The sequence below is a fragment of the Pseudomonas sp. TWI628 genome (assembly GCF_039673865.1).
Lineage (GTDB): Bacteria > Pseudomonadota > Gammaproteobacteria > Pseudomonadales > Pseudomonadaceae > Aquipseudomonas.
The window spans coordinates 115,183-159,101 of the sequence record NZ_JBDJMM010000014.1; the positions used below are offsets into that span (position 1 = coordinate 115,183).

45 protein-coding genes (1 of these 45 running past the window's edge) are annotated in these 43,919 nt (G+C 63.1%); 23 read left to right on the forward strand and 22 right to left on the reverse strand.

What is annotated here, in order from left to right; translation table 11 throughout:
- The 5 genes from ABE528_RS12990 to tldD all read left to right on the forward strand — a co-directional run.
- On the forward strand, nt 1–205 hold the 3' end of the coding sequence (locus tag ABE528_RS12990; protein WP_346653186.1) for a Maf family protein. 407 nt of this gene lie to the left of the window's left edge; only the last 205 of its 612 coding nucleotides appear in the window; its start codon lies off the left edge, out of view; it ends in the stop codon at nt 203–205.
- A gap of 54 nt (nt 206–259) precedes the next feature.
- Complete coding sequence (rng, locus tag ABE528_RS12995; protein WP_346653187.1) at nt 260–1,717, forward strand: ribonuclease G; 1,458 nt, start codon at nt 260–262, stop codon at nt 1,715–1,717.
- An 82-nt stretch (nt 1,718–1,799) separates the two neighbouring features.
- Nucleotides 1,800–5,615: a YhdP family protein gene (locus ABE528_RS13000; protein WP_346653188.1), complete on the forward strand. Its 3,816-nt coding sequence runs from the start codon at nt 1,800–1,802 to the stop codon at nt 5,613–5,615.
- A gap of 14 nt (nt 5,616–5,629) precedes the next feature.
- Nucleotides 5,630–6,481, forward strand: coding sequence for a carbon-nitrogen hydrolase family protein (locus ABE528_RS13005; protein WP_346653189.1), 852 nt, complete (start codon nt 5,630–5,632; stop codon nt 6,479–6,481).
- A 2-nt stretch (nt 6,482–6,483) separates the two neighbouring features.
- Entirely contained in the window at nt 6,484–7,923 is a 1,440-nt protein-coding gene (gene tldD / locus ABE528_RS13010; protein ID WP_152956736.1) for a metalloprotease TldD, read from the forward strand.
- A 41-nt stretch (nt 7,924–7,964) separates the two neighbouring features.
- On the opposite strand, the gene yjgA is transcribed toward tldD, so the two are convergent.
- A complete protein-coding gene (gene yjgA, locus ABE528_RS13015) occupies nt 7,965–8,486 on the reverse strand; it encodes a ribosome biogenesis factor YjgA (protein WP_060511316.1) in 522 nt (173 codons plus the stop codon).
- 108 nt (nt 8,487–8,594) lie between these two features.
- Between yjgA and pmbA the strand changes: the two genes are divergently transcribed.
- Nucleotides 8,595–9,941, forward strand: coding sequence for a metalloprotease PmbA (gene pmbA, locus ABE528_RS13020; RefSeq protein ID WP_152956737.1), 1,347 nt, complete (start codon nt 8,595–8,597; stop codon nt 9,939–9,941).
- A gap of 162 nt (nt 9,942–10,103) precedes the next feature.
- Here pmbA and ABE528_RS13025 read toward each other — a convergent pair whose 3' ends face one another.
- From ABE528_RS13025 to ABE528_RS13070, 10 genes are all read right to left on the reverse strand, one after another.
- Nucleotides 10,104–10,376 (reverse strand): HPr family phosphocarrier protein, encoded by a 273-nt coding sequence (locus ABE528_RS13025; protein ID WP_152956738.1) that lies wholly within the window; start codon nt 10,374–10,376, stop codon nt 10,104–10,106.
- Between the two features lie 20 nt (nt 10,377–10,396).
- Nucleotides 10,397–11,251 carry an RNase adapter RapZ gene (gene rapZ / locus ABE528_RS13030; RefSeq protein WP_346653190.1) on the reverse strand — a complete coding sequence of 285 codons (855 nt, stop codon included), beginning with the start codon at nt 11,249–11,251 and terminating at the stop codon, nt 10,397–10,399.
- 2 nt (nt 11,252–11,253) lie between these two features.
- Nucleotides 11,254–11,718: a PTS IIA-like nitrogen regulatory protein PtsN gene (ptsN, locus tag ABE528_RS13035; RefSeq protein WP_152956740.1), complete on the reverse strand. Its 465-nt coding sequence runs from the start codon at nt 11,716–11,718 to the stop codon at nt 11,254–11,256.
- Nucleotides 11,719–11,730: 12 nt separating this feature from the next.
- On the reverse strand, nt 11,731–12,039 hold the full coding sequence (gene raiA, locus ABE528_RS13040) for a ribosome-associated translation inhibitor RaiA (RefSeq protein WP_003255135.1): 309 nt from the start codon (nt 12,037–12,039) through the stop codon (nt 11,731–11,733).
- 78 nt (nt 12,040–12,117) lie between these two features.
- Nucleotides 12,118–13,611, reverse strand: a complete 1,494-nt coding sequence (locus tag ABE528_RS13045; protein ID WP_152956741.1) for an RNA polymerase factor sigma-54 — start codon at nt 13,609–13,611, stop codon at nt 12,118–12,120.
- A 176-nt stretch (nt 13,612–13,787) separates the two neighbouring features.
- The gene (lptB, locus tag ABE528_RS13050) at nt 13,788–14,513 is read right to left on the reverse strand and encodes an LPS export ABC transporter ATP-binding protein (RefSeq protein WP_060511298.1); all 726 of its coding nucleotides are present in this window, start codon (nt 14,511–14,513) and stop codon (nt 13,788–13,790) included.
- Entirely contained in the window at nt 14,514–15,038 is a 525-nt protein-coding gene (lptA, locus tag ABE528_RS13055) for a lipopolysaccharide transport periplasmic protein LptA (protein ID WP_152956742.1), read from the reverse strand.
- Complete coding sequence (gene lptC, locus ABE528_RS13060) at nt 15,025–15,597, reverse strand: LPS export ABC transporter periplasmic protein LptC (RefSeq protein ID WP_152956743.1); 573 nt, start codon at nt 15,595–15,597, stop codon at nt 15,025–15,027. The genes lptA and lptC overlap by 14 nt, the downstream gene beginning before the upstream one ends.
- Nucleotides 15,598–15,605: 8 nt before the next feature.
- Nucleotides 15,606–16,130, reverse strand: a complete 525-nt coding sequence (locus tag ABE528_RS13065; RefSeq protein ID WP_152956744.1) for an HAD family hydrolase — start codon at nt 16,128–16,130, stop codon at nt 15,606–15,608.
- Nucleotides 16,131–16,144: 14 nt separating this feature from the next.
- A complete protein-coding gene (locus tag ABE528_RS13070) occupies nt 16,145–17,119 on the reverse strand; it encodes a KpsF/GutQ family sugar-phosphate isomerase (RefSeq protein WP_152956745.1) in 975 nt (324 codons plus the stop codon).
- 247 nt (nt 17,120–17,366) lie between these two features.
- Here ABE528_RS13070 and ABE528_RS13075 point away from each other — a divergent pair, with 247 nt between their 5' ends.
- The 10 genes from ABE528_RS13075 (at nt 17,367) to hisC (ending at nt 25,294) form a co-directional block, all read left to right on the forward strand.
- Nucleotides 17,367–18,176 carry an ATP-binding cassette domain-containing protein gene (locus ABE528_RS13075; protein ID WP_043213285.1) on the forward strand — a complete coding sequence of 270 codons (810 nt, stop codon included), beginning with the start codon at nt 17,367–17,369 and terminating at the stop codon, nt 18,174–18,176.
- Nucleotides 18,176–18,973, forward strand: coding sequence for a lipid asymmetry maintenance ABC transporter permease subunit MlaE (mlaE, locus tag ABE528_RS13080; RefSeq protein ID WP_152956746.1), 798 nt, complete (start codon nt 18,176–18,178; stop codon nt 18,971–18,973). The genes ABE528_RS13075 and mlaE overlap by 1 nt, the downstream gene beginning before the upstream one ends.
- Nucleotides 18,973–19,458: an outer membrane lipid asymmetry maintenance protein MlaD gene (gene mlaD / locus ABE528_RS13085; RefSeq protein ID WP_152956747.1), complete on the forward strand. Its 486-nt coding sequence runs from the start codon at nt 18,973–18,975 to the stop codon at nt 19,456–19,458. The genes mlaE and mlaD overlap by 1 nt, the downstream gene beginning before the upstream one ends.
- A 9-nt stretch (nt 19,459–19,467) precedes the next feature.
- A complete protein-coding gene (locus tag ABE528_RS13090; protein ID WP_152956748.1) occupies nt 19,468–20,115 on the forward strand; it encodes an ABC transporter substrate-binding protein in 648 nt (215 codons plus the stop codon).
- Complete coding sequence (locus ABE528_RS13095; RefSeq protein ID WP_152956749.1) at nt 20,112–20,414, forward strand: STAS domain-containing protein; 303 nt, start codon at nt 20,112–20,114, stop codon at nt 20,412–20,414. Before ABE528_RS13090 ends, ABE528_RS13095 begins: the two co-directional genes overlap by 4 nt.
- 118 nt (nt 20,415–20,532) lie before the next feature.
- Nucleotides 20,533–20,772, forward strand: a complete 240-nt coding sequence (locus ABE528_RS13100; RefSeq protein ID WP_003255121.1) for a BolA family protein — start codon at nt 20,533–20,535, stop codon at nt 20,770–20,772.
- Nucleotides 20,773–20,795: 23 nt separating this feature from the next.
- Nucleotides 20,796–22,061 carry a UDP-N-acetylglucosamine 1-carboxyvinyltransferase gene (gene murA / locus ABE528_RS13105; RefSeq protein WP_054885959.1) on the forward strand — a complete coding sequence of 422 codons (1,266 nt, stop codon included), beginning with the start codon at nt 20,796–20,798 and terminating at the stop codon, nt 22,059–22,061.
- A gap of 93 nt (nt 22,062–22,154) precedes the next feature.
- Nucleotides 22,155–22,790: an ATP phosphoribosyltransferase gene (gene hisG / locus ABE528_RS13110; RefSeq protein WP_103445556.1), complete on the forward strand. Its 636-nt coding sequence runs from the start codon at nt 22,155–22,157 to the stop codon at nt 22,788–22,790.
- A 126-nt stretch (nt 22,791–22,916) separates the two neighbouring features.
- Nucleotides 22,917–24,242, forward strand: coding sequence for a histidinol dehydrogenase (hisD, locus tag ABE528_RS13115; RefSeq protein WP_152956750.1), 1,326 nt, complete (start codon nt 22,917–22,919; stop codon nt 24,240–24,242).
- 2 nt (nt 24,243–24,244) lie between these two features.
- Entirely contained in the window at nt 24,245–25,294 is a 1,050-nt protein-coding gene (hisC, locus tag ABE528_RS13120) for a histidinol-phosphate transaminase (protein WP_152956751.1), read from the forward strand.
- Nucleotides 25,295–25,349: 55 nt separating this feature from the next.
- Here hisC and ABE528_RS13125 read toward each other — a convergent pair whose 3' ends face one another.
- Complete coding sequence (locus tag ABE528_RS13125) at nt 25,350–26,540, reverse strand: alkaline phosphatase family protein (RefSeq protein ID WP_346653201.1); 1,191 nt, start codon at nt 26,538–26,540, stop codon at nt 25,350–25,352.
- Between the two features lie 156 nt (nt 26,541–26,696).
- Here ABE528_RS13125 and ABE528_RS13130 point away from each other — a divergent pair, with 156 nt between their 5' ends.
- From ABE528_RS13130 to ABE528_RS13145, 4 genes are all read left to right on the forward strand, one after another.
- The gene (locus tag ABE528_RS13130) at nt 26,697–27,347 is read left to right on the forward strand and encodes a FadR/GntR family transcriptional regulator (protein WP_346653191.1); all 651 of its coding nucleotides are present in this window, start codon (nt 26,697–26,699) and stop codon (nt 27,345–27,347) included.
- Nucleotides 27,348–27,360: 13 nt separating this feature from the next.
- Nucleotides 27,361–28,641, forward strand: a complete 1,281-nt coding sequence (locus tag ABE528_RS13135) for a CynX/NimT family MFS transporter (RefSeq protein ID WP_346653192.1) — start codon at nt 27,361–27,363, stop codon at nt 28,639–28,641.
- Between the two features lie 77 nt (nt 28,642–28,718).
- On the forward strand, nt 28,719–29,189 hold the full coding sequence (locus ABE528_RS13140) for a nuclear transport factor 2 family protein (RefSeq protein WP_152956754.1): 471 nt from the start codon (nt 28,719–28,721) through the stop codon (nt 29,187–29,189).
- 18 nt (nt 29,190–29,207) lie between these two features.
- Nucleotides 29,208–29,501 carry a GIY-YIG nuclease family protein gene (locus ABE528_RS13145; RefSeq protein WP_152956755.1) on the forward strand — a complete coding sequence of 98 codons (294 nt, stop codon included), beginning with the start codon at nt 29,208–29,210 and terminating at the stop codon, nt 29,499–29,501.
- On the opposite strand, the gene yejK is transcribed toward ABE528_RS13145, so the two are convergent.
- Complete coding sequence (gene yejK, locus ABE528_RS13150) at nt 29,502–30,509, reverse strand: nucleoid-associated protein YejK (RefSeq protein WP_152956756.1); 1,008 nt, start codon at nt 30,507–30,509, stop codon at nt 29,502–29,504.
- Between the two features lie 393 nt (nt 30,510–30,902).
- Here yejK and ABE528_RS13155 point away from each other — a divergent pair, with 393 nt between their 5' ends.
- Complete coding sequence (locus ABE528_RS13155; protein ID WP_027920195.1) at nt 30,903–31,184, forward strand: HU family DNA-binding protein; 282 nt, start codon at nt 30,903–30,905, stop codon at nt 31,182–31,184.
- A 51-nt stretch (nt 31,185–31,235) separates the two neighbouring features.
- Here the strand turns inward: ABE528_RS13155 and rlmF are convergent, their stop codons facing one another.
- The 5 genes from rlmF to ABE528_RS13180 form a co-directional block, all read right to left on the reverse strand.
- Nucleotides 31,236–32,186, reverse strand: a complete 951-nt coding sequence (gene rlmF, locus ABE528_RS13160) for a 23S rRNA (adenine(1618)-N(6))-methyltransferase RlmF (RefSeq protein WP_346653193.1) — start codon at nt 32,184–32,186, stop codon at nt 31,236–31,238.
- Between the two features lie 103 nt (nt 32,187–32,289).
- Nucleotides 32,290–35,136: a valine--tRNA ligase gene (locus ABE528_RS13165; RefSeq protein ID WP_346653194.1), complete on the reverse strand. Its 2,847-nt coding sequence runs from the start codon at nt 35,134–35,136 to the stop codon at nt 32,290–32,292.
- Nucleotides 35,137–35,282: 146 nt separating this feature from the next.
- Nucleotides 35,283–35,654: a DNA polymerase III subunit chi gene (locus ABE528_RS13170; protein WP_152956759.1), complete on the reverse strand. Its 372-nt coding sequence runs from the start codon at nt 35,652–35,654 to the stop codon at nt 35,283–35,285.
- A 5-nt stretch (nt 35,655–35,659) separates the two neighbouring features.
- A complete protein-coding gene (locus tag ABE528_RS13175) occupies nt 35,660–36,088 on the reverse strand; it encodes a DNA polymerase III subunit chi (protein WP_152956760.1) in 429 nt (142 codons plus the stop codon).
- A gap of 50 nt (nt 36,089–36,138) precedes the next feature.
- Nucleotides 36,139–37,632: a leucyl aminopeptidase gene (locus ABE528_RS13180; RefSeq protein ID WP_152956761.1), complete on the reverse strand. Its 1,494-nt coding sequence runs from the start codon at nt 37,630–37,632 to the stop codon at nt 36,139–36,141.
- Nucleotides 37,633–37,921: 289 nt separating this feature from the next.
- Between ABE528_RS13180 and lptF the strand changes: the two genes are divergently transcribed.
- On the forward strand, nt 37,922–39,037 hold the full coding sequence (gene lptF, locus ABE528_RS13185) for an LPS export ABC transporter permease LptF (protein ID WP_152956762.1): 1,116 nt from the start codon (nt 37,922–37,924) through the stop codon (nt 39,035–39,037).
- Nucleotides 39,030–40,091 carry an LPS export ABC transporter permease LptG gene (lptG, locus tag ABE528_RS13190; protein WP_346653195.1) on the forward strand — a complete coding sequence of 354 codons (1,062 nt, stop codon included), beginning with the start codon at nt 39,030–39,032 and terminating at the stop codon, nt 40,089–40,091. The genes lptF and lptG overlap by 8 nt, the downstream gene beginning before the upstream one ends.
- A gap of 48 nt (nt 40,092–40,139) precedes the next feature.
- Here lptG and ABE528_RS13195 read toward each other — a convergent pair whose 3' ends face one another.
- From ABE528_RS13195 to ABE528_RS13210, 4 genes are all read right to left on the reverse strand, one after another.
- Nucleotides 40,140–40,628 carry an RDD family protein gene (locus ABE528_RS13195; protein WP_346653196.1) on the reverse strand — a complete coding sequence of 163 codons (489 nt, stop codon included), beginning with the start codon at nt 40,626–40,628 and terminating at the stop codon, nt 40,140–40,142.
- 91 nt (nt 40,629–40,719) lie between these two features.
- Nucleotides 40,720–40,929 carry a cold-shock protein gene (locus tag ABE528_RS13200; RefSeq protein WP_016392187.1) on the reverse strand — a complete coding sequence of 70 codons (210 nt, stop codon included), beginning with the start codon at nt 40,927–40,929 and terminating at the stop codon, nt 40,720–40,722.
- A gap of 357 nt (nt 40,930–41,286) precedes the next feature.
- Complete coding sequence (gene gcvT / locus ABE528_RS13205) at nt 41,287–42,408, reverse strand: glycine cleavage system aminomethyltransferase GcvT (RefSeq protein ID WP_346653197.1); 1,122 nt, start codon at nt 42,406–42,408, stop codon at nt 41,287–41,289.
- A gap of 27 nt (nt 42,409–42,435) precedes the next feature.
- Complete coding sequence (locus ABE528_RS13210) at nt 42,436–43,812, reverse strand: L-serine ammonia-lyase (RefSeq protein WP_346653198.1); 1,377 nt, start codon at nt 43,810–43,812, stop codon at nt 42,436–42,438.
- Nucleotides 43,813–43,919 lie beyond the last annotated feature (107 nt).

Consider the following 43,919-nt stretch of genomic DNA (forward strand, 5'->3'; position numbering starts at 1 on the left):
CTACTGGGCCAGTGGCGAACCTGCGGACAAGGCCGGGGGCTACGCCATCCAGGGCCTGGGCGCGGTGTTCGTCATCGGGCTCGAAGGCAGTTACTCGGCGGTGGTTGGTTTGCCCTTGAGCGAAACGGCCGACATGCTCGCCCGATTCGGTATCGCCTGCTGGCAGGTACCGGCGCTTTTGCCAGAGGTAACAATCCAGCGGTAGCCAGCCCAGCACGCGCGATCCATCATTACCGAAGACCTTTGACGAGAGCCTGCCATGAGTGAAGAGATCCTGATCAACATCACCCCGATGGAATCACGCGTGGCGGTGGTCGAAAACGGGGTGCTGCAGGAAGTGCATGTCGAGCGCACCCAGCGCCGCGGCATCGTCGGCAATATCTACAAGGGCAAGGTGGTGCGGGTGCTGCCGGGCATGCAGGCGGCGTTCGTCGACATTGGCCTGGAGCGCGCGGCGTTCATCCATGCGTCGGAAATATCCCAGCGCGAAGGCTCGGCGGTGGAGAACATCACCGCCCTGGTGCACGAGGGCCAGGCCCTGGTGGTGCAGGTGACCAAGGATCCGATCGGCACCAAGGGCGCACGCCTGACCACGCAGCTGTCGATCCCCTCGCGTTACCTGGTGTACATGCCACGCAGCAGCCATGTCGGCATTTCCCTGAAGATCGAAGACGAAGCCGAACGCGAACGCCTCAAGCAGGTGGTCAGCGACTGCATGGACAGCGAGAACATCAAGGACGCCGGTGGCTTCATCCTGCGCACCGCCGCCGAAGGTGCGCGGGCCGAGGAGATTCTGCAGGACATCCGCTACCTGCGCCGCCTGTGGGAACAGATCGGTAGCCAGATCCAGACCTGCGGCGCACCCACGGTCATTTACGAAGACCTCGGCCTGGCCCTGCGCACGCTGCGTGACCTGGTCAACCCGAAGATCGAGAAGATCCGCATCGACTCGCGGGAAACCTTCCAGAAAACCACGCAGTTCGTCGCCGAGCTGATGCCGGAAATCGCCGATCGCCTGGAGCATTACCCGGGCGAGCGACCGATCTTCGACCTGTATGGGGTCGAGGACGAAATCCAGCGTGCCCTGGAGCGCAAGGTGCCACTCAAGTCTGGTGGCTACCTGGTGGTCGACCCGGCTGAGGCGATGACCACCATCGACGTCAACACCGGTGCGTTCGTCGGCCATCGCAACCTCGAAGAAACCATCTTCAAGACCAACCTCGAGGCCGCCACGGCCATCGCCCGGCAACTGCGCCTGCGCAACATCGGCGGGATCATCATCATCGACTTCATCGACATGGAAGACGAAGAGCACCAGCGCCAGGTGCTGCGCACCCTGGAAAAGCAGCTGGAACGCGATCACGCCAAGACCAACATCATCGGCATCACCGAGCTGGGCCTGGTGCAGATGACCCGCAAGCGTACCCGCGAGAGCCTCGAACAGGTCCTTTGCGAGCCGTGCACCGCCTGCCAGGGGCGCGGCAAGCTGAAAACCCCTGAGACCATCTGTTACGAGATCTTCCGCGAAATCCTCCGCGAAGCCCGTGCCTACCAGGCTGAAGGTTATCGCGTGCTGGCCAACCAGAAAGTGGTCGATCGCCTGCTGGACGAGGAGTCCGGCAACGTTGCGGAACTGGAGACCTTCATTGGCCGAACCATTCGCTTCCAGGTCGAGTCGATGTATTCGCAGGAACAATATGATGTGGTGCTGCTCTGAGGCTTTCTGATACCCGCCCCGGATGGCAGCGGCTGGCAAAATCGACACGTCGGGCCATCATGGATAAACGACCTGGAGGGCCATGGCCATGGGACGTCTGAACCGCGTTCTTGTCGCCTTGACCCGTTGGGGGTTGGGCATTTGTGCCCTGCTCGCGGTGCTGGTGGCGTTGTATGTCAGCCTCGGCCGCGAACTGGTGCCGCTGGTGGCCGAATACCGTGCCGACGTCGAAAGCAAGGCCGAACAGGCGCTGGGCCTGCCCGTGCATGTGGGCGCTCTGGAAGGGCGCTGGAGTGGCCTGGCGCCGATATTGCGCGTGCGTGACCTGCAACTGGGCGAGGGCACATCGGCCCTGCGCCTGGATGAGGTCAAGGTGGTACCCGACCTGTGGGCCAGCCTGACCTCCCGTGAAGTGCGCCTGGCGCGCATCGAACTCGGCGGCCTGCAACTGATTCTGCGCGAAGATGAGCAGGGTGGCTGGGCCCTCGAAGGGGTACCGAAAAAGGACGACGCACCGCTGGACCCTGCCGAGCTGTTGCAGCGTTTGCGCCAGTTGGGCCGCATCGATGTGTTCGACAGCCAGGTTACCCTGCAGCCCTGGCAGCGTGACCCGCTGACCCTCACCTATGTCAGCGTCGGCCTGCAGGCCGGCGCATCACGCCAGGCCCTCGACCTGCGTGCGACCTTGCCCGACGGCCAGCCGCTGGCGGTCAACCTGCGCAGCCGGGCGGATGCCAAGGCCTGGCGCGATGGCGAGGTCGAGGCCTACCTGAGCTTGCCGCAAAGCGACTGGGCGCGCTGGTTGCCGCCGGGTTTGCTGGGCCAGTGGCGGGCTGAAGCGCTGAAGGCCGGTGGCGAGTTCTGGGTCGACTGGAGCAAGGGCCAGTTGCAGCAGGCGGTAGTCCGCCTCAACGCCCCGCAACTGCGCGGTGCCTACGCCGAGCGCAAGGCCGTGGCCCTGGACAATCTTGCCTTGGCCGCCTGGTTCCAGCGCCGTGATCAGGGTTTCGCTGTGGTGGTGGATTCACTCGCGGCAAGCATCGGCAAGACACGCTGGGAATCGCACCTGCAAGTGAACCAGCGCCTGGGCGATGACCCGGCGGACGAAACCTGGCAAGTGCAGGCCGACCGCCTTGACCTGACCCCGTTGACCCCCTTGATCAATGCCCTGGCCCCCTTGCCGGACAAGCTCATGAGCGTGGTCGATGCGCTGAAGGTCACCGGGGCCCTGCGCAACGTTCGTCTGGAAGCACGGCCAAAAGCCGAGGGGGACCAGCGCCTGCAGTTCGCCGCCAACCTGGAGAGGGTCGGTTTCGATGCCTATCACGGCGCACCGGCGGCCGGTAATGTCAGCGGCAGCATCAGCGGCGACCTCGGGCACGGTGAGCTGCGCCTGGATACCGACGCATTCATGCTGCATCTGTACCCGATCTTCGCCAAACCCTGGCAATACCAGAAGGCCAATGCGCGCCTGACCTGGGCGCTCGACAAGCACGGTTTCACCCTCATCGCACCTTACCTCAAGGTGCTGGGCGAGGAAGGCAAGATTGCCGGCGACTTCCTGATTCGCCTGCTGTTCGATGAAGGTTCCGAAAGCTACATGGACCTGCGCGTCGGCCTGACTGAAGGCGATGGCCGCTATACCGCCAAGTACCTGCCCGAAGTGCTGAGCCCGGCGCTCGACGAATGGCTGCGCAGCGCCATCGTCAAAGGCAACGTCGACCAGGGCTACTTCCAGTACCAGGGTTCGTTGAACCACGGCGCCGCGCCTGAGGCTCGCAGCATCAGCCTGTTCTTCAAGGTCCACGATGCCGCGTTGGACTTCCAGCCAGGCTGGCCGCAGGTGCAGGAGGTGGATGGCGATGTGCTGATCGAAGACAGCGGTGTGCGCATCAAGGCCAGCAAGGGCCTGCTGCTCGACACTAAAGTCAGCGATGTCAGCGTGAATATTCCCCATGTCGACAGCGGCCAGCACAGCCACCTTTACCTAGACGGCAATTTCGACGGCAGCCTTGGCGATGGCTTGAAGATTCTCAAGGAAGCACCGATCGGTACTGGCGAGATCTTCGCCGGCTGGGAAGGCGAGGGCCCGCTCAAGGGCAAGCTCAAGCTCGATGTGCCCCTGGCCCACGGTGAGCGGCCAAAAGTGCTGGTGGACTTCGCCACGGCCGATGCGCGCCTCAAGGTGGCCCCGCCCAGCCTGGACCTGACACGCCTGAAGGGCGACTTCAACTTTGACTTCGACAAGGGCCTGAGCGGCAAGAACATCAGCTTGCAGGTGTTTGGCAAGCCGGTCACCGCGCAGATCAGTGCCCAGGGCCAGCCCGGGCAGATGCAGACGCGCATCAATGCCAGCGGCCAGGCCTCGCTGAAATCCCTGACCGACTGGCTGCAGTTCAAACAGACCTTGCCCGCCACCGGCGATCTGCCTTACCAGTTGCAGATCAATCTGGGCAGCCGCGACAACAGCTTGAATGTCAGTTCTTCGCTCAAGGGGCTGACCATCGATCTGCCGGTCCCCTTCGGCAAGGCGGCGGCAGATACGCGTGACAGCCGTTTCAGCATGAACCTGCAAGGGCCTGAGCGGCGGTTCGATGCGGCTTACGCCGACCTGGCCCGTTTCGCCTACGCCGCACCGGCCGACAAGCTGGGCCAGGGCCGCGGTGAACTGCTGCTCGGCGCCGGGCAGGCGCAGCTGCCAGCGGCGCAGGGGCTGCGGGTGAAGGGGCGGCTGGAAAGCCTGGACCTGGCGCCTTGGCAGGAGCAGGCCGCACGCTTTGCCGGTGACGACCCTGGTGGCAATGCCCGGCAGAACCTGCAGAGTGTCGACCTGAGCATCGGCCAGCTGAAGGCTTTCGGCATGAGCCTGAACCAGGCCGTGGTGCGCCTGACCCGGGGTGGCCCAGCGTGGGATCTGCGTCTGGACAGCAAGGAAGTCATCGGTAACGCACGCGTGCCCGATGCCAAGGCTGCGCCGATGGTCGTACGCCTGCAGACCCTGCGCCTGCCGCCTGCCGACCCGGCTGAAGCGCAGTCGGAGGAGGGCCCGGACCCGCTGGCTTCGTTCGACCCGCGCAAGGTGCCGGCCCTGGACCTGAGTATCGACAAGCTTTATCGCGGCGATGACCTGTTCGGCAATGCCGCGCTGAAGCTGCGCCCGACTGCACGGGGGGTGACAGCGCAGGACATCGACCTCGATTTCAAAGGCCTGCATGTCGATGGCAGTGGCGGTTGGGAAGGCCAAACGGGGGCTACCAGCAGCTGGTACAAAGGCCGGCTTGATGGCAAGAACCTCGCCGATGTGCTCAAGGCCTGGGGTTTCGCCCCGACCGTGACCAGCCGCGATTTCCGCCTGGATGTCGATGGCCGTTGGCCCGGTTCGCCGGCCTGGGTCGGCCTCAAGCGCTTCTCGGGCAGCATGGATGCCGCCTTGCGCAGCGGTCAGTTCGTCGAAGTGGAAGGTGGCGCCCAGGCCCTGCGGGTATTCGGCCTGCTCAACTTCAACTCGATTGGCCGGCGCCTGCGCCTGGACTTCTCCGACCTGTTCGACAAGGGCCTGGCCTACGACCGGGTCAAGGGCCTGCTGGTGGCCAGCAGCGGTGTCTACGTGACCCGCGAGCCGATTACCGTGACCGGGCCGTCGAGCAACTTCGAACTCGATGGCACCCTCGACCTGGTACGTGATCGGGTCGATGCCAACCTGCAGGTGACCCTGCCGGTGACCAACAACCTGCCGCTGGCCGCGCTGATCGTCGGTGCGCCTGCGGTCGGGGGGGCGCTGTTCCTGGTCGATCGATTGATCGGCGACCGGGTGTCGCGTTTTGCCAGCGTGCACTATCGCGTCGAAGGGCCGGTGAAAGAGCCTAAAATCACCTTTGTGAAACCGTTCGACAAATAACTTCGGGAGTGCCCATGAAGGCAGCGGTCATCCAGATGGTCAGCCAGGACGATGTGCTGGCCAACCTGCAGCGTGCGGGCACCCTGCTCGAACAGGCGGCCTTGGGCGGTGCACGGCTGGCCGTGCTGCCGGAAAACTTCGCGGCAATGGGCCGCAAGGATGCCGCCGCCATCGGCCGCGCCGAAGCCATGGGCGAAGGCCCGATCCTGCCATGGTTGAAACGTACCGCGCGCGACCTCAGATTATGGATTGTTGCCGGTACCTTGCCGCTGCCACCGCAAGGCCAGCCTGAAGCCAAGGCCCATGCCTGTTCGCTGCTGATCGACGAACACGGCGAAGTGGTGGCGCGCTACGACAAGCTGCACCTGTTCGACGTGGATGTGGCCGACAACCGTGGCCGCTACCGCGAGTCCGATGACTATGCCCATGGTGCCCAGGTGGTAGTGGCTGATACGCCGGTAGGGCGCTTGGGCCTGAGCGTGTGTTACGACCTGCGCTTCCCCGAGCTGTACAGCGCCTTGCGCGGCGCAGGCGCGGAACTGATTACGGCACCCGCCGCCTTTACTGCGGTCACAGGCGCTGCACATTGGGAAGTGCTGATCCGTGCCCGGGCCATCGAGACCCAGTGCTACGTGCTGGCGGCGGCCCAGGGCGGTAGCCATCCAGGCCCGCGGGAAACCCACGGGCATGCGGCGATCGTCGACCCTTGGGGGCGGATCGTCGCAGAACAGGCGCAAGGCGAAGCGGTTTTGCTCGCCGAGCGCGACATTGATGAACAGGCGTCCATCCGGGCGCGCATGCCGGTCACCACGCACCGGCGCTTTTTCTCGCAGGACGCCTTGCGGCCTGCGCACACCTCGGAGTGACTATGAGCCAGATGTTATCCACCGTCAGCGAGCAGCTCCTGGCCCCGGGCGGACTCACCCTCGACAGCCTGCAGAGCGTGCTGGGCGAACTGGCCGGCCCCGGCATCGACGCCGCGGACCTGTATTTCCAGGGCCAGATCTCGGAAACCTGGGCGCTGGAGGACGGCATCGTCAAAGAGGGCAGCTTCAACCTTGACCAGGGTGTGGGCGTGCGTGCCCAGTCCGGTGAGAAGACGGGCTTTGCCTACAGCAATGCAATCAACCTTGAGGCGCTGACCTCGGCCGCCCGTGCTGCCCGCTCGATTTCCCGCGCTGGCCAGAACGGCACGGTGCAGGCGTTCCGCAGCCAGGACGTGACGGCGCTGTATGCGCCGGAGAACCCGCTGGACGTGCTCAGCCGTGCCGAAAAGGTCGAGCTGCTCAAGCGCGTCGATGCCGCCACCCGTGCCCTCGATCCGCGTATCCAGCAAGTCAGCGTGAGCATGGCCGGGGTCTGGGAACGCATCCTGATTGCCGCCGCCGACGGCAGCCTGGCCGCCGATGTGCGGCCGCTGGTACGTTTCAACGTCAGCGTCATCGTCGAGCAGAATGGCCGCCGCGAGCGCGGCGGGCAGGGCGGTGGCGGGCGTACCGACTACCGCTTCTTCACGCAAGAGCGCGTCATGGGCTATGCCCGCGAAGCGCTGCGCCAGGCGCTGGTGAACCTTGAGGCTATCCCGGCCCCGGCCGGCACGTTGCCGGTGGTGCTGGGGTCTGGCTGGTCGGGTGTGCTACTGCACGAAGCGGTCGGTCATGGCCTGGAAGGCGACTTCAACCGCAAGGGCAGTTCGGCCTTCAGCGGGCGGATCGGCGAGAAGGTCGCTTCGCAGTTGTGCACCATTGTCGACGACGGCACCCTCCAAGGTCGCCGCGGCTCGTTGAGCGTCGATGACGAAGGCACGCCGACCGAATGCACCACGCTGATCGAGAACGGCATCCTCAAGGGCTACATGCAGGACAAGCTCAATGCACGGCTGATGGGCGCGGCGCTTACCGGCAACGGTCGCCGCGAATCATATGCGCACCTGCCGATGCCGCGCATGACCAACACCTACATGCTGGCCGGCGAAAGCGACCCGCAAGAAATCATTGCCTCGGTGAAGAAGGGCATCTACTGCGCCAACCTCGGCGGTGGCCAGGTCGACATCACCAGTGGCAAGTTCGTGTTCTCGACCAGCGAAGCCTACCTGATCGAAGACGGCAAGATCACCGCTCCGGTGAAGGGTGCGACCCTGATCGGCAACGGGCCGGAGGCCATGAGCCGAGTGTCGATGGTCGGTAATGACCTGGCGCTGGACAGTGGTGTGGGAACGTGCGGCAAGGATGGTCAATCGGTGCCGGTAGGCGTCGGGCAGCCGACCTTGAAGCTGGATGCGATTACCGTGGGCGGTACTGGCGCTTGATGGATGTCCGGGGGCTGCAAGGCAGCCCCAGGCGGCGGGAATCAGCGCAGGCCGCGCTGCATCTCGTCGAGATCGCGGATGTACTTGAACACCTTGCGCGCAGCGGCAGGCGGTTTGTTCCGCGCCTTTTCGTGCTGGGCATGACGGATCAGCGAGCGCATCTGCTGGCGATCGGTTTCGGGGAATTCCTGAACAAAACGCTCAAGGTCTTCGTCATTGCCATCGATCAACCGGTCGCGCCAGCGTTCCAGGCCATGGAAACGCTCGTTGTACTGGCGGCTGGAGGTGTCGATTTGATCGAGCACGGCGTGGATGGCGTCCAGGTCCTGGTCGCGCATCAACTTGCCGACGAACGACATGTGGCGTTTGCGCGCGCCATGGGCGGTGTGCTTGCAGGCTTCGGCCAGGGCTTTGCGCAGCTCGTCGGTGAGCGGCAGGCGCGCCAGGGTATCGGCCTTGACCGTGGTCAGGCGCTCGCCGAGTTCGACCAGTGCATGCAGTTCGCGCTTGATCTGGGTTTTGCTTTTTTCGCCGTCGAAGGCGTCGTCGTATGAATCAACCATGGTGGCAGTCCGCTAGAAATCGCCGCCATGATAACCAGTCGGGGGCCGCTTGTCCGGTCCGGTCGTAGAATGACCCTCGCCGAACGCAGAATTTGAGTGGAGAAAACCATGAGTGCAGTCCAGAGCGTAGGCCCAAAGGACCTGCCAGCGTTGCAGGAGCAGGTCGAAGCGATCATTGCAGAAGCACGCAAGCAAGGCGCCAGTGCCTGCGAAGTGGCGGTATCGCTGGAGCAGGGCCTGTCCACCACGGTGCGCCAGCGCGAGGTCGAGACGGTCGAATTCAACCGCGACCAGGGCTTTGGCATCACCCTCTATGTCGGCCAGCGCAAGGGTTCGGCCAGCACCTCGGCCAGTGGCCCGGATGCCATCCGTGAAACCGTCGCCGCTGCTTTGGCGATTGCCAAACATACCTCCGAGGACGAGTGTTCGGGCCTGGCGGATGCCGCGCTGATGGCCCGCGAGATCCCCGACCTCGACCTTTATCATGACTGGGACATCGAGCCGGAGAAGGCCATCGAGATGGCGCTGACTTGCGAGGCGGCGGCATTTGACGCCGACAAGCGCATCCTCAATGCTGATGGCACCACCCTGAACACTCACCAGGGTTGCCGCGTGTACGGCAACAGCCACGGCTTCATCGGTGGCTACGCCTCGACCCGGCACAGCCTGAGCTGCGTGATGATCGCCGAAGGCGAAGGCCAGATGCAGCGTGACTACTGGTATGACGTGAACCGCCAGGGCAACCTGCTGGCCGACCCGCGCAGCATCGGCGTGCGCGCCGCCCAGCGCGCTGCCAGCCGCCTGGGTGCGCGGCCAGTACCGACCTGCGAAGTGCCCGTGCTGTTCTCCGCCGAGCTGGCCGGTGGCCTGTTCGGCAGTTTCCTGTCGGCCATCTCGGGGGGCAACCTGTACCGCAAATCATCGTTCCTCGACGGCGCCATCGGTCAGCGCCTGTTCCCGTCCTGGCTGACCCTCGACGAGCGCCCGCACATTCCGCGCGCGCTGGGCAGCGCTGCATTCGACGGTGACGGCCTGGCGACCTACGCGAAACCGTTCGTCGACAAAGGCGAGCTGGTGTCGTACCTGCTGGGTACCTACTCCGGGCGCAAACTGGGCTTGCCAAGCACTGCCAACGCCGGCGGCGTGCATAACCTGTATGTCACCCATGGCGTGGAAGACCAGGCGGCGCTGATCCGTCGCATGGGCCGTGGCTTGCTGGTAACCGAGCTGATGGGCCATGGTCTGAACATGGTGACCGGCGATTATTCGCGTGGCGCGGCGGGCTTCTGGGTCGAGAACGGCGAGATTCAGCATGCCGTGCAGGAAGTGACCATTGCCGGCAATATGAAAGACATGTTCCAGCAGATTGTCGCGATTGGCAGTGATCTTGAGACCCGTAGCAATATTCACACAGGGTCGGTGCTGATCGAGCGAATGACGGTCGCTGGCAGCTGATACCCGCCAGAATCCCCGTGACATTGAAACCCGGCCATCGCGCCGGGTTTTTCTTTGATCACCAGGGTTTTGATTCGTTTGAATGCTTCCATGGCCTAGGTATAAAGGCAGCCGCACAGGAATGCACCCTGACAATTGGCAGGGGATATTGCAGAAAGGGGCTTACTCGCCTTCGTCGAAGAAGTTGTTGATCAATGCCACCAGTGCTTCCAGGGCCTCGCCGTCCTGCTCGCCCTCGGTCATCAGGTGCACCTGAGTGCCTTTGCCTGCGGCCAGCATCATCACCGCCATGATGCTCTTGCCGTCCACCAGCTTGTCGGGCGCGCGGCCGACGCGGACCTGGCAGGGGTATTTACCGGCCACGCCGACGAACTTGGCTGCCGCCCGGGCATGCAGGCCCAGCTTGTTGATGATGGTGATTTCGCGGGCGGGCATCGTGCGGTGGATCCTGTGGGCTAGAGGTCGCGGTGGCGGACCTGGACGTTTTTCAGGGATTGCTGCAACAGCTGGCCGAGGCGCTCGGTGATGTAGACCGAGCGGTGGTGGCCTCCGGTGCAGCCAATGGCGATGGTGACATAGGCGCGGTTGCTGGCGGCAAAGCGTGGTAGCCATTTGAGCAGGTAGCTGGAAATGTCGTTGAACATTTCTTCGACGTCCGGCTGTGCGGCCAGGTAGTCTCTGACTGGCTGCTCCAGGCCGGAATGATCGCGCAGCTCCGGTTTCCAGTATGGGTTAGGCAGGCAGCGTACGTCGAACACCAGGTCGGCATCGACCGGCATCCCGCGCTTGAAGCCGAACGACTCGACCAGGAATGCGGTGCCAGGCTCGGGCTGGTTGAGCAGGCGCAGCTTGATCGAATCGCGCAATTGGTAGAGGTTGAGGCTGGTGGTGTCGATCTTCAGGTCGGCAAGGTCGGCAATCGGCCCCAGCAGTTCGCTTTCAACGCGGATCGCTTCGGCCAGCGAGCGGTCGGCGTTGGTCAATGGGTGGCGACGGCGGGTTTCCGAGAAGCGCTTGAGCAGCGTGTCTTCGTCTGCGTCAAGAAACAGCACGTCACACTGGATGTGGCGCCCACGGGCCTCCGCCAGCAGTTCGGGGAAGCGCGACAGGTGGCTGGGCAGGTTGCGCGCATCGATCGAAACCGCCACTTTGGGTTGCAGCAGTTCGGTATTGATCAACGCATTTTCCGCCAGCTGCGGCAGCAGCCCGGCGGGCAGGTTGTCGATGCAGTAGAAACCGTTGTCTTCCAGGACATCGAGGGCGGTGCTCTTGCCGGAGCCGGACCGGCCGCTGACGATGATCAGGCGCATGTTCAGTGCTCGTTCTGTGCGTCCAGGACAACCTGGTACAGGGCCTCGCTGCTACCGGCGGCACGCAGCCGATCGCGGACCTCCTTGCGATCGAGCATGCTGGCGATCTGGCGCAGCAATTCAAGATGGGCATCGGTGGCCGCCTCTGGCACCAGCAGGACGAACAGCAGATCCACCGGTGCGCCATCGATGGCGTCGTAGTCGATCGGCGCATCCAGGTGCAGCAGGGCGCTGACTGGGGACGAGCAGCCTTCAAGTCGGCAATGGGGAATGGCAATGCCATTGCCAAAGCCGGTCGAGCCCAGTTTTTCGCGAGCGATGAGCTTTTCGAAGACGTCTTGCATCTCCAGCCCGTTTACTTGCTCGGCAATCAGGTTGGCGACCTTTTCCAGGGCGCGCTTCTTGCTGCCGCCCGGCACGTTCACCAGGGAACGGCCGGGGGTCAGGATGGTTTCGAGTCGGATCATGGATAAGAGGGATCAGCGGGCGGCTGCACCTTGCAGCAGGCTTTGCTGTTTTTCCTTGTGTTTTTTCAGTTGGCGGTCGAGCTTGTCGGCCAAGGCGTCGATCGCTGCATACATGTCTTCGTGTTCGGCGTTGGCAACCACTTCACCGCCGGGAATCTGCAGGGTCGCCTCGACCTTCTGCTGCAGCTTCTCGACTTTCATGATGACCTGCACGTTGGTGATCTTGTCGAAGTGACTTTCCACGCGAGCGAGCTTTTCAAGCACATAATCGCGCAGTGGCTGGGTGACTTCTACATGCTGTCCACTGATATTGACTTGCATACAGCTTCTCCTTTGTTGCCCGTGCATAAAGAGGCAGGTATTGCACCTGCCCCACAAACGCTGTGGCACATCCAGGGGCTACATCAGTCGCTTGCGCTCGCTCGACGGTGCGATGCCGAGGGACTCGCGGTACTTGGCGACGGTGCGACGGGCTACCTGGATGCCTTGTGCCTCCAGTAAACCAGCGATCTTGCTGTCACTCAATGGCTTTTTCTGATTTTCCGCCGCAACCAGTTTCTTGATGATCGCGCGGATTGCCGTAGACGAGCATTCTCCGCCTTCGGCGGTGCTGACGTGGCTGGAGAAAAAGTATTTCAGTTCGTAGATGCCACGCGGGGTGTGCATGTATTTCTGCGTGGTTACCCGCGAAATGGTCGACTCATGCATGCCCACCGCTTCGGCGATGTCATGCAGGACCAGCGGCTTCATCGCTTCATCGCCGTGGTCGAGGAAGCCGCGCTGGTGTTCGACGATTTGCGTGGCGACCTTCATCAGCGTTTCGTTGCGGCTTTGCAGGCTCTTGATGAACCAGCGCGCCTCTTGCAACTGGTTGCGCATGAAGGTGTTGTCGGCGCTGGTATCGGCGCGGCGGACGAAGCCGGCGTACTGCGGGTTGACCCGCAGGCGCGGGATCGCTTCCTGGTTCAGCTCGACCAGCCAGCGGTCGCTGTCCTTGCGCACGATCACGTCAGGCACCACGTATTCCGGTTCGCTCGACTCGATCTGCGAACCGGGCCGCGGGTTGAGGCTCTGCACCAGTTCGATCACCTGGCGCAGTTCGTCTTCCTTGAGCTTCATGCGGCGCATCAGCTGGCTGTAATCGCGGCTGCCGAGCAGGTCGATGAAGTCGGTGACCAGGCGCTGGGCCTCGCTCATCCAGGGCGTGCTGGCGGGCAGCTGGCGCAATTGCAGCAGCAGGCACTCGCCGAGGGTGCGTGCGCCGACGCCGGCCGGTTCGAACTGCTGGATGCGGTGCAGCACCGCCTCGACCTCGTCGAGCTCGATGTCCAGCTCCGGGTCGAAGCCTGCGCAGATTTCTTCGAGGGTATCTTCCAGGTAGCCCTGGCCGTTGATGCTGTCGATCAGGGTGACGGCGATCAGGCGGTCGGTGTCGGACATCGGTGCCAGGTTCAGCTGCCACAGCAGGTGGCTCTGCAGGCTTTCGCCAGCCGATGTGCGGGTGGTGAAGTCCCACTCGTCGTCATCGTTGCTCGGCAGGCTGCTGGCGCTAGTCTGGTAGATGTCTTCCCAGGCGGTGTCGACCGGAAGCTCGTTGGGGATTCGCTCGTTCCACTCACCGTCTTCCAGGGTTTCGGCACTGGAGGTGCTTTCCTGGAAGCTGTTGTCCTGGGCTTCGGCGGCCGGCTTGTTCTCGGCGTTGTCCGCCATCGGGTCGCTGTTGTCGAAGTCGTCGCCGTCTTCCTGACGTTCGAGCATCGGATTGGACTCCAGCGCTTCCTGGATTTCCTGCTGGAGGTCCAGGGTGGAGAGCTGAAGTAGGCGGATGGCCTGTTGCAACTGCGGGGTCATCGTCAGTTGCTGGCCCATTTTTAGGACGAGCGATGGTTTCATGGCTGGGGCTTAATACCTTGTTCGCCGGCGCGCATGCGCCATCCACTACACGAGGGCGCCAAAGCGCCAAATTCAAGCAAGTTTTATGCCTCAAATTGTAGCGTTTGCCTAGAGCGCTGTAACAACTTAAGCCCCTACAGGGCATTAATGCCAGTGCTCCAGGCAGGACCTGAGGGTCAGAGTCGGAACTCGTGGCCCAGGTAGACTTCCTTGACCAGGTCGTTGGCCAGGATGGTCTCGGCGTCCCCTTCGGCGATCAGTCGACCGTCGTTGACGATGTAGGCGGTCTCGCAGATATCCAGGGTTTCACGGACGTTGTGGTCGGTGATCAGTACACCGATACCCTTGGCCTTGAGGTGATGGATGATCTGCTTGATGTCGCCCACGGAAATCGGGTCGACACCGGCAAAAGGTTCGTCCAGCAGGATGAACTTCGGTGCGGTAGCCAGGGCGCGGGCAATTTCGACACGGCGGCGTTCACCACCGGAGAGGCTCATGCCGAGGTTGTCGCGGATGTGGCTGATGTGGAACTCCTGCAGCAGGCTTTCCAGCTCTTTGCGCCGGCCTTCGCGGTCGATGTCCTTGCGGGTCTCGAGAATGGCCATGATGTTGTCGGCCACCGACAGCTTGCGGAAGATCGAAGCTTCCTGCGGCAGGTAGCCGATGCCGGCGCGGGCGCGGCCATGCATGGGCTGGTGACTGACATCGAGGTTGTCGATCAGTACGCGCCCCTGGTCGGCCTGGACCAGCCCCACGATCATGTAGAAGCAGGTGGTCTTGCCGGCGCCGTTGGGGCCGAGCAGGCCGACGATCTGCCCGCTGTCGATCGACAGGCTGACATCACGCACGACTTGCCGCCCCTTGTAGCTCTTGGCCAGGTGCTGGGCTTTGAGGGTTGCCATTTACTCGGCCTTCTTCTTCGGCTGGATCACCATGTCGATGCGCTGACGTGGTTGAGTCACGTTGCCACCACGACCGGCGGTCGCAACCTGGGTCTTGGTGTTGTAGATGATCTTCTCGCCTTCGGTGGTGTTGCCTTCGTTCTCGACCTTGGCGCGGTCGGTGAGGATCACCGTATCTTTCTGCGCCTGGTACTGGATGGTCACCGCCCAGCCTTTCATCTTCTCTGGCTTGGCCGCGCTCTGCTGCTGCTCGAAGTAGGCCAGGTTGCCCACCGAGGTCACCACGTCGATGTCGCCATTGGCGGCACGGGTCATGGTCACGGTGTTGCCTTTGATCATCATCGAGCCCTGGGTGATGATCACATCGCCGGTATAGGTGGCCACGCCTTGCTTGTCGTCCAGGTGCGCGTTGTCGGCCTGGATGCGGATAGGCTGGTCACGGTCGGTCGGCAGGGCGAAGGCGCTCGCGCTTCCCAGTGCTGCGCTCAGGCTGAGCAAAAGGGGGAGGGTTTTAACGAGCCTCATACTGTCCTCTTACGTTAGAGAGCAAGTCCATCTTGCCTTCTTTCAAATACGCTTTCATTCCTTTGCCCGTAGTTGTGCCACCGGCGCCGTCGATTCTAACGGCTTGCTCGGTCTGCGCATATTGCTTCTGCGGGAATACGGTCATGCGGGAGCTGGTAACCACGAGTTCACGCTGTTTTTCGTCGATGCGTTGCACGCGGACATTCTCGATCAGCTCGACCTCGGTGCCATCCGGGTTGACCTCGGCACGTGCACTCTGCACGTGCCAAGGGTACTCGGTGCCCCGGTACATGTGCAGGTCGGGTGTGGTCAGCAGGGTGACTTCGCTGGCCCTGAGGTGCTCGACCTTGTCGGCGGTCATCTCGTATTGCAGCTTGCCGTCGGGCATGAACTGCACGCTGTGCGCGTTGATCGCGTAGTAATCGATGGCACTTTCGTCAACCTGGGCCACTGGCTTTTCGAGGAAGCTCTCGGGGCTGACATTCCAGTAGCCGATTGCCGCCAGCAGGGCGGTAATCACCGCGAGCAGCGCAATATTGCGGGCTTTCTTGCTGAACATGGGCAGCCTTAAAGGTAGTTGGCGTTGGCAGCGTCCAGGGTGCCCTGGGCCTGCATGATCAGTTCGCAGAACTCGCGTGCAGCACCTTCGCCGCCGCGTGCCTGGGTTACGCCGTGGGCGTGCTGGCGAACGAACGGCGCGGCGTTGGCCACGGCCATGCCCAGGCCTACCCGGCGGATCACCGGCAGGTCGGGCAGGTCGTCGCCCAGATAGGCGACCTGTTCATAGCTTAGGCCCAGTTCGGCGAGCAGGCCGTCGAGCACGACCAATTTGTCTTCGCGGCCCTGGTAAAGGTGAGGGATGCCGAGGTTCTTCGCCCGGCGCTCCACCACTGGGGTCTTGCGTCCGCTGATGATCGCCGTGGTTACGCCTGCGGCCATGAGCATCTTGATGCCCTGGCCATCAAGGGTGTTGAAGGTCTTGAATTCGCTGCCATCTTCGAGGAAGTACAGGCGGCCATCGGTCAGCACGCCGTCAACGTCGAAAACGGCGAGCTTGATCGCCTTGCCGCGTTGCATGAGATCTTGGGTCATCGGTTCGTTCTCCTTTACATCACGCCGGCGCGCAGCAGGTCGTGCATGTTCAGGGCGCCGGTCGGGCGGTCGTCCTTGTCCACGACCACCAGGGCGCTGATCTTGTGGTCTTCCATGATCTTCAGGGCCTCGGCGGCAAGCATCTCGGCGCGAGCCGTCTTGCCATGTACGGTCATCACCTGATCGATCAGTGTGGAGTGCACGTCGATGTTACGGTCCAGGCTGCGGCGCAGGTCGCCGTCGGTGAAGATCCCGGCCAGCTTGCCATCGCTGCCCACGATCACGGTCATGCCCAAACCTTTGCGGGACATTTCAAGGAGCGCGTCCTTGAGCAGTGTGCCGAGCTGTACCTGGGGCAATTCGTCACCGGCGTGCATGACATGCTCGACCTTGAGCAGCAGGCGGCGGCCCAGGGCACCGCCAGGGTGCGAGAAGGCGAAGTCCTCGGCAGTGAAGCCACGGGCTTCGAGCAGGGCAATGGCCAGCGCGTCGCCCAGCACCAGTGCCGCAGTGGTGGAGGAGGTCGGGGCCAGGTTCAGCGGGCAGGCTTCCTGGGTGACGCTGGCGTCGAGATTGACTTCGGCGGCCTGGGCCAGGGGCGAGTCCGGGTTGCCGGTCAGGCTGATCATCTGGATCCCCAGGCGCTTGATCAGCGGCAGCAGGGTAACGATCTCGGCGGTGCTGCCGGAATTGGACAGGGCCAGGATGACATCGTCGCGGGTGATCATGCCCATGTCGCCATGGCTGGCTTCGGCTGGATGCACGAAGAACGCTGGCGTGCCGGTGCTGGCCAGGGTGGCGGCAATCTTGTTGCCGATATGCCCCGATTTGCCCATGCCGACCACCACGACCCGGCCCTTGCTCGCCAGGATCAGCTCGCAAGCCTTGACGAAATTGGCGTCGATGCGGGCCACCAGGCCTTCAACGGCCTCGAGTTCCAGGCGCAGGGTGCGCTGGGCGGAGTGGATCAGCTCGCTGGATTGGCTCATGTCGAAAAGCAATGCCTGATTAAAAGGCGGCGATTATAGCCGCAATACAAGAAAGCCTCATCCTTTCGATTGCCCTCTTGAAAGACATCAATGCCTGTCATTGGCCTGAACGACCTGTTCCATGCCCTTGGGGGCGTGAGGTCAGCAGTGCTATAGTTCGCCGCTATTCGGCCTGCCAAGGGCGCGTGTGCCTTCACGATGAGGGCCAGCGTCCATTAGTGCGAGGCTGCATTAGCAAGGAGTCTAGATGAGTGTGGATAGCGCCTACGCGGTCGAGTTGAAGGGAGTCACCTTCAAGCGCGGTTCGCGCAGCATTTTCAGCAATGTCGACATCCGTATCCCACGTGGCAAGGTCACCGGGATCATGGGACCGTCGGGTTGCGGCAAGACCACGCTGCTGCGCCTGATGGGCGCGCAGCTTCGGCCGTCGAGCGGTGAAGTGTGGGTGGCCGGGCAGAACCTGCCGAGCCTCTCGCGCAGCGACCTGTTCGACGCACGCAAGCAGATGGGCGTACTGTTCCAGAGCGGTGCGCTGTTCACCGATCTCGATGTGTTCGAGAACGTCGCTTTTCCGTTGCGCGTGCATACCCAGCTTTCGGACGAAATGATCCGTGACATCGTGTTGATGAAACTGCAGGCTGTCGGCCTGCGCGGTGCCATCGACCTGATGCCGGACGAGCTGTCCGGCGGCATGAAGCGCCGGGTGGCGCTGGCCCGGGCGATTGCCCTGGACCCGCAGATCCTGATGTACGACGAACCGTTCGTCGGCCAGGACCCGATTGCCATGGGTGTGCTCGTGCGCTTGATCCGTCTGCTCAACGATGCGCTGGGCATCACCAGCATCGTGGTTTCCCACGACCTCGCCGAAACCGCGAGTATCGCCGATTACATCTATGTGGTTGGTGATGGCCAGGTGCTGGGCCAGGGTACCCCCGACGAGCTGATGGGCTCGGACAATCCGCGCATCCGCCAGTTCATGAAAGGCGACCCGGACGGCCCGGTGCCATTCCACTTTCCCGCGCCTGATTACCGCGCCGATCTGCTGGGGGCGCGGTGATGCGCAGAAAATCCTTACTCGAACGTATCCGCCTGCTCGGGCGCTCGGCGATCGACGTGCTGGCCGTGCTCGGGCGCTCGTGCCTGTTCCTGTTCCATGCGCTGGTCGGCCGTGGCGGCATCGGCGGCGGTTTCCAGTTGCTGACCAAGCAGCTGTACTCGGTGGGTGTGCTGTCGCTGGCGATCATTGTCGTTTCCGGCGTGTTCATCGGCATGGTGCTTGCCCTGCAGGGCTACAGCATCCTGACCAAGTACGGTTCCGAGCAGGCGGTCGGGCAAATGGTCGCCCTGACCCTGCTGCGTGAGCTCGGCCCGGTGGTCACCGCGCTGCTGTTCGCCGGCCGCGCCGGTTCTGCGCTGACCGCCGAAATCGGCAACATGAAGTCCACCGAGCAGCTGTCGAGCCTGGAAATGATCGGCGTCGACCCGCTCAAGTACATTGTCGCGCCACGCTTGTGGGCCGGTTTCATCTCGCTGCCGCTGCTGGCGCTGATCTTCAGCGTGGTCGGCATCTGGGGCGGTTCGTGGGTCGCAGTCGACTGGCTGGGCGTTTACGAAGGCTCGTTCTGGGGCAACATGCAGAACAGCGTTTCCTTTACTGACGACGTGCTCAACGGGCTGATCAAGAGCCTGGTGTTTGCCTTCGTCACGACCTGGATTGCCGTATTCCAGGGCTACGACTGCGAACCCACCTCAGAGGGGATCAGCCGTGCCACCACCAAGACCGTGGTCTATGCCTCGTTGGCAGTGCTGGGTCTGGACTTTATTTTGACCGCCTTGATGTTTGGAGATTTCTGATGCAAAACCGCACCCTGGAAATCGGTGTCGGCCTGTTCCTCCTGGCCGGGATCCTGGCACTGCTGCTGCTGGCCCTGCGTGTCAGCGGGCTGTCGGCCAGCCCGAGCAGCGATACCTATAAAGTTTATGCGTACTTCGACAATATCGCCGGTTTGACGGTCAGAGCTAAAGTGACTATGGCCGGTGTAACGATCGGCAAGGTCTCCGCCATCGATCTGGACCGTGATTCCTACACCGGTCGGGTGACGCTGCAACTGGACAAGTCGGTCAACAACCTGCCGACCGACTCCACTGCTTCGATCCTGACCGCCGGCTTGCTTGGCGAGAAGTACATCGGTATCAGCGTGGGCGGTGAAGAAGACGTGCTCAAGGATGGCTCGACCATCCATGACACGCAGTCGGCGCTGGTGCTGGAAGATCTGATTGGCAAGTTCCTGCTCAACTCCGTTGGCAAGGAACCAAAAGAAGCGCAACCGGCTAATTAAGGAGTTTCCATGATTTCGATCCTGCGACGTGGCTTGCTGGTGCTGCTGGCGGCCTTCCCCCTGATGGCCCTTGCCGCGCAGTCGCCGCACGAGGTGGTTCAAAGCACCACTACCGAGCTGCTCAGCGACCTGAAGGCCAACAAGGAGCAGTACAAGGCCAACCCCAACGCCTTCTACGATGCGCTCAACCGCATCCTCGGCCCGGTGGTCGACGCTGACGGCATCTCGAAAAGCGTCATGACCGTCAAGTACTCGCGCAAGGCCACCCCTGCGCAGATGCAACGCTTCCAGGACAACTTCAAGCGCAGCCTGTTCCAGTTCTATGGCAATGCGCTGCTGGAGTACAACAACCAGGGCATCACCGTCGATCCGGCCAAGGCCGATGACGGCAAGCGCGCCAGCGTCGGCATGAAGGTCACCGGCAACAACGGTGCCGTGTACCCGGTGCAGTACACCCTGGAAAACCTCGGTGGCGAGTGGAAGGTGCGTAACGTCATCGTCAACGGCATCAACGTTGGCAAGCTGTTCCGCGACCAGTTCGCCGATGCCATGCAGCGCAATGGCAACGACCTGGACAAGACCATCGACGGCTGGGCCGGCGAAGTGGCCAAGGCCAAGGAAGCTGCCGACAACTCGCCAGAGAAGACCGTCAAATGAGTGAGGCCGCTGTGACCATGGCCGAGCCGGGCCTGTTGTGCCTGGCCGGCGAACTGGATTACCGCAGCGGGCCGGCCCTGCGCAAGCAGGGCAAGGCACTGATCGGCGCCTGCCGTGAATCGCGTCTGGTGCTGGACTGCTCGGCTGTAGCGCGTTCCACCAGTGTTGGTCTGTCGCTGCTGCTGGCGTTCATCCGTGACGCCCAGGCCGCCGGCAAGGCCGTCGAGGTACGCGGCATGCCTGACGACATGCGGGAAATCGCCGGGGTCTATGACCTCGATGAGGTGCTGGCAAGCTGATGGCTTGGCAGTGATGAGAGGCCCCTCGGTCGCGCGCCCTTTCGTTGGGCTTCGCAGGCGAGGGGCTTTTTTGTATGATGGCCGACCCGTGCGCATCGGGCGCCGATTGAGGTTGAGCATGCAGGCCGTAGAAGTTAAGAGCTTCCTTGAAGAGAAATTGCCGGGATCCCGGGTCGAAGTTGAAGGCGAAGGCTGCAACTTCCAGTTGAACGTGATCAGCGACGAGTTGGCTGGCCTGAGCCCGGTCAAACGTCAGCAGGCGATCTATGCTCACCTGAATCCGTGGATCGCCAATGGCAGCATCCATGCGGTAACCATGAAATTTTTCAGCAGCGCAGCCTGGGCTGAGCGCACCTGAGCCAACTTGGCGGCGAGACACCAATGGACAAACTGATTATTACTGGCGGCGCTCGTCTTGATGGCGAGATCCGTATTTCCGGCGCGAAGAACGCGGCCCTGCCGATCCTGGCGGCGACCCTGCTGGCCGATGGCCCGGTCACCGTGGGCAACCTGCCGCACCTGCACGACATCACCACCATGATCGAGCTGTTCGGGCGCATGGGCATCGAGCCTGTGATCGACGAAAAGCTGGCGGTGGAAATCGACCCGCGCACCATCAAGACCCTGGTAGCCCCTTACGAGCTGGTCAAGACCATGCGCGCCTCGATCCTGGTGCTCGGCCCCATGGTCGCGCGCTTCGGTGAAGCCGAAGTGGCACTGCCAGGTGGCTGCGCCATCGGTTCGCGCCCGGTCGACCTGCACATCCGTGGCCTTGAGGCCATGGGGGCGAAGATCGAAGTCGAAGGCGGCTACATCAAGGCCAAGGCGCCTGAAGGCGGCCTGCGCGGCGCGCACTTCTTCTTCGACACCGTCAGCGTGACCGGTACCGAGAACATCATGATGGCCGCTGCCCTGGCCAAAGGCCGCAGCGTGCTGCAGAACGCCGCGCGCGAGCCTGAAGTGGTCGACCTGGCCAACTTCATCAACGCCATGGGCGGCAAGGTCCAGGGCGCTGGTACCGACACCATCACCATCGATGGTGTCGAGCGCCTGGCTTCGGCCCACTACCGTGTCATGCCTGACCGTATCGAGACGGGCACCTACCTGGTCGCCGCTGCCGTGACCGGCGGTCGCGTCAAGGTCAAGGACACTGACCCGACCATCCTCGAAGCCGTGCTGGAGAAGCTCAAGGAAGCGGGCGCCGACCTGACCACCGGTGAAGACTGGATCGAGCTGGACATGCACGGCAAGCGGCCAAAAGCCGTCAACCTGCGCACTGCCCCGTACCCGGCGTTCCCGACCGACATGCAGGCGCAGTTCATCTCGCTGAACGCCATCGCCGAAGGCACTGGCGCGGTCATCGAGACGATCTTCGAAAACCGCTTCATGCACGTGTACGAAATGCACCGCATGGGCGCGCAGATCCAGGTTGAAGGCAATACCGCGATCGTCACCGGCGTGCCGGCACTCAAGGGTGCTCCGGTGATGGCCACCGACCTGCGTGCATCTGCCAGCCTGGTGTTGTCGGCGCTGGTCGCCGAAGGCGATACCCTGATCGACCGCATCTACCACATCGACCGTGGTTACGAGTGCATCGAAGAAAAACTGCAGATGCTCGGCGCGAAAATCCGCCGCGTACCGGGCTAGTTGCCCGCTGGCACACGGACGTGCCATTCGAATTGAATGCGGTCGGGCTGTAGCAGCCCGGCCGGCAGTAGCCGCTTAAGGACCGACGTTCCAATGTTGACCATCGCGCTTTCCAAAGGCCGTATTCTCGACGATACCCTGCCGTTGCTGGCCGAGGCCGGTATCGTGCCGACCGAGAATCCGGACAAGAGCCGCAAGCTGATCATCCCCACCACGCAGGACGACGTGCGCCTGCTGATCGTGCGTGCCACCGACGTGCCGACCTATGTCGAGCATGGTGCCGCCGACCTTGGTGTGGCTGGCAAGGACGTGCTGATGGAGTACGGCGGCCAGGGCCTGTACGAGCCACTGGACCTGCAGATTGCCAAGTGCAAGCTGATGACCGCCGGCGTGGTCGGCGCACCCGAGCCCAAGGGCCGCCTGCGCGTCGCCACCAAGTTCGTCAACGTGGCCAAGCGTTACTACGCCGAACAAGGCCGCCAGGTCGACATCATCAAGCTGTACGGCTCGATGGAGCTGGCGCCGCTGATCAACCTCGCCGACAAGATCATCGACGTGGTCGACACCGGCAACACCCTGCGCGCCAATGGCCTGGAGCCCCAGGACCTGATTGCCACGATCAGCTCGCGCCTGGTCGTCAACAAAGCCTCCATGAAGATGCAGCATGCCCGCATCCAGAGCCTGATCGACACGCTGCGCAAAGCGGTCGAATCGCGACACCGCGGCTGACATCTGCGCGCGGCCTTTGCTGTCGCGCCCGTCTATCCGCGTCATAGCCATTTTTCTCGGGTGCCCGCGCGGATGGACTGGTAGCCTAGGGCGCCTGAGCATTCGCTAATAATCGAGGCCCTCGCCATGACCGTGTCCACTGCAATTGCCCGTCTCAACGCTGCTGATCCGGATTTCGCCCGACATCTGGATCATCTGCTGAGCTGGGAAAGTGTGTCCGATGACGCGGTCAACCAGCGCGTGCTCGACATCATCAAGGCCGTGCGCGAGCGCGGTGACGCCGCGCTGGTGGAATTCACCCAGCGCTTCGACGGTGTTGACGCCAAAAGCATCGATGAGCTGATCCTCGGCCGCGAGCGCCTGGAGCTGGCCCTGACCCGCATCACCGACGCCCAGCGTGAAGCCCTGGAGAAAGCCGCCAACCGCGTGCGCCTGTACCACGAGCGGCAGAAGCAGGACTCCTGGCAGTACACCGAAGCCGACGGCACCGTGCTCGGCCAGAAGGTCACCCCGCTGGACCGTGCCGGCCTGTACGTGCCGGGCGGCAAGGCGTCGTACCCGTCGTCGGTGCTGATGAATGCGATTCCGGCCAAGGTCGCCGGCGTCACCGAAGTGGTGATGGTGGTACCGACCCCGCGTGGCGAAGTCAACGAGCTGGTGCTGGCCGCGGCCTGCATCGCCGGTGTCGACCGGGTGTTCACCGTCGGTGGCGCCCAGGCCGTTGCCGCCCTGGCCTATGGCACTGAAAGCGTGCCGCAGGTAGACAAGATCGTTGGCCCGGGCAACATCTATGTGGCTACCGCCAAGCGCCACGTGTTCGGCCAGGTCGGTATCGACATGATCGCCGGCCCGTCGGAAATCCTCGTGGTGTGCGACGGCCAGACCGACCCGGACTGGATCGCCATGGATCTGTTCTCCCAGGCCGAGCACGACGAAGATGCCCAGGCCATCCTGGTCAGCCCGGATGCTGCGTTCCTCGACCGCGTCGCCGCCAGCATCGACAAGCTGCTGCCGACCATGGAGCGTGCCGAAATCATCGAGAAGTCGATCAACGGCCGTGGTGCGCTGATCCAGGTGCGCGACATGCAGCAGGCCATTGAAGTCGCCAACCGCATCGCCCCCGAGCACCTGGAACTGTCGGTCGCCGACCCGCAGGCCTGGCTGCCGCAGATCCGCCACGCTGGCGCGATCTTCATGGGCCGCCACACCAGCGAAGCACTGGGCGATTACTGCGCCGGCCCCAACCACGTGCTGCCGACTTCCGGCACCGCGCGCTTCTCGTCGCCGCTGGGGGTGTACGACTTCCAGAAGCGCTCGTCGATCATCTTCTGCTCCGAACAGGGCGCATCCGAGCTTGGTCACACCGCTTCGGTCCTGGCCCGTGGCGAATCGCTGACGGCCCACGCCCGCAGTGCTGAATACCGTATCCTGACCCAAGACAAGGGGAACTGAGCATGAGTCGATTCTGGAGCCCCTTCGTCAAGGCGCTGGTGCCTTACGTGCCGGGCGAGCAGCCAAAGCTGGCCCGCCTGGTCAAACTGAACACCAACGAGAACCCTTATGGCCCGTCGCCCAAGGCGCTGGAAGCCATGCGCGGCGAACTGAACGACAACCTGCGCCTGTATCCGGACCCGAACAGTGACCGGCTCAAGCAGGCAGTGGCCGAGTATTACGGCGTCACCACGGCCCAGGTATTTGTCGGCAACGGTTCGGACGAGGTGCTGGCGCACATCTTCCACGGCCTGTTCCAGCACGATCGCGGGCCGCTGCTGTTCCCGGATGTCAGCTACAGCTTCTATCCGGTCTACTGCGGCCTGTACGGTATACCGTTCGAGCAGGTGGCGCTGGATGAGCAGTTCCAGATCCGCATCGCCGACTACGCCAAGCCCAACGCCGGCATCATCTTCCCTAACCCCAACGCGCCAACCGGCTGCCTGCTGCCGCTGCAAGCAATCGAGCAGCTGCTGCAAGCCAACCGCGACTCGGTGGTGGTGGTGGATGAAGCCTACATCGACTTTGGCGGCGAAACCGCCATCAGCCTGGTGGAGCGCTACGACAACCTGCTGGTGACCCAGACCCTGTCCAAGTCGCGTTCGCTGGCCGGGCTGCGAGTCGGGCTGGCCGTCGGCCATCCGGACCTGATCGAGGCCCTGGAACGGATCAAGAACAGCTTCAACTCCTATCCGCTCGACCGCATGGCCATCGTCGGTGCAGCGGCGGCGTTCGAAGACCAGGCCTACTTCGAGGAAACCTGTCGCAAGGTGATCGACAGCCGTGAAACGCTGGTCGAGCAGTTGGTGGCAAAGGGCTTCGAAGTGCTGCCCTCGGCGGCCAACTTCATCTTCGCCCGCCACCCGCAGCAGGATGCCGCGCAACTGGCGGCGCGCCTGCGTGAGCAAGGGGTGATCGTGCGCCACTTCAAGCAGGAGCGAATCGCTCAATTCCTGCGTATTACCATCGGCACGCCAGAGATGAACCAGGCGTTGGTCGACGCGCTGAACTGATCGCGGCGAACTGCAGGGGCGAGTGAGCTCGCTCCTGCAGGCTATGCCCCGCACATCAGTTGCTGCTGTCTTCGATGACGAATGCCTTGTTGAGCGGTCGGGTGCGCACCGCGACCGGTGTGTCGTCCAGCACAAGCACGTAATCGTTGGCCTGGCGCATGCCTTCCGGGTCAGTCCATTGCTGCAGGTAGGCCTGTACACTCGCGACTACCTGGCCATTTCTGTGAATGGTCACGGTGCCTTGTGCGTCGCTGTTCCACAGCAACTTGGCCTCGCCTTCAATGGCCCGTGCCTTGCGTACGCCGGTAGCGCCCAGCAGTGGCGTGCCATCGAGCTTCCATTCTGGCAGCAGGTCGAGCCCCATGTGCCTGAGCACGGTTGGGGCCACCGATGTCTGCGCCGCGTAGCCATACAAGTTGTTGGGCCCCGGGTTGTCCTCTGGAATGCTCGGCTGGTTCAACTCTTCGTTCAGCGGCTTGTTGCTGGCAATGAAGACCGTCTTCTCCTGCTCGGTCACGCCACCATGGCCTGAGCCCTGGTAATCACGTCCGTGGTCGGTGCAGACGATTACCAGCCAGTCCTCCTGCGGGTGCTTGTAGGCACGCTCCTCGACTTTGTCCAGCAGGCGCCCCAGCTTGTCATCGGCTTCACGCAGGGCGAACTGGTAGGCCGGGCCGAAGCCACTGGCGTGGCCGGCTTCGTCGGGTTCGTCGAGCTGGATGAAGGTGAGGTCGGCAGGCGTGTTATCGAGGATGTCCAGGGTCCGGGCGGTGACCTGCTCATCGCTCAGGCCGCTTTCGCGCACATTGTTGCCTTGCGCGTCCTCCAGCAGGTAGGCCGTATTGATCGGCGACCAGTTGACGACACTGGAGAGGTAGGCGTTTGGCAGGGCATCACGCAGCCGTTTGAACAGGCTGGGGAACCCAGGGTCGACCCGCAACGATTCGGCATTGGAAATGACCCCATGCTTGTTGGCCCATACGCCGGTGAGCAAGGTCATCCAGCCGGGGCCACTGATGGTCGACTGTTCGCTGGCACGGCCGCTGATACCGCCGGCGTAGGCTTTGCCGTAGAACAGGCGCTTCTGCAGGTTGGTCTCGCCGCCCAGTTGTTCATAGTGCTGCAATTGCACACCGTCCATTCCGATGATGAGCGTCTTGGGTTGCATTGGCGGTTGTCTGGCGTCGCACCCTTTGAAGAGCAGGGCGAGCAGCAGGCCGGCGGTTATCAGGGCAGTCAACCGCAATACTTTGAACAGGGACATGGAACGCGCCTTGAGGAAATCGTGCCAAGCGTTGCAACAAGGCGCTCGGCTGACAACTGGTAGAAATGCCAGTTGAATTGAAGTAAGGAAGGCGTTCCATTAAGCTTTGCGAATTCATCGGATGATTGGTTGAGTGAAATGAGCAGCGAATTGACCAAGCGCTCCCTGGTCGAACTGGCGGTCGAACGCATGCGTGAGCGCATCCTGCAAGGCGACTGGCATGTCGGGCAGCGCCTGCCGACCGAGCCGGAACTGGCGCTGGAGCTGGGCATCAGCCGCAATACCGTGCGTGAAGCCATGCGCGTGCTGGCATTCAGTGGCCTGGTGGAAATCCGCCAGGGTGACGGCAGTTACCTGCGCACCTGCCAGGACCCGCTGCAGGCCGTACAGGCCATGTCACGCTGCACCCTGGAGCAGGCCCGCGAAACACGCCACATCCTCGAATCCGAGGCGATTGGCCTAGCGGCGTTGCGCCGTACCGACGAGGACCTGCAAGGCCTGCGCGCAGCATTGACGGGCAGTGCCGAGCATTTTCACGGCGATGTCGATGCCTATGTCAGCTGTGATCTGGTATTTCACCAACGCCTGATCGACGCCGCGCACAACCCGGCATTGAGTGAGCTGTATCGTTATTTTTCCGGCGTGGTGGCCGCAGCGCTGCAACACAACATGGCGACCGTGCCACGCAGCCAGGCGACCTTCGACCTGCACGGGCAGATTCTCCACGCCATCGAACAACGCGATCCGGAGCGGGCCAAGGCCTTAAGCCGGACCCTCATCGAATCCTGAAGACGAGAAGGCCATGGCTGAACCATTGACCCGAGACGCGCCTGCCCGCGAGCGAGAACTGGAAGAACTGCTGATCGACGCCGAGGCCGACGATGCCCAGGTGCAACAACAGCCGCCGGCCATGCAGCGGCCCTGGCTGTTGCTGCTGGGCCTGGTGCTGGTGGCATTGAACCTGCGCCCGGCGTTGTCGAGCATGGCGCCGGTGCTCGGGCAGGTTTCTGCCGGGCTGGGCCTGAATGCCTCCGAGGCCGGCCTGCTGACCACCTTGCCGGTACTCTGCCTGGGGCTGTTCGCACCACTGGCGCCCGTGCTGGCGCGGCGCTTCGGCAGCGAGCGGGTGATCCTGGGCATCCTGCTCACCCTGGCGCTAGGGATCGTGGTGCGCAGCGCCCTGGGGGCTGTCGGCGTGTTCATCGGCAGCGTCATGGCCGGGGCCAGCATCGGCATCATCGGTGTGCTGTTGCCCGGTATCGTCAAGCGCGACTTCCCGCAGCATGCGGGCACCCTGACCGGGGTCTACACCATGGCCCTGTGCCTGGGGGCGGCCATGGCGGCAGGGGCTACCGTGCCGCTGACTCAGCACTTCGATGGCAACTGGGCCCTTGGCCTGGGCTTCTGGATGCTACCGGCGCTCCTGGCCATGCTTGTCTGGTCACCGCAAGCGCGCCAGGGCCACGGCCTGCACAAGGTTGCCTACCGGGTGCGCGGGCTGTGGCGTGACCCGCTGGCGTGGCAGGTAACGCTGTACATGGGGCTGCAATCTTCGCTGGCGTACATCGTCTTTGGCTGGTTGCCGTCGATCCTCATTGGCCGTGGCCTGAGCCCGACCGAAGCCGGCCTGGTGCTGTCTGGCTCGGTCATCGTGCAGTTGATCAGCTCGCTGAGCGCGCCTTGGCTGGCGACCCGCGGCAAGGACCAGCGGCTGGCCATCGTGATCGTGATGCTGGTGACCTTGGCGGGGCTGTTCGGTTGCCTGTATGCCCCCATCGACGGGCTGTGGGGCTGGGCAGTGCTGCTGGGGCTGGGGCAGGGCGGTACTTTTGCCCTGGCGTTGACCTTGATCGTGCTGCGTTCGAAGGATGCCCATGTGGCGGCGAACCTGTCGAGCATGGCGCAGGGGGTGGGTTATACCCTGGCGTCCATGGGCCCGTTTGCGGTTGGCCTGGTGCATGACCTGACCGGCGGCTGGGCGGCGGTGGGCTGGATTTTCGCGGTGCTGGGTGTCGGGGCGATTGTCTTCGGGCTTGGTGCTGGGCGGGCTTTGCATGTGCAGGTGAGCAGTGAAAAACTCTGATCCTGAGGCAGGCACTGGCATATGCCGATGGGGGAGATTATCGTGCAGCTTCCCACACCCAGGACGGATCTGCTTCCATGACTGACGCCAACCGCGACCTGATCACGCGCTTCTACCAGGCCTTCCAGCGCCTGGACGCCGAGGCCATGGTGGCCTGCTACAGCGACGACATCGTCTTCAGCGACCCGGTGTTCGGCACCCTGCGCGGCCGTGACGCAGGTGACATGTGGCGCATGCTCACCACCCGCGCCAAGGATTTCTCGCTGACCTTCGACCAGGTCCGTGCCGACCCGCGCAGCGGCTGCGCGCACTGGGTGGCAACCTACCTGTTCAGCCAGACCGGCCGCACCGTGGTCAACGACATCCAGGCGCGCTTCGTCATTCGCGATGGGCTGATCTGCCAGCATGACGACAGCTTCGACCTGTGGCGCTGGTCGCGTCAGGCGCTGGGAGCACCCGGGCTGTTGCTGGGTTGGTCGCCGATGCTGCAGAACAAGGTGCGCCAGCAGGCTTTCAAAGGGCTGCGCGCGTTCCAGCAGGCGAGCTGAGCGGTTAAGCTGTCGGCCATGAACATCGTCAACGAAATCGCCGAAACCGCGCTGTGCAAACCGTGGTACGTGTACCTGGTGCGGGCTGCCAATGGCTCGCTGTACTGCGGTATCAGTGATGACCCGCAGCGGCGTTTTGCTGCCCATCAGAAAGGCCAGGGGGCCCGCTATTTCAAGACCAGCCCGGCGCAGGCGCTGGTCTATGTCGAGCAGTGGCCGGACAAGGGCGAGGCGCTGCGCCAGGAGCGCCTGGTGAAGAAGTTGCGCAAGTCGGCCAAGGAGGCGCTGGTCGCCTCCTATGTGGCCGTCTGATCAGTCCTTGCGGCGCTTGAGCTGATCCACCAGGGTGGTCGGCAGGCCTTTGATGATCAGGGTGCCGGCGGCCTCGTCATACTCCACCTTGTCACCCAGCAGGTGCGCTTCGAAGCTGATCGACAAACCTTCGGCACGCCCGGTGAAGCGGCGGAACTGGTTGAGGGTGCGTTTGTCGGCGGGGATTTCCGGCGACAGGCCGTAGTCCTTGTTGCGGATGTGGTCGTAGAACGCCTTCGGGCGCTCCTCGTCGATCAGGCTCGACAGCTCTTCCAGGGTCACCGGCTCACCCAGCTTGGTCTGGGTGGTGGCGTACTCGACCAGGGTCTGGGTCTTCTCGCGGGCGGCTTCCTCAGGCAGGTCTTCGCTTTCGACGAAGTCGCTGAAGGCCTTGAGCAACGTGCGCGTCTCGCCCGGGCCGTCGACGCCTTCCTGGCAGCCGATGAAGTCACGGAAGTAGTCCGACACCTTCTTGCCGTTCTTGCCCTTGATGAACGAGATGTACTGCTTGGAGTTCTGGTTGTTCTTCCACTCGGACAGGTTGATACGCGCCGCCAGGTGCAGCTGGCCAAGGTCGAGGTGGCGCGACGGTGTCACGTCCAGCTCGGCGTTCACCGCCACGCCTTCGCTGTGGTGCAGCAGGGCGATGGCCAGGTAGTCGGTCATGCCTTGCTGGTAGTGGGCAAACAGGATGTGGCCGCCGGTGGAGAGGTTGGACTCTTCCATCAGCTTTTGCAGGTGTTCGACCGCTACCCGGCTGAACGCGGCGAAGTCTTTTTCGTCTTCCAGGTACTGTTTCAACCAGCCGCTCAGCGGGTAGGCACCGGACTCGCCGTGGAAGAAGCCCCAGGCCTTGCCTTGCTTGGCGTTGTAGCTGTCGTTGAGGTCGGCCAGCAGGTTTTCGATGGCGTCCGATGCGCCCAGCTCGGTATCCCGTGCATGGAGCACGGCGGGGCTGCCATCGGGCTTCTTGTCGATCAGGTGAACGATGCAATGACGGATTGGCATGGAATTCTCGGTGAGTCTGGGGCGGCCATAGGCCGCGCTGCAAAAGTCGTCCAGTTTACCCCAGACAACAGGCGCTGCAGTGGCCGGATGTTGGCAGAAATGCCGGTTGTTCGTTTTTTGTTCAAAATTGTGGGCTTTCGGCTAAAACCCCCGAAAAACCTGCACTAAATCGAAGCGGGTAGCGGATATTTATCCATTCCTGTGTTAGCTTTGCGCCGTCTTGCGCACCTTGTGTGGCGCATTGCTGGCAGCGTGCTCATACCGTGTCGAACCAAACGCCGATTTGCGCATCTACATGCGCGATTGGCGCGGCCCTCCAGAACTCAGGGGCTGGCCCGATAACGTCGTAGAACGCTGCATAACCACTGAATTAGATAGGGAAGGAACACCACCATGGCATTGACCAAAGACCAACTGATTGCCGATATCGCTGAAGCCATCGACGCGCCAAAAACCACCGCTCGTAACGCGCTGGAGCAGCTGGGCCAGATCGTTGCCGACCAACTGGAAAACGGTGCTGAAATCACCCTGCCAGGCATCGGCAAGCTGAAAGTCTCCGAGCGTCCTGCCCGTACCGGCCGTAACCCTTCGACTGGCGCTGCCATCGAAATCGCTGCCAAGAAAGTCGTCAAGTTCGTTCCGGCCAAAGGCCTGACCGACGCCGTCAACAAGTAATCTGTTGACGCATTGACGAAACCGCGCCCGGCTTGCCCGGGCGCGGTTTTTTCATGCCTGCGATTTGCGCCGGGCGTGCCAGGCCTGGCGTGCGCTGTCGTCGTGGAAGCTCCAGGCGACCATGCGGCTCTGCTTCTGGCCCTGGCCCATCTCGGCGATGCGCACGGCCTTGGCGCCGGCCTTCTTCAACGCCGCCTCGATGCCAGGCAGGTTGCTGGCCTTGGACACCAGGCTGGTGAACCACAGCACCTGCTGTGCGTACTGCGCGCTTTCGTCGACCAGCTGGGTGACGAAGCGGATCTCGCCGCCCTCGCACCACAGTTCGTTGTTCTGCCCGCCGAAGTTGAGCACCGGCAGCTTGCGCTTGGGGTCTTGCTTGCCGAGGTTCTTCCACTTGCGCTGGCTGCCACGGGTGGCCTCTTCGCGTGAGGCATGGAAGGGCGGGTTGCACAGGGTCAGGTCGAAGCGCTCATTGTCTTGCAGCAAGCCGCTGAGGATGTGCTTGCGGTTGGCTTGCTGGCGCAGGCTGATGCCCTTGCTCAAACCGTTGGCCTGGACGATGGCCTTGGCCGAGGCCAGCGCCACCGGGTCGATGTCCGAGCCCAGGAAGCGCCAACGGTAATCGCTATGGCCGAGCAGCGGGTAGATGCAGTTGGCGCCTACGCCGATATCCAGCGCACGAACCTGGGCCCCTCTGGGCACCTCGCCAGCGTTGTCCTCGGCTAGCAGGTCGGCGGCCACATGGATGTAATCGGCGCGGCCGGGGATTGGCGGGCACAGGTAATCGGCAGGGATGTCCCAGTGCTGGATACCGTATTGGGCCTTGAGCAGGGCACGGTTGAACACCCGCACGGCTTCAGGGTTGGCGAAGTCGATGCTGGGTTTGCCGTGGGGGTTGGTGATGGTGAAGCGGGCCAGATCAGGGTGGGCCTTGATCAGGCTGGGGAAGTCGTAGCGGCCCTGGTGGCGGTTGCGCGGGTGCAGGGTGGGTTTGTCGGTCATGGTAGGGTCCTGAAAAAGCTTCGCCGGCAAGTCGGCTCCCACAGGACGGTACCGTACCTGTAGGAGCCGGCTTGCCGGCGATGGGCCTTAGCTGCGCTTTAGATTACAGCGCTGCAATCCGCGCATGCTGCTCGGTGAAGTTGGCCAGGGCCTGCTCGGACTCGGCCAGCTTGGCGCGCTCCTTCTCGATCACCGCAGGCGGTGCCTTGTCGACGAAGGCGGCGTTGGACAGCTTGCCGCCCACGCGCTGGACTTCACCTTGCAGGCGCTGGATTTCCTTGCTCAGGCGAGCCAGCTCGGCGTCCTTGTCGATCAGGCCAGCCATCGGCACCAGCACCTGCAGGTCGCCAACCAGTGCGGTGGCCGACAGCGGTGCTTCGTCGGCATCGCCGAGCACGGTGAACGATTCGACCTTGGCCAGCTTCTTCAGCAGGGCTTCGTTTTCCTGCAGGCGACGCTGGTCGTCGGCGTTGGCGTTCTTCAGGAACAGCGGCAGTGGCTTGCCTGGGCCGATGTTCATCTCGGCGCGGATGTTGCGCAGGCCGACCATCAGCTCCTTGAGCCACTCGATATCACCTTCGGCGGCGGCATCGATGCGGCTTTCATTGGCCACCGGCCATGGCTGCAGCATGATGGTCTTGCCTTCGATGCCGGCCAGCGGCGCGATGCGCTGCCAGATTTCTTCGGTGATGAACGGCATGAACGGATGCGCCAGGCGCAGTGCCACTTCCAGCACGCGCACCAGGGTGCGACGGGTGCCACGGGCGCGCTCGACCGGGGCGTTCTCGTCCCACAGTACCGGCTTGGACAGCTCCAGGTACCAGTCGCAATACTGGTTCCAGATGAACTCGTACAGCGCCTGGCTGGCCAGGTCGAAGCGGAACTGCTCGAGCTGGCGGGTCACTTCGGCTTCGGTGCGCTGCAGCTGCGAGATGATCCAGCGGTCAGCCAGCGACAGCTCGTAGGCTTCGCCGTTCTGGCCGCAGTCCTCGCCCTTGTCCAGCACGTAGCGGGCGGCGTTCCAGATCTTGTTGCAGAAGTTGCGGTAGCCTTCGACGCGGCCCATGTCGAACTTGATGTCGCGGCCGGTGGAAGCCAGCGAGCAGAAGGTGAAGCGCAAGGCGTCGGTGCCGTAGCTGGCGATACCTTCCGGGAACTCGGCCTTGGTCTGCTTGGCGATCTTCTCGGCAAGCTTGGGCTGCATCATGCCGCTGGTGCGTTTTTCCAGCAGGGCATCGAGGGTGATGCCGTCGACGATGTCCAGCGGGTCGAGCACGTTACCCTTGGACTTGGACATTTTCTGGCCTTGGCCATCGCGTACCAGGCCGTGCACGTACACGGTCTTGAACGGTACCTGCGGGGTGCCGTCTTCGTTCTTGATCAGGTGCATGGTCAGCATGATCATGCGCGCAACCCAGAAGAAGATGATGTCGAAGCCGGTCACCAGCACGTCGGTGCTGTGGAACTTCTTGAGGAACTCGGTCTGCTCCGGCCAGCCCAGGGTGGAGAAGGTCCACAGGCCCGAGCTGAACCAGGTGTCGAGCACGTCGTCGTCCTGGCGCAGTTTCACATCGGCACCGAGGTTGTGCTTGCTGCGCACTTCTTCCTCGTTGCGGCCGACATAGACCTGGCCGGCCTCGTCGTACCAGGCCGGGATGCGGTGGCCCCACCACAGCTGGCGGCTGATGCACCAGTCCTGGATGTCACGCATCCAGGAGAAGTACATGTTCTCGTACTGCTTGGGCACGAACTGGATGCGGCCATCTTCCACGGCTTCGATGGCAGGTTCTGCCAGCGGCTTGGTCGAGACGTACCACTGGTCGGTCAGCCATGGCTCGATGACGGTGCCCGAACGGTCGCCTTTCGGCACTTTCAGGGCGTGATCGTCGATGCTCACCAGCAGGCCCTGGGCGTCCAGGTCGGCAACGATCTGCTTGCGCGCGACGAAGCGGTCGAGGCCGGCGTACTGGGCAGGCAGGCTGGTATCGAGCTGCTCGTTGACGCTGCCGTCGAGGTTGAAAGCTTGGGCGGCAGGCAGCACCAGGGCGTTCTTGTCGAAGATGTTCAGCAGCGGCAGGTTGTGGCGCTTGCCGACTTCGTAGTCGTTGAAGTCGTGGGCCGGGGTGATCTTCACGCAGCCGGTGCCGAACGCCGGGTCGCAGTAGTCGTCGGCGATGATCGGGATGCGGCGGCCGACCAGCGGCAGTTCGACGAACTTGCCGATCAGGGCCTGGTAGCGCTCGTCGGTCGGGTTGACGGCAACGGCGGCGTCACCCAGCAGGGTTTCCGGACGGGTGGTGGCGACTACCAGGTAGTCCTTGCCTTCAGCGGTCTTGGCGCCGTCGGCCAGCGGGTAGCGCAGGTTCCACAGGTGGCCTTTTTCGTCGTGGTTTTCCACTTCGAGGTCGGAAATGGCCGTGTGCAGCTTGGTGTCCCAGTTGACCAGGCGCTTGCCGCGGTAGATCAGGCCGTCTTCGTGCAGGCGCACGAAGGCTTCTTTAACGGCTTCGGACAGGCCGTCGTCCATGGTGAAGCGCTCGCGGCTCCAGTCGACCGACGAACCCAGGCGGCGGATCTGGCGGCTGATGTTGCCACCCGATTGATCCTTCCATTCCCAGACTTTTTCCAGGAACTTCTCACGGCCCAGGTCGTGACGGTTCTGGCCCTTGGCTTCGAGCTGGCGTTCGACCAGCATCTGCGTGGCGATACCGGCGTGGTCGGTACCTGGCTGCCACAGGGTGTCGCGGCCCTGCATGCGGCGGAAACGGATCAAGGCGTCCATGATCGCGTTGTTGAAGCCGTGGCCCATGTGCAGGCTGCCCGTCACGTTCGGTGGCGGGATCATGATGGTGTAGGACTCACCTGCACCTTGTGGAGCGAAATAGTTTTCGGACTCCCAGGTGTTGTACCAGGAAGTTTCGATGGCGTGCGGCTGGTAGGTCTTATCCATGCGCGGCGGGACCCTGTGCATTTATTCGGGAAAGCCGAAAAGTATAACGAAGGCACGGGGTTTAGGCGACAGGGGCGGACAGAAGACCGCGAATTGCTGTTGCAGCGGCCTGGTGGCGCGAAAAGGGCGCAAAGCGCCCTCAAGGTTTACTCGGAACGCTTGATCAACCGCTCGATCCGAGCATCCAGGCGGCGCTTGATCTCGTTCTCGATATGCGGGGTAAAGTCGTTGATCACGTCCTGCATGATCATCTGCGCGGCAGCGCGCAACTCGCTCTCCAGGTGCAACAGCGTGTCCTGGCGGCGGGTCTGCGGATCATCCTCGGGCTCAGCGGCCACAGGCTCGGCTTCAGGCGCAGGCGCCGTGTTACCTGCGGGCACATCGAGCAACAACGGAATCTGCTCGACGGTTTCGGTCAGCAAGGGCGGCTGCAGGTCGGCATCGCCGAGCAATTGGCGAATCGACTCCAGATCGTCCAGCAGATGAGCGGAATCGGGTAGGGCGGAAGGCTTGTCCATCGTCGTTAAAGTCGCTGTAAGCGGTGGTCTTGCAGAGCATAGCCCTGTTCACGGTAGAAACGGAACCGCTCGCGAGCCGATTGGCGAATGCCGGGCTCCTCGACAACGATCTCGGCAACCCGCTCGAACTGGCCGACGAACCCCGGCACACCGGCACCCAGGTTGATCAGCAGGTCACGGTGCTCGCCGGCATCGTCGGCAAGGCCCAAGGCTACCGTGGCATCCGCGTGGGCTTCGGCCAGGTCGTGCGGCACAAAGGTTTCGCCCTTGAAGCGCCACAGGCGTTGATCCAGTTCGGCACGCTGTTCGGCGTCCTGGCAATGCAGGTAGACCCGGTGGCCAAGGCGCCAGGCCTTCTCGCACAGCTTGCAGGCGAAATCCAGCCGCGCCGACAGCGAGTCGGTGGGCAGGATATAGAAATCGACTTTGCTCATGGTGTGCTCTGCCAGCCAGCGACGCCAGGGGCGCCGCCAGCTTCACGGCATCAGGCGCCGGCGCGGTCGAGCAGGTACTGGGTCAGCAGCGGGACCGGGCGACCGGTAGCGCCCTTGTCTTTGCCGCCACTGATCCAGGCCGTGCCGGCGATGTCCATGTGCGCCCAGTTGTAGGCCTTGGCGAAGCGCGACAGGAAGCAGCCAGCGGTGATGGTGCCGGCCTTTGGCCCACCGATGTTGCCCATGTCGGCGAACGGGCTGTCCAGTTGCTCCTGGTACTCGTCGAACAGCGGCAACTGCCAGGCACGGTCATCGGCACGTTTGCCGGCGTCGAGCAGTTGGCCGACCAGCTCGTCGTTGTTGCCCATCAGGCCCGACGTGTGGCTGCCCAGGGCGACGATGCAGGCGCCAGTCAGGGTGGCGATGTCGATCACTGCCTGCGGCTTGAAGCGCTCGGCGTAGGTCAGGGTGTCGCACAGCACCAGGCGGCCTTCGGCGTCGGTGTTGAGGATTTCGACGGTCTGGCCACTCATGGTGGTGACGATGTCGCCCGGACGGGTGGCGCCGCCGCTCGGCATGTTCTCGGCGCAGGCCAGCAGGCACACCAGGTTGATCGGCAGTTGCAGTTCGAGGACGGCGCGCAGGGTGCCGAACACGCTGGCGGCGCCGCACATGTCGTATTTCATTTCATCCATGCCGGCGCCTGGCTTGAGGCTGATGCCGCCGGTATCGAAGGTGATGCCCTTGCCCACCAGCACGAACGGCTTGTCGGCCTTCTTGCCGCCCTGGTAGTTGAGCACGATCAGGCGTGGCGGCTGGTCGCTGCCCTGGCCCACGGCATAGAACGCGCCCATGCCCAGGTCCTTGATCTTCTTCTCGTCCAGCACTTCGACCTTCAGGCCCTTGTGGGCCTTGCCCAGTTCCTTGGCCTGCTCGGCCAGGTAGCTTGGGTGGCACAGGTTAGGCGGCAGGTTGCCCAGGTCGCGGGTGAAGGCCATGCCGGTGGCGATGGCGCTGGCGTGCTTGACGGCGCGCTCGACCTCGGCCAGGCCGGCCTTGTCGGCCAGCAGGGTGACCTTCTTCAGGGCGCGCGGTTCAGCCTTCTGGCTCTTGAAGCGGTCGAACACATATTCGCCGTCGAGCAGGGTCTCGGCCAGCAGGCGGTATTTGCCGTAGTGGGCGTCACGGTTGCTGACCGCGATGTCGTCCAGGGCCAGCACGGCATCGCCGCCGTTCAGGCCCTTGAGCACGCCGGCCACGCTGGCGACCAGTTTGCGCCATGCGCGGTCACCGAGGGCTTCGTCCTTGCCGCTGCCGACCAGCAGCACGCGCTCGGCCTTCAGGCCCGGCACGTTCTGCAGCAACAGGGTCTGGCCAGGCTTGCCGGCAAGGTCGCCACGCTTGAGCACTGCGCTGATGGCGCCTTCACAGGCTTGGTCGACGGCCTTGGCAGCGGTACCGAGCTTGCGCCCTTCACCGACCGGTACGACCAGAGTGGCGGTTTTTACGGATGCAGCAGCTACGCTTTTTACAACCAGTTCCATGTCAGGGTCCCCGAATGATCTATGCAGTTGGCGCTATGCGTTTTCGCGCTCTGGACGGGCCTGGCCGCGTTGCCGCGTGCCAGTGGAAAAGCTGCCAGTTTGAGCCTCCCGCAAGCGTGCTGACAACCCCGATGTTGGCCTTCATGCGCCGCCAAGTGACAGGCGCGGCCAATCACAGGATAATGCGCGCACTTTACATGGAGGTTCGCCCTAGGCGAACCGGCTTTGGTCCTGGCTGTCACAGGCCAATGTTTGGCAGTCCGCCCCTGACAACCCAGGAGTGTCTGGTTTGATCGTCTTTCGTTATCTGTCCCGCGAGGTCCTGGTGACCTTGAGCGCCGTCAGCGCCGTGCTGCTGGTGATCATCATGAGCGGGCGCTTCATCAAGTACCTGGCCCAGGCGGCCCAGGGCATCCTCGACCCGGGTGTGCTGTTCCTGATCATGGGCTTCCGCATGCCAGGTTTCCTGCAGCTGATTCTGCCGCTGGGCCTGTTCCTCGGCATTCTCCTGGCCTACGGCCGGCTGTACCTGGAAAGCGAAATGACCGTGCTTTCGGCGACCGGCATGAGCCAGCAGCGTCTGCTGGGCCTGACCATGGCGCCGGCGGCGCTGGTCGCCCTGCTGGTTGCCTGGCTGAGCCTGAGCCTGTCACCGTTGGGCGTTGCCCAGGTGCAGAAGATCGTCGCCCAACAGGACGCCATGACCGAGTTCGACACCCTGGTGCCGGGCCGCTTCCAGACCCTGCGCGATGGTTCGCGGGTCACCTACACCGAGCAGCTGTCGGACGACCGCGTCAAGCTGGCCGGGGTGTTCATTTCCGAGAAGCGCTTCAACCAGGACAAGACCAAGGACCGTGCGCCTTCGGTACTGGTCGCCGAACGAGGCCATCAGGAAATACAGGCCGATGGCAATCGCTACCTGGTGCTGGAGAACGGCTACCGCTACGACGGTAACCCGGGCCAGGCCGATTACCGTGCCATCAAGTACGACACCTATGGTGTCTTGCTGCCCAAGCCTGAAGTAGCCGAAGACGTGACCGATCGCGAAGCGATCCCGACCCTTGAGCTGTTCGGCAAGACCGACCTGCGCGAGCGTGCCGAGCTGCAATGGCGCCTGTCGCTGCCGATCCTGGTGTTCATCGTGACCTTGATGGCAGTGCCACTGTCCAGGGTCAACCCGCGCCAGGGCCGCTTCCTCAAGCTGCTGCCGGCAATTCTTCTGTACATGGCTTACCTGACAATGCTGATTTCCGTACGCGGCGCCCTGGAGAAGGGCAAATTGCCGATTGGCCTGGGCATCTGGTGGGTGCACGGCCTGTTCATGCTGATTGGCCTGGCCCTGATGTACTGGGAGCCGCTGCGCCTGAAAATGGCTGCCCGTCGTGCGGAGGTGGCCCATGGCTAAGCTCGACCGCTACATCGGCATGAGCGTGCTGCTGGCCATCCTTGCCGTGCTGGGGATCATCCTCGGCCTGGCCTCGCTGTTTGCCTTCATCGACGAGATGGGCGAACTGAGCGATACCTACACCTTGCTGGACGCGGGTAATTTCGTCCTGCTGACAGCACCTCGGCGCCTGTACGAAATGCTGCCGATGGCGGCGCTGATTGGCTGCCTGATCGGCCTGGGCAGCCTGGCCAGCAACAGTGAACTGACCATCATGCGCGCCGCTGGTGTTTCCATCGGGCGCATCGTCTGGGCGGTGATGAAGCCGATGCTGGTGCTGATGCTGGTCGGCGTGCTGATTGGCGAATACGTTGCCCCGGTGACCGAGAACAAGGCCCAGGCCGACCGTTCCCTGGCCCAGGGTGGTGGTGAAGCGCAAAGCTCCAGGCATGGCATGTGGCACCGTCAGGGCGAGGAGTTCGTGCACATCAACTCCGTGCAGCCCAATGGCCTGCTGCTGGGTGTGACCCGCTACACCTTCGACAGCGAGCGCAAGATCCAGACCTCGAGCTTTGCCCGGCGTGCCCAGTACAACGACGACCACTGGACGCTCAGCGACATCAATACCACCTTCTTCCGTGGCGACCACACCGAAGTGGTGAAGACGCCGACCGAGCGCTGGGACGTTTCGCTGACCCCGCAACTGCTCAATACCGTGATCATGGCCCCTGAGTCGTTGTCGATCACCGGGCTGTGGGACTACATCCACTACCTGTCCGACCAGGGCCTGAACAACGCCCGTTACTGGCTGGCGTTCTGGACCAAGGTGATGCAGCCGCTGGTGACCGCAGCGCTGGTGCTGATGGCGATTTCCTTCATCTTCGGCCCACTGCGTTCGGTTACCCTCGGCCAGCGCGTGTTCACCGGTGTGCTGGTGGGCTTCGCGTTCCGTATCGGTCAGGACCTGCTGGGCCCGTCGAGCCAGGTGTTCGGCTTCCCGCCGCTGCTGGCGGTGGTGATCCCGGCGGGCATCTGTGCCTTGGCTGGCGTGTGGTTGTTGCGTCGGGCTGGTTGACGGCTTGAGCAGCTGAAAAAGCCGACCCAAGGGTCGGCTTTTTCGTGCCTACTTTTTCTGCTTCGGCAACCGCACCAGCTGGGTTTCCGAATAGATGTCGTGCCAGCCGCGTTTGCGCTTGTCGATCAGCGACCAGAAGAACCCGAGCCCCAGGCACAGCCAGGAAGCAATCGACACCACGAAGCGCAACAGTGCCTGCCACAGGCTGATGGCGCTGCCATCGGCGTTCTGCACGCGCACGCCCCACACCTGCATGCCCAGGGTCTGGCCGCCATGGGTCCAGAACTTGGCAAAGAAGCCGAACAGGGCGAACAGTAGAACGGTGGACAGCAGCGGGTCGCCATCCAGCGCGCCGGCTTCGGTCAGTTCACGCATGCGCGTTTCGCCGATGATCGCCATCTGGATCAACTTGTAGGCACCGGCGGTGACGATCAGCAGCGCCGTGCACAGCAAAAAGTCGTAGAACATCGCCGCCAGGCGTCGGCCGAGGCCGACCGGTGGGAAATCTCCCTGGGGGGAGAGCAGAGGCTTGGACATGCAGAACAGCTCCGAATGGCGAAGCCACTATTCTACGGGCAAAAAAAAGCCCCTGCACATGGCAGGGGCTTTTTAGGAGTCTGGCTTGTGCTTAGACAGGCTGGACTTTGTCAGCCTGCATGCCTTTCTGGCCTTGGACTGCTTCGAAGGTGACCTTCTGGCCTTCTTTCAGGCTCTTGAAGCCGTTACCTTCGATGGCACGGAAGTGCACGAACAGATCCGGACCGCTTTCTGGGGTGATGAAACCGTAACCTTTTTCGTCATTGAACCACTTGACGGTACCGTTCTGACGCTCAGCCATTGTCTTATTTCCTATGAAGCTTAAATTTTGATGACAGTTTCTTTCACGTTATATATGAGTGAAAGAGTACTGGGCTGGGTTGCAGGAAAGTAAGAGACGTCGAACGGGTTGTAGCAAATCTCGGCTACTGGCCCAGGTCACGAACTGTTGCGACCCATGCAAACACAGTGCGTTGACTCTACGCCAACTCCCGCGAAAAAAACAAGCCCTTGGTCGTATAGAAAATTGGCGTTTTGCCGATAACCGACAAATTTGTCGGAAACGGCGTGGCGCCTGGCCTGGCGCCATGTTCAAAAGTTATTGGGCAGGTTCGAAATCGAATATGTGCAGCCTGCCCGCAAACCTCAGGCCGTGCTTTCAACCCCGGTAGTAACGCTGTGCAACGAAAGGCATTTTACTGACTTTCAAGGCAACCTTCTTGCCGCGTACCAAGGCAAACAGAGCGGTGTCGATTGCACTGTGTTCGATATCGACATAGCCCATCGCAACAGGGGCGCCGAGTGTCGGGCCGAAACCGCCGCTGCAGACTTTGCCCACAGTTTTATCGAACGCATCAACAATATCCGCACCTTCACGTACGGGCGTACGTTCTTGTGGCAACAGGCCCACCCGTTTGCGCGCTACGCCTTGTTGCTGCTGAGCAAATACCGCCTCGGCACCCGGGAAGCCACCGGCACGGCCACCGTCGGCGCGACGGACCTTGGAGATTGCCCAGAGCAGGCTGGCTTCGATCGGCGTAGTGGTGGTGTCCATGTCGTGGCCATACAGGCACAGGCCGGCTTCCAGGCGTAGCGAGTCGCGGGCACCCAGGCCGATAGGCTGCACCTCAGGCTCGGCCAGCAGGCGACGCGCCAGGGCTTCGGCAGCGCCGACTGGCACCGAGATCTCGTAGCCGTCTTCGCCGGTGTAGCCCGAACGGCTGACGAAGCAGTCTTCACCCAGCAGGCTCACCGGGCGGAACTGCATGAAGGTCATGCCGGCCACTTCCGGCGCCAGGCGCTCCAGCACCTTGACCGCCGCCGGGCCTTGCAGGGCGAGCAGGGCGCGTTGCTCGAACAAGGGCTGCACGTCGCAACGGCTGCCGATGTGCGCTTGCAGGTGGGCCAGGTCCTGATCCTTGCAGGCGGCATTGACCACCAGGAACAGGGTGTCGTCACCGAGGTTGGCGACCATCAGGTCGTCGAGGATGCCGCCCTGCTCGTTGGTGAACATGGCATAGCGCTGCATCCCCACCGGCAGGTCGATGATGTCCACCGGTACCAGCGATTCCAGGGCCTTGGCTGCATCGGCGCCACGCAGGACGATCTGGCCCATGTGCGAGACGTCGAACAGGCCGGCTTGCTCGCGGGTATGCAGGTGTTCCTTGAGCACGCCCAATGGGTACTGCACCGGCATGTCGAAGCCGGCGAACGGCACCATGCGCGCGCCCAGCTCCAGGTGCAGGGCGTGCAGCGGGGTCTTTTGCAGTGTTTCGGACATCGATGACTCCTTGGTTTTTTTGTCGGTTCAACATTCGATGATGTTGACGGCCAGACCGCCGCGGGCGGTCTCCTTGTATTTGCTTTTCATGTCGGCGCCGGTCTGGCGCATGGTGCGGATAACCTTGTCGAGCGACACGTAGTGCTGCCCGTCGCCACGCAGGGCCATGCGCACGGCATTGATGGCTTTCACCGAACCCATGGCGTTGCGCTCGATACAGGGCACTTGAACCAGGCCGCCGATGGGGTCGCAGGTCAGGCCGAGGTTGTGTTCCATGCCGATTTCAGCGGCGTTTTCCACTTGCTGTGGGGTGCCGCCCATCACTTCGCACAGGGCGCCTGCGGCCATTGAACAGGCCACACCGACCTCGCCCTGGCAGCCGACCTCGGCGCCGGAAATCGAGGCGTTTTCCTTGTAAAGGATGCCGATGGCGGCAGCGGTGAGCAGAAAACGCACCACGCCGTCCTCGTTGGCGCCAGGGACGAAGCGCATGTAGTAGTGCAGCACTGCCGGGACGATGCCCGCCGCGCCGTTGGTCGGTGCGGTGACCACACGCCCGCCGTAGGCGTTTTCCTCGTTGACTGCCAAGGCGTAGAGGTTGACCCAGTCGAGGACTGACAGGGCATCGCGCAGGCTGGCTTCCGGGTGGCGGCTGAGCTGCCGGTACAACGCCGGCGCGCGGCGCTTGACCTTGAGCCCGCCGGGCAGGATGCCCTCATGGCGGTAGCCGGCCTCGACGCAGTCCTGCATGACCTGCCAGATGCGTAGCAGCCCGGCGCGGGTCTCGGCCTCCGGGCGCCAGGCCGCCTCGTTGGCCAGCATCACCTGGCTGATCGACAGGTGCTGCGCGGTGCAATGGCCGAGCAGTTCCTTGGCGGTCTTGAACGGGTAGGCCAGCACGCTGCTGTCCTCGACGATGCGGTCCTGGCCGGCAGCGTCTTCGTCGACCACGAAACCGCCGCCCACCGAGTAGTACTCGCGGCTGCGGATTTGCAACCCGGCGGCATCGAAGGCGCGAAAGATCATGCCGTTGGGGTGATAGGCCAGTGGCTTGCGGATCATCGCCAGGTGCTGCTTCTCAACGAAGGCGATGGTCTGTTCACCCAGCAGGCTGAGCTGGCCGCTGGTGCGGATGGCCTGCAGGCGGGCGGGAATGGACTCGGTGTCGACGGTATCCGGGTGCTCGCCTTCCAGGCCGAGCAATACCGCCTTGTCACTGCCGTGGCCTTTGCCGGTGGCGCCGAGTGAGCCATACAGCTCGGCCTTGACGCAAACGGTGCTGGCCAGCAGGCCATCGCGGCGCAGCCCTTCGGCGAAGCGCGTGGCGGCGCGCATCGGGCCGACCGTGTGGGAGCTGGAGGGGCCGATGCCGATCTTGAACAGGTCGAAGACGCTCAGTGACATGGGAACCTCCTGCCAATTTGTTTGGGCGGGCGCTGGAGCTTGTGGGAGCGGGGTTTAACGCCCAAACCAAGGTGGGGTTTATGTCGGAGTCGCGGGGAAAACCCCAC

What these genes read in the sequence shown, in the direction of transcription:
- rng (WP_346653187.1), top strand. Translation starts at nt 260, where the DNA reads ATGAGTGAAGAGATCCTGATCAACATCACCCCGATGGAATCACGCGTG.
- ABE528_RS13000 (WP_346653188.1), top strand. Translation starts at nt 1,800, where the DNA reads ATGGCCATGGGACGTCTGAACCGCGTTCTTGTCGCCTTGACCCGTTGG.
- ABE528_RS13005 (WP_346653189.1), top strand. Translation starts at nt 5,630, where the DNA reads ATGAAGGCAGCGGTCATCCAGATGGTCAGCCAGGACGATGTGCTGGCC.
- tldD (WP_152956736.1), top strand. Translation starts at nt 6,484, where the DNA reads ATGAGCCAGATGTTATCCACCGTCAGCGAGCAGCTCCTGGCCCCGGGC.
- yjgA (WP_060511316.1), bottom strand. Translation starts at nt 8,486, where the DNA reads ATGGTTGATTCATACGACGACGCCTTCGACGGCGAAAAAAGCAAAACC.
- pmbA (WP_152956737.1), top strand. Translation starts at nt 8,595, where the DNA reads ATGAGTGCAGTCCAGAGCGTAGGCCCAAAGGACCTGCCAGCGTTGCAG.
- ABE528_RS13025 (WP_152956738.1), bottom strand. Translation starts at nt 10,376, where the DNA reads ATGCCCGCCCGCGAAATCACCATCATCAACAAGCTGGGCCTGCATGCC.
- rapZ (WP_346653190.1), bottom strand. Translation starts at nt 11,251, where the DNA reads ATGCGCCTGATCATCGTCAGCGGCCGGTCCGGCTCCGGCAAGAGCACC.
- ptsN (WP_152956740.1), bottom strand. Translation starts at nt 11,718, where the DNA reads ATGATCCGACTCGAAACCATCCTGACCCCCGGCCGTTCCCTGGTGAAC.
- raiA (WP_003255135.1), bottom strand. Translation starts at nt 12,039, where the DNA reads ATGCAAGTCAATATCAGTGGACAGCATGTAGAAGTCACCCAGCCACTG.
- ABE528_RS13045 (WP_152956741.1), bottom strand. Translation starts at nt 13,611, where the DNA reads ATGAAACCATCGCTCGTCCTAAAAATGGGCCAGCAACTGACGATGACC.
- lptB (WP_060511298.1), bottom strand. Translation starts at nt 14,513, where the DNA reads ATGGCAACCCTCAAAGCCCAGCACCTGGCCAAGAGCTACAAGGGGCGG.
- lptA (WP_152956742.1), bottom strand. Translation starts at nt 15,038, where the DNA reads ATGAGGCTCGTTAAAACCCTCCCCCTTTTGCTCAGCCTGAGCGCAGCA.
- lptC (WP_152956743.1), bottom strand. Translation starts at nt 15,597, where the DNA reads ATGTTCAGCAAGAAAGCCCGCAATATTGCGCTGCTCGCGGTGATTACC.
- ABE528_RS13065 (WP_152956744.1), bottom strand. Translation starts at nt 16,130, where the DNA reads ATGACCCAAGATCTCATGCAACGCGGCAAGGCGATCAAGCTCGCCGTT.
- ABE528_RS13070 (WP_152956745.1), bottom strand. Translation starts at nt 17,119, where the DNA reads ATGAGCCAATCCAGCGAGCTGATCCACTCCGCCCAGCGCACCCTGCGC.
- ABE528_RS13075 (WP_043213285.1), top strand. Translation starts at nt 17,367, where the DNA reads ATGAGTGTGGATAGCGCCTACGCGGTCGAGTTGAAGGGAGTCACCTTC.
- mlaE (WP_152956746.1), top strand. Translation starts at nt 18,176, where the DNA reads ATGCGCAGAAAATCCTTACTCGAACGTATCCGCCTGCTCGGGCGCTCG.
- mlaD (WP_152956747.1), top strand. Translation starts at nt 18,973, where the DNA reads ATGCAAAACCGCACCCTGGAAATCGGTGTCGGCCTGTTCCTCCTGGCC.
- ABE528_RS13090 (WP_152956748.1), top strand. Translation starts at nt 19,468, where the DNA reads ATGATTTCGATCCTGCGACGTGGCTTGCTGGTGCTGCTGGCGGCCTTC.
- ABE528_RS13095 (WP_152956749.1), top strand. Translation starts at nt 20,112, where the DNA reads ATGAGTGAGGCCGCTGTGACCATGGCCGAGCCGGGCCTGTTGTGCCTG.
- ABE528_RS13100 (WP_003255121.1), top strand. Translation starts at nt 20,533, where the DNA reads ATGCAGGCCGTAGAAGTTAAGAGCTTCCTTGAAGAGAAATTGCCGGGA.
- murA (WP_054885959.1), top strand. Translation starts at nt 20,796, where the DNA reads ATGGACAAACTGATTATTACTGGCGGCGCTCGTCTTGATGGCGAGATC.
- hisG (WP_103445556.1), top strand. Translation starts at nt 22,155, where the DNA reads ATGTTGACCATCGCGCTTTCCAAAGGCCGTATTCTCGACGATACCCTG.
- hisD (WP_152956750.1), top strand. Translation starts at nt 22,917, where the DNA reads ATGACCGTGTCCACTGCAATTGCCCGTCTCAACGCTGCTGATCCGGAT.
- hisC (WP_152956751.1), top strand. Translation starts at nt 24,245, where the DNA reads ATGAGTCGATTCTGGAGCCCCTTCGTCAAGGCGCTGGTGCCTTACGTG.
- ABE528_RS13130 (WP_346653191.1), top strand. Translation starts at nt 26,697, where the DNA reads ATGAGCAGCGAATTGACCAAGCGCTCCCTGGTCGAACTGGCGGTCGAA.
- ABE528_RS13135 (WP_346653192.1), top strand. Translation starts at nt 27,361, where the DNA reads ATGGCTGAACCATTGACCCGAGACGCGCCTGCCCGCGAGCGAGAACTG.
- ABE528_RS13140 (WP_152956754.1), top strand. Translation starts at nt 28,719, where the DNA reads ATGACTGACGCCAACCGCGACCTGATCACGCGCTTCTACCAGGCCTTC.
- ABE528_RS13145 (WP_152956755.1), top strand. Translation starts at nt 29,208, where the DNA reads ATGAACATCGTCAACGAAATCGCCGAAACCGCGCTGTGCAAACCGTGG.
- yejK (WP_152956756.1), bottom strand. Translation starts at nt 30,509, where the DNA reads ATGCCAATCCGTCATTGCATCGTTCACCTGATCGACAAGAAGCCCGAT.
- ABE528_RS13155 (WP_027920195.1), top strand. Translation starts at nt 30,903, where the DNA reads ATGGCATTGACCAAAGACCAACTGATTGCCGATATCGCTGAAGCCATC.
- rlmF (WP_346653193.1), bottom strand. Translation starts at nt 32,186, where the DNA reads ATGACCGACAAACCCACCCTGCACCCGCGCAACCGCCACCAGGGCCGC.
- ABE528_RS13165 (WP_346653194.1), bottom strand. Translation starts at nt 35,136, where the DNA reads ATGGATAAGACCTACCAGCCGCACGCCATCGAAACTTCCTGGTACAAC.
- ABE528_RS13170 (WP_152956759.1), bottom strand. Translation starts at nt 35,654, where the DNA reads ATGGACAAGCCTTCCGCCCTACCCGATTCCGCTCATCTGCTGGACGAT.
- ABE528_RS13175 (WP_152956760.1), bottom strand. Translation starts at nt 36,088, where the DNA reads ATGAGCAAAGTCGATTTCTATATCCTGCCCACCGACTCGCTGTCGGCG.
- ABE528_RS13180 (WP_152956761.1), bottom strand. Translation starts at nt 37,632, where the DNA reads ATGGAACTGGTTGTAAAAAGCGTAGCTGCTGCATCCGTAAAAACCGCC.
- lptG (WP_346653195.1), top strand. Translation starts at nt 39,030, where the DNA reads ATGGCTAAGCTCGACCGCTACATCGGCATGAGCGTGCTGCTGGCCATC.
- ABE528_RS13195 (WP_346653196.1), bottom strand. Translation starts at nt 40,628, where the DNA reads ATGTCCAAGCCTCTGCTCTCCCCCCAGGGAGATTTCCCACCGGTCGGC.
- ABE528_RS13200 (WP_016392187.1), bottom strand. Translation starts at nt 40,929, where the DNA reads ATGGCTGAGCGTCAGAACGGTACCGTCAAGTGGTTCAATGACGAAAAA.
- gcvT (WP_346653197.1), bottom strand. Translation starts at nt 42,408, where the DNA reads ATGTCCGAAACACTGCAAAAGACCCCGCTGCACGCCCTGCACCTGGAG.
- ABE528_RS13210 (WP_346653198.1), bottom strand. Translation starts at nt 43,812, where the DNA reads ATGTCACTGAGCGTCTTCGACCTGTTCAAGATCGGCATCGGCCCCTCC.